General features: G+C 62.4%; 55 protein-coding genes and 2 tRNA genes (2 of these 57 cut by a window edge). 24 read left to right on the top strand and 33 right to left on the bottom strand.

The annotated features are described in order from the left end of the window. The 9 genes from pheT to hisN form a co-directional block, all read right to left on the bottom strand. Positions 1 to 2,244, bottom strand: partial view of a phenylalanine--tRNA ligase subunit beta gene (gene pheT / locus ACIGGE_RS04995; RefSeq protein ID WP_397489612.1) — the 5' portion only. It extends 147 nt beyond the left edge of the window; the window shows 2,244 of its 2,391 coding nt (coding positions 1-2,244); it begins with the start codon at positions 2,242 to 2,244; its stop codon lies beyond the left edge, outside the window. Next, positions 2,241 to 3,362: a phenylalanine--tRNA ligase subunit alpha gene (gene pheS, locus ACIGGE_RS04990; protein ID WP_196847356.1), complete on the bottom strand. Its 1,122-nt coding sequence runs from the start codon at positions 3,360 to 3,362 to the stop codon at positions 2,241 to 2,243. The genes pheT and pheS overlap by 4 nt, the downstream gene beginning before the upstream one ends. 103 nt (positions 3,363 to 3,465) lie before the next feature. Further along, positions 3,466 to 4,380, bottom strand: coding sequence for a helix-turn-helix domain-containing protein (locus ACIGGE_RS04985; protein ID WP_397489611.1), 915 nt, complete (start codon positions 4,378 to 4,380; stop codon positions 3,466 to 3,468). A 90-nt stretch (positions 4,381 to 4,470) separates the two neighbouring features. After that, entirely contained in the window at positions 4,471 to 5,343 is an 873-nt protein-coding gene (locus ACIGGE_RS04980; protein WP_397489610.1) for a helix-turn-helix domain-containing protein, read from the bottom strand. A gap of 117 nt (positions 5,344 to 5,460) precedes the next feature. Beyond that, on the bottom strand, positions 5,461 to 5,820 hold the full coding sequence (rplT, locus tag ACIGGE_RS04975; RefSeq protein ID WP_103024611.1) for a 50S ribosomal protein L20: 360 nt from the start codon (positions 5,818 to 5,820) through the stop codon (positions 5,461 to 5,463). 23 nt (positions 5,821 to 5,843) lie between these two features. Continuing rightward, entirely contained in the window at positions 5,844 to 6,047 is a 204-nt protein-coding gene (rpmI, locus tag ACIGGE_RS04970; protein ID WP_050601380.1) for a 50S ribosomal protein L35, read from the bottom strand. A gap of 118 nt (positions 6,048 to 6,165) precedes the next feature. Further along, complete coding sequence (locus ACIGGE_RS04965) at positions 6,166 to 6,912, bottom strand: SDR family oxidoreductase (RefSeq protein WP_397489609.1); 747 nt, start codon at positions 6,910 to 6,912, stop codon at positions 6,166 to 6,168. Position 6,913: 1 nt separating this feature from the next. Continuing rightward, positions 6,914 to 7,669, bottom strand: a complete 756-nt coding sequence (locus ACIGGE_RS04960) for an SDR family NAD(P)-dependent oxidoreductase (RefSeq protein WP_397489608.1) — start codon at positions 7,667 to 7,669, stop codon at positions 6,914 to 6,916. A gap of 25 nt (positions 7,670 to 7,694) precedes the next feature. Continuing rightward, complete coding sequence (gene hisN, locus ACIGGE_RS04955; protein ID WP_397489607.1) at positions 7,695 to 8,495, bottom strand: histidinol-phosphatase; 801 nt, start codon at positions 8,493 to 8,495, stop codon at positions 7,695 to 7,697. Positions 8,496 to 8,651: 156 nt separating this feature from the next. On the opposite strand from hisN, the gene ACIGGE_RS04950 reads away from it, so the two are divergent. Next, positions 8,652 to 9,611, top strand: a complete 960-nt coding sequence (locus tag ACIGGE_RS04950; RefSeq protein ID WP_301641927.1) for an AraC family transcriptional regulator — start codon at positions 8,652 to 8,654, stop codon at positions 9,609 to 9,611. Here the strand turns inward: ACIGGE_RS04950 and ACIGGE_RS04945 are convergent. Further along, positions 9,592 to 10,527: a ribose-phosphate pyrophosphokinase gene (locus ACIGGE_RS04945; protein ID WP_103024616.1), complete on the bottom strand. Its 936-nt coding sequence runs from the start codon at positions 10,525 to 10,527 to the stop codon at positions 9,592 to 9,594. The two genes, ACIGGE_RS04950 and ACIGGE_RS04945, sit on opposite strands and share 20 nt — an antisense overlap. A gap of 96 nt (positions 10,528 to 10,623) precedes the next feature. Beyond that, positions 10,624 to 11,598, bottom strand: a complete 975-nt coding sequence (gene glpX, locus ACIGGE_RS04940) for a class II fructose-bisphosphatase (RefSeq protein ID WP_103024617.1) — start codon at positions 11,596 to 11,598, stop codon at positions 10,624 to 10,626. A gap of 99 nt (positions 11,599 to 11,697) precedes the next feature. Here glpX and ACIGGE_RS04935 point away from each other — a divergent pair, with 99 nt between their 5' ends. Continuing rightward, positions 11,698 to 12,285 carry a hypothetical protein gene (locus ACIGGE_RS04935; RefSeq protein WP_397489606.1) on the top strand — a complete coding sequence of 196 codons (588 nt, stop codon included), beginning with the start codon at positions 11,698 to 11,700 and terminating at the stop codon, positions 12,283 to 12,285. On the opposite strand, the gene ACIGGE_RS04930 is transcribed toward ACIGGE_RS04935, so the two are convergent. Continuing rightward, the gene (locus tag ACIGGE_RS04930; RefSeq protein ID WP_272020090.1) at positions 12,239 to 13,546 is read right to left on the bottom strand and encodes a homoserine dehydrogenase; all 1,308 of its coding nucleotides are present in this window, start codon (positions 13,544 to 13,546) and stop codon (positions 12,239 to 12,241) included. The genes ACIGGE_RS04935 and ACIGGE_RS04930 overlap by 47 nt on opposite strands. Before the next feature lie 72 nt (positions 13,547 to 13,618). After that, positions 13,619 to 14,464 carry a hypothetical protein gene (locus ACIGGE_RS04925; RefSeq protein ID WP_397489605.1) on the bottom strand — a complete coding sequence of 282 codons (846 nt, stop codon included), beginning with the start codon at positions 14,462 to 14,464 and terminating at the stop codon, positions 13,619 to 13,621. Between the two features lie 350 nt (positions 14,465 to 14,814). On the opposite strand from ACIGGE_RS04925, the gene ACIGGE_RS04920 reads away from it, so the two are divergent. The 4 genes from ACIGGE_RS04920 (at position 14,815) to ACIGGE_RS04905 (ending at position 17,425) form a co-directional block, all read left to right on the top strand. Further along, on the top strand, positions 14,815 to 15,480 hold the full coding sequence (locus ACIGGE_RS04920; protein ID WP_103024620.1) for a TonB family protein: 666 nt from the start codon (positions 14,815 to 14,817) through the stop codon (positions 15,478 to 15,480). A 57-nt stretch (positions 15,481 to 15,537) separates the two neighbouring features. Further along, positions 15,538 to 16,335, top strand: coding sequence for a MotA/TolQ/ExbB proton channel family protein (locus ACIGGE_RS04915; RefSeq protein ID WP_103024621.1), 798 nt, complete (start codon positions 15,538 to 15,540; stop codon positions 16,333 to 16,335). 83 nt (positions 16,336 to 16,418) lie between these two features. Further along, positions 16,419 to 16,949, top strand: a complete 531-nt coding sequence (locus tag ACIGGE_RS04910) for a biopolymer transporter ExbD (protein WP_173830083.1) — start codon at positions 16,419 to 16,421, stop codon at positions 16,947 to 16,949. 38 nt (positions 16,950 to 16,987) lie between these two features. Further along, complete coding sequence (locus ACIGGE_RS04905) at positions 16,988 to 17,425, top strand: biopolymer transporter ExbD (RefSeq protein ID WP_103024622.1); 438 nt, start codon at positions 16,988 to 16,990, stop codon at positions 17,423 to 17,425. A gap of 100 nt (positions 17,426 to 17,525) precedes the next feature. Here the strand turns inward: ACIGGE_RS04905 and ACIGGE_RS04900 are convergent, their stop codons facing one another. The 4 genes from ACIGGE_RS04900 to ACIGGE_RS04885 all read right to left on the bottom strand — a co-directional run bounded on the left by ACIGGE_RS04900 (position 17,526) and on the right by ACIGGE_RS04885 (position 23,440). Next, positions 17,526 to 19,994: a ligase-associated DNA damage response DEXH box helicase gene (locus ACIGGE_RS04900; protein WP_397489930.1), complete on the bottom strand. Its 2,469-nt coding sequence runs from the start codon at positions 19,992 to 19,994 to the stop codon at positions 17,526 to 17,528. 63 nt (positions 19,995 to 20,057) lie between these two features. Beyond that, entirely contained in the window at positions 20,058 to 20,903 is an 846-nt protein-coding gene (locus ACIGGE_RS04895) for a DUF2059 domain-containing protein (protein WP_397489604.1), read from the bottom strand. A gap of 28 nt (positions 20,904 to 20,931) precedes the next feature. Beyond that, positions 20,932 to 22,335, bottom strand: coding sequence for a phosphoglucomutase/phosphomannomutase PgmG (gene pgmG / locus ACIGGE_RS04890; RefSeq protein WP_397489603.1), 1,404 nt, complete (start codon positions 22,333 to 22,335; stop codon positions 20,932 to 20,934). A 295-nt stretch (positions 22,336 to 22,630) separates the two neighbouring features. Then, entirely contained in the window at positions 22,631 to 23,440 is an 810-nt protein-coding gene (locus ACIGGE_RS04885; protein WP_397489602.1) for a division plane positioning ATPase MipZ, read from the bottom strand. A 225-nt stretch (positions 23,441 to 23,665) separates the two neighbouring features. Here ACIGGE_RS04885 and ACIGGE_RS04880 point away from each other — a divergent pair, with 225 nt between their 5' ends. Both ACIGGE_RS04880 and panC read left to right on the top strand, forming a co-directional pair. Beyond that, positions 23,666 to 24,439 carry a CsgG/HfaB family protein gene (locus tag ACIGGE_RS04880; protein ID WP_221596915.1) on the top strand — a complete coding sequence of 258 codons (774 nt, stop codon included), beginning with the start codon at positions 23,666 to 23,668 and terminating at the stop codon, positions 24,437 to 24,439. 75 nt (positions 24,440 to 24,514) lie between these two features. Next, positions 24,515 to 25,363, top strand: coding sequence for a pantoate--beta-alanine ligase (panC, locus tag ACIGGE_RS04875; protein WP_397489601.1), 849 nt, complete (start codon positions 24,515 to 24,517; stop codon positions 25,361 to 25,363). A gap of 65 nt (positions 25,364 to 25,428) precedes the next feature. Here panC and ACIGGE_RS04870 read toward each other — a convergent pair. The 9 genes from ACIGGE_RS04870 to pepN form a co-directional block, all read right to left on the bottom strand. After that, positions 25,429 to 25,502: transfer RNA gene (locus ACIGGE_RS04870), tRNA-Gly, on the bottom strand. Between the two features lie 46 nt (positions 25,503 to 25,548). Beyond that, complete coding sequence (locus ACIGGE_RS04865) at positions 25,549 to 26,160, bottom strand: OmpA family protein (protein WP_397489600.1); 612 nt, start codon at positions 26,158 to 26,160, stop codon at positions 25,549 to 25,551. Positions 26,161 to 26,164: 4 nt separating this feature from the next. Beyond that, positions 26,165 to 28,018, bottom strand: a complete 1,854-nt coding sequence (locus tag ACIGGE_RS04860; RefSeq protein WP_196847340.1) for a sodium:proton antiporter — start codon at positions 28,016 to 28,018, stop codon at positions 26,165 to 26,167. Positions 28,019 to 28,120: 102 nt separating this feature from the next. Further along, entirely contained in the window at positions 28,121 to 28,651 is a 531-nt protein-coding gene (locus tag ACIGGE_RS04855) for an adenine phosphoribosyltransferase (RefSeq protein WP_397489599.1), read from the bottom strand. Between the two features lie 80 nt (positions 28,652 to 28,731). After that, a complete protein-coding gene (locus ACIGGE_RS04850; RefSeq protein WP_221596911.1) occupies positions 28,732 to 29,583 on the bottom strand; it encodes a cytochrome c1 in 852 nt (283 codons plus the stop codon). Between the two features lie 18 nt (positions 29,584 to 29,601). Continuing rightward, positions 29,602 to 30,897, bottom strand: coding sequence for a cytochrome bc complex cytochrome b subunit (locus ACIGGE_RS04845; RefSeq protein WP_397489598.1), 1,296 nt, complete (start codon positions 30,895 to 30,897; stop codon positions 29,602 to 29,604). A gap of 23 nt (positions 30,898 to 30,920) precedes the next feature. Next, complete coding sequence (gene petA, locus ACIGGE_RS04840) at positions 30,921 to 31,493, bottom strand: ubiquinol-cytochrome c reductase iron-sulfur subunit (RefSeq protein ID WP_196847337.1); 573 nt, start codon at positions 31,491 to 31,493, stop codon at positions 30,921 to 30,923. A gap of 228 nt (positions 31,494 to 31,721) precedes the next feature. Beyond that, complete coding sequence (pgeF, locus tag ACIGGE_RS04835; RefSeq protein WP_397489597.1) at positions 31,722 to 32,387, bottom strand: peptidoglycan editing factor PgeF; 666 nt, start codon at positions 32,385 to 32,387, stop codon at positions 31,722 to 31,724. A 4-nt stretch (positions 32,388 to 32,391) separates the two neighbouring features. Beyond that, positions 32,392 to 35,043: an aminopeptidase N gene (pepN, locus tag ACIGGE_RS04830; RefSeq protein ID WP_397489596.1), complete on the bottom strand. Its 2,652-nt coding sequence runs from the start codon at positions 35,041 to 35,043 to the stop codon at positions 32,392 to 32,394. Between the two features lie 204 nt (positions 35,044 to 35,247). Between pepN and ACIGGE_RS04825 the strand changes: the two genes are divergently transcribed. Then, positions 35,248 to 36,033: an NAD-dependent epimerase/dehydratase family protein gene (locus ACIGGE_RS04825; protein WP_397489595.1), complete on the top strand. Its 786-nt coding sequence runs from the start codon at positions 35,248 to 35,250 to the stop codon at positions 36,031 to 36,033. Here ACIGGE_RS04825 and ACIGGE_RS04820 read toward each other — a convergent pair. Then, on the bottom strand, positions 36,017 to 36,961 hold the full coding sequence (locus tag ACIGGE_RS04820) for a DMT family transporter (protein WP_196847333.1): 945 nt from the start codon (positions 36,959 to 36,961) through the stop codon (positions 36,017 to 36,019). The two genes, ACIGGE_RS04825 and ACIGGE_RS04820, sit on opposite strands and share 17 nt — an antisense overlap. After that, positions 36,958 to 37,953, bottom strand: a complete 996-nt coding sequence (locus ACIGGE_RS04815) for a threonine aldolase family protein (protein WP_397489594.1) — start codon at positions 37,951 to 37,953, stop codon at positions 36,958 to 36,960. Before ACIGGE_RS04815 ends, ACIGGE_RS04820 begins: the two co-directional genes overlap by 4 nt. Positions 37,954 to 38,007: 54 nt before the next feature. Between ACIGGE_RS04815 and ACIGGE_RS04810 the strand changes: the two genes are divergently transcribed. After that, positions 38,008 to 38,304 (top strand): GNAT family N-acetyltransferase, encoded by a 297-nt coding sequence (locus tag ACIGGE_RS04810; protein ID WP_397489593.1) that lies wholly within the window; start codon positions 38,008 to 38,010, stop codon positions 38,302 to 38,304. On the opposite strand, the gene ACIGGE_RS04805 is transcribed toward ACIGGE_RS04810, so the two are convergent. From ACIGGE_RS04805 to ACIGGE_RS04795, 3 genes are all read right to left on the bottom strand, one after another. Continuing rightward, positions 38,301 to 39,836, bottom strand: a complete 1,536-nt coding sequence (locus ACIGGE_RS04805; protein ID WP_397489592.1) for a PH domain-containing protein — start codon at positions 39,834 to 39,836, stop codon at positions 38,301 to 38,303. The genes ACIGGE_RS04810 and ACIGGE_RS04805 overlap by 4 nt on opposite strands. Beyond that, the gene (locus tag ACIGGE_RS04800; RefSeq protein WP_397489591.1) at positions 39,833 to 40,300 is read right to left on the bottom strand and encodes a PH domain-containing protein; all 468 of its coding nucleotides are present in this window, start codon (positions 40,298 to 40,300) and stop codon (positions 39,833 to 39,835) included. The genes ACIGGE_RS04805 and ACIGGE_RS04800 overlap by 4 nt, the downstream gene beginning before the upstream one ends. 105 nt (positions 40,301 to 40,405) lie before the next feature. Continuing rightward, positions 40,406 to 40,480, bottom strand: a tRNA-Thr gene (locus ACIGGE_RS04795). 112 nt (positions 40,481 to 40,592) lie between these two features. Here ACIGGE_RS04795 and ACIGGE_RS04790 point away from each other — a divergent pair. The 9 genes from ACIGGE_RS04790 to ACIGGE_RS04750 all read left to right on the top strand — a co-directional run bounded on the left by ACIGGE_RS04790 (position 40,593) and on the right by ACIGGE_RS04750 (position 48,372). Further along, entirely contained in the window at positions 40,593 to 40,736 is a 144-nt protein-coding gene (locus ACIGGE_RS04790) for a hypothetical protein (protein ID WP_301641946.1), read from the top strand. Positions 40,737 to 40,769: 33 nt separating this feature from the next. Continuing rightward, entirely contained in the window at positions 40,770 to 41,456 is a 687-nt protein-coding gene (gpmA, locus tag ACIGGE_RS04785) for a 2,3-diphosphoglycerate-dependent phosphoglycerate mutase (RefSeq protein WP_221596901.1), read from the top strand. A 2-nt stretch (positions 41,457 to 41,458) separates the two neighbouring features. Beyond that, complete coding sequence (gene purE, locus ACIGGE_RS04780; protein ID WP_397489590.1) at positions 41,459 to 41,941, top strand: 5-(carboxyamino)imidazole ribonucleotide mutase; 483 nt, start codon at positions 41,459 to 41,461, stop codon at positions 41,939 to 41,941. Beyond that, positions 41,941 to 42,996 (top strand): 5-(carboxyamino)imidazole ribonucleotide synthase, encoded by a 1,056-nt coding sequence (locus tag ACIGGE_RS04775; protein ID WP_397489929.1) that lies wholly within the window; start codon positions 41,941 to 41,943, stop codon positions 42,994 to 42,996. Before purE ends, ACIGGE_RS04775 begins: the two co-directional genes overlap by 1 nt. Beyond that, the gene (locus tag ACIGGE_RS04770) at positions 42,993 to 43,490 is read left to right on the top strand and encodes a dihydrofolate reductase (RefSeq protein WP_397489589.1); all 498 of its coding nucleotides are present in this window, start codon (positions 42,993 to 42,995) and stop codon (positions 43,488 to 43,490) included. The genes ACIGGE_RS04775 and ACIGGE_RS04770 overlap by 4 nt, the downstream gene beginning before the upstream one ends. Beyond that, positions 43,487 to 44,419, top strand: a complete 933-nt coding sequence (locus ACIGGE_RS04765) for a bifunctional riboflavin kinase/FAD synthetase (protein WP_397489588.1) — start codon at positions 43,487 to 43,489, stop codon at positions 44,417 to 44,419. Before ACIGGE_RS04770 ends, ACIGGE_RS04765 begins: the two co-directional genes overlap by 4 nt. 154 nt (positions 44,420 to 44,573) lie before the next feature. After that, positions 44,574 to 47,417 (top strand): isoleucine--tRNA ligase, encoded by a 2,844-nt coding sequence (gene ileS, locus ACIGGE_RS04760; RefSeq protein WP_397489587.1) that lies wholly within the window; start codon positions 44,574 to 44,576, stop codon positions 47,415 to 47,417. 8 nt (positions 47,418 to 47,425) lie between these two features. Then, positions 47,426 to 47,962, top strand: coding sequence for a signal peptidase II (gene lspA / locus ACIGGE_RS04755; protein WP_301641952.1), 537 nt, complete (start codon positions 47,426 to 47,428; stop codon positions 47,960 to 47,962). Then, positions 47,962 to 48,372: a DUF3035 domain-containing protein gene (locus ACIGGE_RS04750; protein WP_103024662.1), complete on the top strand. Its 411-nt coding sequence runs from the start codon at positions 47,962 to 47,964 to the stop codon at positions 48,370 to 48,372. Before lspA ends, ACIGGE_RS04750 begins: the two co-directional genes overlap by 1 nt. Positions 48,373 to 48,696: 324 nt before the next feature. Here the strand turns inward: ACIGGE_RS04750 and ACIGGE_RS04745 are convergent, their stop codons facing one another. Then, entirely contained in the window at positions 48,697 to 49,995 is a 1,299-nt protein-coding gene (locus ACIGGE_RS04745) for a hemolysin family protein (protein ID WP_397489585.1), read from the bottom strand. 184 nt (positions 49,996 to 50,179) lie between these two features. Here ACIGGE_RS04745 and ACIGGE_RS04740 point away from each other — a divergent pair, with 184 nt between their 5' ends. Continuing rightward, complete coding sequence (locus ACIGGE_RS04740; protein WP_103024664.1) at positions 50,180 to 50,875, top strand: OmpA family protein; 696 nt, start codon at positions 50,180 to 50,182, stop codon at positions 50,873 to 50,875. A 60-nt stretch (positions 50,876 to 50,935) separates the two neighbouring features. Here the strand turns inward: ACIGGE_RS04740 and ACIGGE_RS04735 are convergent, their stop codons facing one another. Next, positions 50,936 to 51,712 (bottom strand): 3'(2'),5'-bisphosphate nucleotidase CysQ, encoded by a 777-nt coding sequence (locus tag ACIGGE_RS04735; protein ID WP_222826849.1) that lies wholly within the window; start codon positions 51,710 to 51,712, stop codon positions 50,936 to 50,938. Between the two features lie 116 nt (positions 51,713 to 51,828). Here ACIGGE_RS04735 and sucC point away from each other — a divergent pair, with 116 nt between their 5' ends. The 4 genes from sucC to ACIGGE_RS04715 all read left to right on the top strand — a co-directional run. Continuing rightward, positions 51,829 to 53,028, top strand: coding sequence for an ADP-forming succinate--CoA ligase subunit beta (sucC, locus tag ACIGGE_RS04730; RefSeq protein WP_222826850.1), 1,200 nt, complete (start codon positions 51,829 to 51,831; stop codon positions 53,026 to 53,028). A gap of 198 nt (positions 53,029 to 53,226) precedes the next feature. Continuing rightward, on the top strand, positions 53,227 to 53,973 hold the full coding sequence (locus tag ACIGGE_RS04725; RefSeq protein ID WP_103024667.1) for an electron transfer flavoprotein subunit beta/FixA family protein: 747 nt from the start codon (positions 53,227 to 53,229) through the stop codon (positions 53,971 to 53,973). 27 nt (positions 53,974 to 54,000) lie between these two features. Beyond that, complete coding sequence (locus ACIGGE_RS04720) at positions 54,001 to 54,930, top strand: electron transfer flavoprotein subunit alpha/FixB family protein (protein WP_397489584.1); 930 nt, start codon at positions 54,001 to 54,003, stop codon at positions 54,928 to 54,930. Between the two features lie 62 nt (positions 54,931 to 54,992). Further along, on the top strand, positions 54,993 to 55,647 hold the 5' portion of the coding sequence (locus ACIGGE_RS04715) for an energy transducer TonB (RefSeq protein WP_397489583.1). It continues 248 nt past the right edge of the window; only the first 655 of its 903 coding nucleotides appear in the window; it begins with the start codon at positions 54,993 to 54,995; the stop codon falls past the right edge of the window.

Below are 55,647 nucleotides of genomic sequence, written 5' to 3'. Positions count from 1 at the left end.
CCCGGCAAACACGTCGAACACGCGCGCGGAAACGATCGCCTGCTTGTCCGCGCCCTTTACCGCGCGGACCAGATCGGCGGCGGCCAGTTCGCCCGGTACGAGGAAGGCGAAGTCGCGGCTGATCGTCTGCAAGGCGGGCGGTGCATAGGCAGCGCGCGCAAAACTCCCGCCGCCTTTCTTCGCGGGCAGCGCGTCGAGGAATATCTCGACCGCCATCACCGGACCGTCCGCGTCGAATTCCTTCAGCGTGCGCGGATGCAGCGCGCCGAACCGGGCCAGCACGTTCTTGGGGCCCAGCCGCAGCGTGGCGGACTGGCCAGGATGAAACTGGTCGCCCGCTTCACCCATCACCATCAGATTGTCGATCGGCGCGCCGGCCGCTTCGAGCAGCGCCATGGCTTCGGCCTTGGCGTCATAGGCGTCGAACGGCACGGCTTTGCCCGTGCTCCAGCCGCGCGCGGTCTTTTCGCCCGCCAGCACCACGCCAAGCGTCGGCTTCTCGTCGCTCGCGCCGTCTTTCCCGACAAAATACCGTCGCCCGATTTCGAACAGGCGCGCACCGGCAGCGCCGCGGTCGGCATTACGCTTGGCGGCAGACAGCAGCCCGGGGATGAGCGAGGGGCGCATGGCTTTCATGTCCTCGCTGATCGGGTTGTCCAGCACCCACAATTGCGCTCCGTCCGCGAAATATTCCGCGTCGGCAGTCGGCAGGAAGGACCAGGTCACCGCTTCGTTCAGCCCGCGCGCGGCAGCGGCGCGGCGGAGCTTCCGCTCGACCTGCTGCAGCGGCGTGGCGGTTGGCCGGGCCACGCCCTCGACGCGCGGCAGCGCGACGCTTTCGACCTTGTCGAGGCCGTAAATGCGGACCACTTCCTCGACCAGATCGGCGGGGCCTTCGATATCGTGGCGGCGCAGCGGGCAGGTCACCTGCCAGTCGCCTGCCACTTGGAAGTCCAGCGCTTCCAGGATAGCGCGCTGCTCGTCCTGCGGCACATCCACCCCGCCGAGCCGTGCCGTCAGGCCGGGATCGAACGCAACGACCTTCGGCTGGTTCGGCGCTTCGCCGGCGCGCACTACCTGTGTCGGTGCACCGCCGCAGGTCTGCACGATCAGGTCGGTCAGCAGCGCGAGCCCGTCGTCGAGGAACGCCGGATCGACCCCGCGTTCGAAGCGCGTGCGCGCATCGGATGCCAGACCCAGCTTGCGCCCCGTCACGCCGATACGCGTGGGATCGAAATAGGCGATTTCCAGCAGCACGTCGCTGGTATCCTCGCCCGCGCCCGAATGTTCACCGCCCATGATCCCGGCGATGTCGTGCACCCCGGCATCGTCGGCGATCACGGTCATCGTGTCGTCGAGCGTATAGGTCTTCTCGTTCAGCGCCTCGACTGTCTCGCCGTTCTTGGCGCGGCGCGCGGTCACGGCCCCGCTCAGCTTGGCAAGGTCGTAGACATGGGCCGGACGGCCGGTCGAAAGCATCAGGTAATTGGTGCAGTCCACCAGTGCGCTGATCGGGCGCTGGCCCGCAGCCTTGAGGCGGCGCTGCATCCAGTCGGGCGATGCCCCATTGGTCACGCCCCTGATGACGCGTCCGTAAAACGCGGGGCAGCCTTCGGGATCGTCGATCCGGATTTCGGTCGGGCACGCGCCCTCGCCTTCTATCGCAGGCACTTCGGGCGCCTTGAATGTGCCGAGCCCGGCTGCGGCCAGGTCGCGCGCGATACCCATCACGCCCATGCAGTCGGGCCGGTTTGGCGTGATCGCCACATCGAACACGGGCGACGCGTTGCTATATTCGGCAAAGCTGGTGCCCGTCGGCGCATCCTCGGGCAGTTCGATGATGCCGTCGTGCTCGTCGCCCAGTTCCAGTTCGCGCACGGAACACATCATGCCATTCGATTCGACGCCGCGGATCGCGCTTTTGCGCAGTTCCATCCCGTTGGCTGGGACCACAGCGCCCGGCAGGCCGAGCACGCCCTTCATCCCCGCGCGCGCATTGGGCGCACCGCAGACGACCTGCAGCGGGTCACCCTCGCCGGTATCGACACTCAACACCTGCAGCTTGTCCGCATCGGGGTGCGGCCCCGCCGTCAGCACATGCGCGACGCGGAAGCCGGCCAGCTTGTCGGCCGGGTCCTCGATACCTTCGACCTCGTGGCCGATCCGGTTGAGCGCGGACGCAATGTCGGCGACCGAAGCGTCGGTCTCGAGGTAATCCTTCAGCCATTCGAGCGAGAACTTCATGCCTTCGCTCCCACGCCTGCGGAAAGGGTCGGCTGGTCGAAGGCCGAAAAGCCGTAATGATCAAGCCATCGCTGGTCGCCGTCGAAGAAGGCGCGCAAATCGTCCATCCCGTATTTGAGCATGGCGAGCCGGTCGACGCCGAGCCCCCATGCGAAACCCTGCCATTCGTCGGGGTCGAGCCCCGCAGATTCGATCACGCGGCGATTGACCATGCCGCTGCCCAGCAGTTCCATCCAGCCATGGCCCGGCGCATCGCCGTCGCCGCCCAGAACCTTGCGGCCGTTCACGTCTTCCCAGCCCACATCGACCTCGACCGATGGTTCGGTAAAGGGGAAATAGCTGGGGCGCAGGCGCAGGACGATATCGTCGCGCTCGAAGAACGCCTTGAGGAAGGTCTCCAGCGTCCATTTCAGATGGCCCAGGTGGATGCCCTTGTCGATCACCAGCCCTTCGACCTGGTGGAACATCGGCGTGTGGGTCGCATCGCTGTCGCTGCGATAGACGCGGCCCGGCGCAATGATGCGGATCGGCGCGCCGCGCTCGACCAACGATCTGATCTGCACCGGAGATGTATGTGTTCGCAGCAGCATGCGTGTGTTCGGCGCATTATCAAACGTATGATCGACATGCTTTTGCGGGAAGTAGAACGTGTCGTGCATGGCCCGCGCGGGGTGCGTTTCGGCCATGTTGAGCGCAGTGAAATTGTGCCAGTCGTCCTCGACTTCCGGCCCTGTCGCGACGGAAAAGCCAAGGTCTGCAAAGATTTCCGCCAGCTCGTCCATCACCTGGCTGACCGGGTGGACCGAACCCCTGGGCGCTTCCGGCGCCGGCAGCGTCAGGTCGATGCTCTCGCCCGCAAGCCGCGCTTCAAGCTCTGCATTTTCAAGCACTTCCTTGCGCGCAGCGATCGCATCGGCAGTCTCCGTGCGCAGTCCGTTGAGCAGCGGCCCCTGCACCTGCCGCTCTTCCGGCGACATCCCGCCCAGCGTCTTCATCAGGCCCGAAATCGACCCCTGCTTGCCGAGAAATTCGATCCGCAGTGCTTCGAGCGCCGCTGCATCGGGAGCGTTTTCGATCCGCGTCAGCGCATCGGTCTTGAGTTGGTCGAGGTCGGTCATCTGATCCGCTTGGAACTGTAGGAATTGTCTCTGCGCAGCCCCTAGCCGCATGTGCACAAATGCTAAAGCCCCGTTTCCCGCCGACCGGCGGCGCGCGCCCGCATCACCCCTTCGGGCCGTTCGTCTTCACCTGTGCCGCGGGGCTGTGCAGCACCTGCATCGCTTCGCCCGCGACCGCCATACGTGCATGCGCCGCCGCGGCCAGGATCGGGTGCGGCAACCGGGCGTATTCGCTCGGCGACATAGTCATGAAGCGCTTGAAATCGCGCACGAAATGCGCCTGATCGTGATAATGCGTGTCGAGCGTGTCGATCCATTTGAGCGAAGGGTCGAGCATGAATTTCGCCAGGCTGCGGATGAAGCGCTGACGGCGCAGCAGCAACTGCGGGCTGAAGCCGAACACGCGGCCGCAGAACCGCTCCATCGTGCGCATTCCCATCCCCAGCGCCCCCGCAAGCTCTGCCACGCTGTGCATGTGCGGATCGACCAGAGCCTGCTCGCAGCGCAGTATTTTCGCCTCATGCGCCGCCGGCTCCGCGAAAATTCCCGCGAGGTGACGCAGGAGGGCGTCCCGCTCCGCCACGAGATCGCGGCCCTTCTCCGGGACACAATCGCACAGGGCCCGCAGCCGGGACAGGGCCGGGTCGGTGTCGACATCGGCATGGCGGTCGGCATAGTCGCTTGCAGGGGCAGATGTCAGCCGCACCCAGCCGAGCGGCATCAGGCCGATTCCCCATGACCTGCCATTGGCGGCGCGGAACCGCGTGGTAACACTCGTCGGTCCGGTCAGCAGGGCACGTGGCATTCGCTCGAGCGGACCGCCGCCCAGTGCCGCTTCGACGTTCCGATCGGGAATGATGCGCAGATTGGCCCATTCGGGGTGCAGCCAGTCCTCGACAGGTTCCTGCCGGCATCCGGATACCTCCAGATGATAGAGGGTGGTGACATAGGGCTTCAGCCCTGGCGGCGGCAGGAAGAACCGCAGGGAAATCGCATCGAGCGCGCCTCCTTTACTCATCGCCATTCTGCCCGGCCAATAGCCTGTATCACTTGCGCCCCCGCACACATTCTAGTTGTCCCCTTGGCAATTCCAGACCCGCAGCCAAAGCTATCGGGGCTTGTCGAGCGTCTGCACCGGCGACCCCCAGACCTTCTTTCGTTCCGCCATGAAGGCACTCAGCACAGGGTGCGGCTTTGCGGCATATTCGCTCGGCGCGCACTGCATGAAAGCATGGAACTCGTGCACGAAATGCGACTGGTCGTGATAATGCCGGTCGATCACGCGCGACCAGTTCGCCCGCGGCTCCAGCATGAAGGCGGCGAGGCTGCGCATCAGTCTTTGCCGCCGTAGCAGCAGGCGCGGCGAAAAGCCGAAATGCCGCAGGCAGATCCTCTCCAGCGTCCGCTTCGAAAGACCGCATTTCTGGGCCAGCTCTTCGACCTGAACGATATACGGATCCACCATGGCTTCGTGTATGCGCTGAATACGGGCGCAGTCCCGCGGTGGATCGGCCAGATTTCGAAAGAAGTCGGTCAGCCATTCGAACTGCTCTTCGTCCGAATGGTCCGGCGTACACAGCTTTTCGCATAAGGGAACGAACGGGGCGAAGGCAGGGCTGCGTTCACCATCGACGACGGTATTGGCATGTTCGCTTGCGTCGAGCCCGACAAAGCGCGCCCAGCCGAGGGGAAACAGTCCGATGCCCCACATGCGGGTACGACCGATGGTAAAGTGCGTCGGGCACGAACTCGGGCCGGTTGCCTGAAAGCGCATGCCTTCCACCCGCGAACCATCGGTAAAATCGGCCGCCGGGGGATTACCGGCAAAGAAGCGCAAATTGGCCCATTCCGGCTGCAGCCAATCTTCCAGGATCTCGCCTTCGGGTAAATCGACCTCGACGCGATAGAAGCTGGTGAAGCACGGAGCGAGGTCGGCAGGCGGCGCAAAAAAGCGCACGTCGATAGCTTTATGTGCAGTCAATCTCCCCCTCCCCTCCACGCCAGAAGTATAGCCGGTTGTAGGCGAGCGACAAGGCGCACACGAAAAAGGGCGCCCCTTGCGGAGCGCCCTTTCGAAAAGTCGTTTGGGGCAAGGACCTTAGGCGGGAAGCGCCTTCTTGGCCTGCTCGATAATCGCCTTGAAGGCCGCGCCTTCGTTCATGGCGAGGTCTGCCATTACCTTGCGATCCAGCTCGATGCCGGCCAGCTTGGTACCGTGCATGAACTGCGAATAGGTCAGGCCTTCGGCGCGAACTGCCGCGTTGATACGCTGGATCCACAGAGCGCGGAAATTCCGCTTCTTGATCTTGCGGTCGCGGTAAGCGTACTGGCCGGCCTTTTCGACCGCCTGACGGGCGATGCGGATGGTGTTCTTGCGACGGCCGCGATAGCCCTTCGCCTGATCGAGGATCCGCTTGTGCTTCTGGCGCGTGGTGACGCCGCGTTTAATGCGAGGCATTTCGTATTCTCCTTAAATCGCGCTCAGTCGAGGCCGTAGGGGGCCCACTTTTTCACCGTACGGCTGTCGGCTTCCGACAGGACGGTGGTGCCGCGGTTCTGGCGAATATACTTCGCATTGTGGCTGATCAGGCGGTGGCGCTTGCCGGCGACACCATGCTTAACCTTGCCGGTTGCGGTGATCTTGAAGCGCTTCTTCACACCGCTTTTGGTCTTCAGCTTGGGCATTTTCATCTCCTTTACAGAGACACGTCGCGCCAGCCCTGGCAGCCCTTACGGCCAGACCGGCGGTGAATCACGTGTCGGTGAAGGGCGCGCGTCTAGCGATTCTGCGGGCAAAAGCAAGTCAGAAGTGGGTCAGGTAGCCCCCGTCGACCGCCAATGTGTGCCCGGTGATGTAACTCGCTTCGGGGGATGCGAGAAACGCCACTGCCCCGCCGATCTCGCCCGGATCGCCCCACCGGCCCAGCGATGTCCGCCGCTCCAGATGCTGCGCAATGCCCGGATCGGTGGACATTTCCTCGTTCGCCTCGGTCGCGAAATAGCCGGGCGCCACCGCATTGACGGTAATGCCGGTGCTGCCAAGCTCTGCCGCGAAAGCTCTCGTCAGGGCGGCAAGCCCGCCCTTGCTGGCGGTATATAGGACATCGCCGCGGGCTATTTCGGCAGCGATGGAGGTTATGTTGACAATCCGCCCATAGCCGCGCGCTTCCATCAACGGAACAGCCCGCCGCGCGAGATCGAAGGGAGCGACAAGGTTGGTCGCCAGCATGGCGGCCATGTCCCCTCGCCGCAGCTGCGCAAGCGAACGCCGATCACGCTGGCCGACATTGTTTACGAGGATGTCGAGCCCGTCTTCGGCCAGTGCTTCGAAGGCCGCTGCGGTCGCGTCGTCATCGCCGATGTCGAATGCCAGCACGCGCGCATCGCTGCCGATCCGGTCGGCCGCGTCGCCCAGCGCAGCCCTGTCACGACCATTCAGCCAGACGCTCGCCCCGGCACGCACCAGGCGTTGCGCGATCGCAAACCCCAGCCCGCGCGCAGCCCCGGTGACAAGCGCTATGCGCCCCTCCAGTGAACCCTCCGTACTCATGTCAGTGCTCGTAGATCATCTTGACCGTCATGCCACCGTCGATGTTGAGATGCTGCCCCGTCACGAAGCCGGCCTCATGCAGATAGGCGACCGCCTGGGCAATGTCTTCGGGGCGTCCGATCCGCCCTGCAGGATGCTGATCGCGATCTTTTGCACGGTGATCCGGATTGCTGCGCTGGCCCGTCTTCTGCCACGGCCCCGTTTCGATCCAGCCCGGACGTATCGCATTGACGCGGATCTTGGGGCCCAGGGACACGGCAAGCGAATGGGTCAGTGCATCGAGACCGCCCTTTGCCGCAGCATAGGCAAAGGTGTCCGGTTCGCTCATCACCGCACGGGTGGATGACATGTTCACAATGCTGGCGGTTTGCGCGCGCCGCAGAAGCGGGAGGGCCGATCGGGTCACGAGAAACGCGGCCGTCAGGCTGGCATCTACCCACGCCTGCCAGTCCTTCAGCGCCAGCTTTTCCAGCGGCCCTGCATAGGGATCGGCAATGCCGGAATTGTTCACTACGCAGTCTAGCGGATCGCCGTCCAACCAGTCTTCCACGCGCTCGAAAGCGCTCGCAACGGCGCCTTCCCTGCCGATATCGGCTGTCAGGAACAACGCCGTTTCGCGCGGCAGAGCATCGCGCAGTTCCGCCAGCGCCTCCGCGTCCCGGTCCAGCCCGATGACGCGCCAGTCGAGGCCGTGAAAATGCATGGCGATGGCGCGGCCAATGCCATTGCCTGCGCCGGTTATCAGTATCGTTCGCATGCAGCGCAAACGAGAACGGGGTCGATCAGTGCCCGTGATCGTGCGCCGAAGAACCGCCCATCGCTTCCAGCACATCGTCGAGGCGGGCCGCATCGCCGAGGGCGATCACGCGGCCGTCGCTTCCCGCGTCCAGCGGGTTGCCCTGCCAGTCGCTCATCACTCCACCGGCGCCTTCCACCACGGGGACGAGCGCGGCGAAATCATACAGCTTGAGCCCGGCTTCGATGACCACATCGACATGGCCGCTCGCGACCAACCCGTAATTGTAGCAATCGCCGCCATAAATAATCTTCCGTTCGGCCACCGCCTTGGCGACGCCCATGAATGCATCGACGTCGCCGCCGGAAAACTGATGCGGGCTGGTGGTCCCTAGCACCGCGTCGGAAAGGTCCTTGCATGGTGTGGCGCGCACGGGCTTCCCGTTGAAGGTCGTCCCTTCGCCGATCTGCCCGACCCACCGTTCCCGCGCGATGGGTTGATCGATCACGCCCAGCACCGGCCAGCCATCCTGCACCAGGGCAATCAGCGTGCCGAAGATCGGGCGCCCGGCGATGAAGCTGGTCGTTCCATCGATCGGATCGAGAACCCACTGCCGTGCGGCACCTTCGTTGCGTGTGCCATATTCCTCGCCGATGATCCCATCGTCTGAACGCTCGCTTTCGAGGATCGATCGCATCGCCGCTTCGGCTGCACGGTCGGCTTCGGTCACGAAGCTCTGGTCTGGTTTACGCTCCTGCGACCATTCGCCGCGAAAGAGGGGCCGGATGGCTTCCCCTGCGGCATCGGCGAGACGATTGGCGAGCGCGAGATCGGAATTTCTTTGCATTTGAACCCATTTGGCTCAATGCTCGGCCCGGTCAAGACGACACATAGTGACAATGTCATGCCCTTCGGGTCGCATCGAAGGGGGAAATGATCCGCATTGTCAGAAGAAAAACCACAACGATCCGGCAAGGATCGGGGCGACCAGACATGGCAGGGAATGACGTCCGCGACCGGCTCGACCCCCGGCGGGATGCCGCTCGCCTATAATCGCGCGCCTTGCGATACACTCAAGCCCTGGGTCACGCGATTGGGCGTCACTTCGGTAAACCTGCCGGAGGGAAAGACGATCGAATGCGGCACGTTCGGCGAACAGCCGATCCTGAGAATGATCTTCGGCTCCCAGTGGTCTGCGCACACAGCCGAAGGCTTGCAGACATTCAGTCCGGGCGAACGGGGCCTGGCACTCTATTTCGGGCCCTGCACAAAGATGATGCGGCTTACCGCGCATGGGTCCTTCAAGGTAGTCACCGTCAATTTCGCGCCCGGTGGCACGCTCGGGCTCGACCTGCCGTCCGTCGAAGAGACGATCGACCGCATCCTTCCTTTCGACCCCTTCGATCGTGCCGCCCGCCCGCACGAAGCCTACATACCCCGCGACGATGCCAAGGCGTGGCTGGAGGCAGCCGAAACGCAATTATTGACGTCCTTCTCAGCGGCTTCCCCGAAACGACCCCACGATCTTCTCGCGGAATTCGAACGGCTGTGCCTGACCGATCCGGGCGCATCGATCGCCGAATTTGCGCATGACAGGGGTATCGCGAGACGGACGCTCGAACGCGTGATCCGCAAGAGTTGGGGGGTCACCCCGCATTTCGCCATGCGCCGGGCGCGGGCGCTCGACATGGCGGCGGCGCTGCTCGAAGTTGCGCTTGAAGAGGACGAGCCGGAAATGCGCCTGCGCTATTTCGACCAGTCCCATGTGACGCGCGAATTGCGCAGCCTGCTGGATACCACGCCCGGGCGCCTCCAGAGGGGAAGCCATCCGCTGCTGCGGATTACCATGGAAATCCGCCAGTCGCGCAGGGTCGAAATTCTGGCTGGAGGTACCAGCGAAAATCCCCGACCCTGGCGCGATCCGAATGCCGAACCGCGCAGCGTCAATCGAACAGAGAGCTGACCGAACTTTCGTCTGCGATGCGGCGAACGGCCTCGCCGATCAGCGGGGCGATGGTCAGGATGCGGATGCGCTGCGAATCCTTGGCATCATCCGTCGGACGGATCGAATCGGTAATGACCAGTTCTTCCAGCGCCGACCCGTCGACGCGGGCAACCGCACCGCCGGACAGCACCCCATGGGTGATGTAGGCAGTCACGCTCTTCGCGCCCTGATCGAGCAGAGCCTGCGCGGCGTTGCAGAGGGTCCCGCCCGAATCGATGATGTCGTCGATAAGGATACAGTGGCGGCCCGACACGTCGCCGATGATGTTCATCACCTCGCTCTCGCCAGGACGGTCACGGCGCTTGTCGACGATGGCCAGCGGCGCGTTGTCGAGCCGCTTGGCCAGCGCACGGGCGCGCACCACACCGCCCACGTCGGGCGACACGACCATCAGGTCCTGATCGCCATACCGCGCCTGAATGTCCGCGGCCATGACGGGCGCGGCGAACAGATTGTCGGTCGGGATGTCGAAGAAACCCTGGATCTGGCCAGCGTGCAAATCGACTGCAAGAACGCGATCGGCGCCTGCCTCGGTGATCAGGTTCGCAACCAGCTTGGCTGAAATCGGGGTCCGTGGCCCCGGTTTCCGGTCCTGCCGGGCGTAGCCGAAATAGGGCACGACCGCCGTGATACGCCGCGCCGATGCCCGCTTGAGCGCATCGATGCAGATCAGCAGTTCCATAAGGTTGTCGTTCGCCGGATAGCTCGTCGACTGGACGACGAACACGTCTTCCCCGCGTACGTTCTCGTGGATTTCGACGAAGATTTCCTCGTCGGCGAAGCGGCGCACCTGCGCATCGACAAGCGGCATTTCGAGATAGGCTGCGATCGCACGCGCGAGCGGCAGGTTCGAATTGGCGGCCATGATCTTCATGCGGCGAATCCTTGGGAAAGCTGGCTGAGCGCCCCGCCTAGCCGAGCGTCATGGATATGCAACATGTCAGACGGGCATTTCCCCGCCCGGCGCAGCTTATTTTGCCCGGTGCTCGCCCTTGATCCAGCGCACCGTGCCGGAACTGGCCCGCATCACGACGCTTTCGGTCGTCATGCGGCCGTCACGCAGATATTTCACGCCTTCTAGCAGCGAACCGGAGGTGACTCCGGTAGCGGCAAAGATGCAATCGCCCTTCACCAGCTCGTCACGGGTGTAGATCCGGTCGAGATCGTCGATCCCCCACTTGGCGGCGCGTGCCTTCTCATCATCGTTGCGGAAAACGAGGCGACCGTTGAACTGGCCACCCACGCAGCGCAGGGCCGCAGCGGCCAGCACGCCTTCCGGCGCACCGCCCTGGCCCATGTACATATCGATGGTCGTATCTTCGTCTGTAACCGCGATCACGCCGGCGACATCGCCATCGCCGATCAGCACCACGCCGCAGCCGAGGTCGCGCAGTTCCGCGATGAGATCGGAATGGCGCGGACGATCGAGCACGCAGACGATGATGTCGCCGGGCTCGACACCCTTGGCCGCGGCAACGGCCTTCACGTTTTCGGTCGGCGATTTTGCCAGGTCAATGATTCCCTCGGGATAGCCGGGACCGACGGCCAGCTTGTCCATGTAGACGTCGGGCGCATTGAGCAGGCACCCTTCTTCCGCCGCTGCCAGCACCGCCAGCGCGTTGGGACCGGCCTTGGCGGTAATCGTCGTGCCTTCCAGCGGGTCGAGCGCAATATCGATCTTGGGACCCTTGCCCTGCGCCCCGCCGACCTTTTCGCCGATGAAGAGCATGGGCGCCTCGTCGCGTTCGCCTTCGCCGATGACGACCGTGCCGTCCATGTAGAGTGTGTCGAAGGCCTTGCGCATTGCTTCCACGGCGGCGGCATCGGCAGCCTTCTCGTCGCCGCGGCCGATGAGCCTCGAGGCGGCCACCGCCGCAGCTTCGGTCACGCGGACCATTTCGAGGACGAGGACGCGATCGAGCGGGTTGTCGGCAGGCGAGTTCATAATGGGTTCAGTCCTCGGAAAGCTGGTAGGGCTATGGATGGGCAATCCACCCGCTGGCAAGAATTCGTATGCGCGGCCGGATAGACAGGGAGCTTTGCATTGTCGAGACACTGGCGCGTCGGGCCATTCATCGTGCTGGGTCTTTTACTGCCCGCCCCGCTTGCCGCGCAGGACGAATCCGGAGAGACAATCGACATTCTCGTCCCTCCCGAAGATTACCTTCCTCCCTCCGAAGATTGCAGTGCGGAGGAGGAGGCCGCGTCGATCTCGGGCGAGATCATCGTGTGCCGCAGGCGATCGGACGGCGGTGAATACGGCTACGACAAGGAACGGGCCGAACGCGAATATGCTGCCAAGACCATGAACAAGGGTGACCTGCGTACTCCCAATGTCGATGGGCCAGGCATCTTCCAGGGGCCCGCGACGATTGGCGGCGTCTGCGGCATCGGCCTCAACCCTTGTCCGCCCCCGCCTGCCTATCTCATCGACTTCTCGACGCTGCCCGAAGCCCCGCCGGGATCGGATGCAGACCGGATTTCGCGCGGATTGCCGCCCCTGGGCCGCGGTGCCGCAACCACCGAAGCGGAAAGCGCCGCGCGGGCAAAGCAGCTCGGCCTACCCCCCGTGCCAGGCAGCAGTGTCAGTCCTTCAGAATCGGCATCACCAGAGGCGGAGCCGTCAGACTAGGCGATCCCTCCAGCAGCTCGAGCGCCTTGGTGACGCAACGCTCGGGTCCTTCGTGCGTGACCATCGCCACCAGCACTTCGCCGCCTTCGTGGTCACGCCCGCGCTGGATCAGGCTCTCGATCGATACTTCCGCATCGCGCATCGCCGCGGTAATCTCGGCCAGCACGCCGGGCCGGTCGGTGACGGTAAAGCGGATATAGTCGCGCCCGATGCGATTGCCCGGATCGGCGGGCGGGAATGTCTCCAGCTCCTCCACCGGGACGGAAAACGGCGCGCCCAGATCTCCCCGCGCAATGTCGATCAGATCGGCGACGACCGCGCTGGCGGTCGGCCCGGCACCGGCACCGGCGCCCTGAAACAGCAGACGGCCCGAGAAATTACCTTCCGCCACCACGGCATTGGTCGGGCCCGTCACGGCGGCAAGCGGATGGCCGCGGGCCACCAGGCACGGGCGAACCCGTTGCAGCAAGGCCGGCGTGCCGTCGCTTTCGTCGATGGAAGCGATGCCGACCAGCCGGACGACATAGCCCAGCGTCCCGGCCTGGGTGATGTCCGCCGCGCGCACTTCGCCGATACCGGTAGCATCGACATTGGCGAAATCGACCCGCGCGCCAAAGCCGATGGCCGACAGGATGGCCAGCTTGTGGGCGGCATCCACACCTTCGATGTCGAATGTGGGGTCGGCCTCGGCAAAACCCTTCGCCTGCGCTTCCGCCAGCATGGCGTCGAAGTCGGCGCCCGTCCGCTCCATTTCCGACAGGATGTAATTGCAGGTGCCGTTGAGAATACCGTAGATTCGCTCGATACGGTTAGCCGCCGCTCCTTCGCGCAGGCCCTTCACCACCGGTATGCCGCCCGCAACCGCGGCCTCGAATTTCAGCGGCACGCCGCGCAGGGCGGCCTGTTCCGCCAGCGACAGGCCGTGATGCGCGATCATCGCCTTGTTCGCCGTTACGAAAGCTTTGCCCTCGTCCAGCGCCGCCCGCGCCAGCGTCAGCGCAGGTCCGTCCGAGCCACCGACCAGTTCGAGCACGACATCCACATCCGCCCGGGCAGCCATCGCCTGCATGTCATCGACCCAGGCGAAAGGCGAAAGGTCCACGCCGCGGTCGCGCGTGCGGTCGCGGGCGTTGACCGCAACGATCTGAAGCGCACGCCCCGCACGGCGTTCGATCGTCGAACGATTGGTTTCGAGCAGCTCGATCACGCCGGTGCCGACAGTGCCGAGCCCGGCGAGGGCTATGCGTAAAGGATCAGACATGCCCGACCGCCTAGCGCAGCATGCCGGTCAGTTGGAACCAGTTTGTCTTGGAAAGGGTGAAGCCGGGCCTGTTCAGCCGCGGGTCCGCTCACATCTCCCGAGCGCCTGACGCACCAGCGCATAATCCGCCGCCGCAATTTCCCGCGACCGCGGGTCCTGCGACAGATTGGCATTGGTCGGCAGGGTCTCCGGCAGTGCGCAGGCCAGCTGGTACCATTCCAGCGTATTGCGCTGCGGGGCGGTCGCGGACTGATCGACGATCTCGGTCCACGACACACCCCAGCGCGGCTCCTGACCCGGGCGGCGCACGATCGTCACCGATACCGGACCGTCGTTCTCCGTATCGAGGAACAGCTGCGTTTCCGATTCCCCCACCAGCGTGCCCTGCACCGCCAGCGCGTCGCGGATCCCCGTTACTTTCGGCGGGGCATCCTGCGACAGCAGGGACGACAGCACCGGCCGGAGCCGGGTCTCGAACGCCTCGCTGTAAGGGAACTGGGCCTGCGGATCGATCAGCTGGATCTGGTCGGCATGTCCCGGCACGGGCCGCGCGAACAGAATGACATCCTGCTTCTTCAGCTTGGGCGCCTTGCCTTTCGACGTCATGGGCACGTCGACCAGATAGCGCAAAGACTCGCCTACCGGAGTCGTGCCCGCGATCAGCGCAGACGTGCGCGCCTCGACGTAAAGCCTTACGAAACCCGGGGCGAGACCCGGGGAGCGTTCCCGCTCGACAGTAGCCTGATTGCGGATCTCCGCGCGCACCACCAGGGGAGCCGTGTCGGCCAGATCGACCAGATCGGCATAGGTCAGCGCCGGTGCCGTCGCCGCCGCCTGCTGAGCGCCCGCTGCGGATGGCACCATCGCCAGCGCCGCACAGGCGAGGAGCAGGCGTGAAGGCACTCGGGAATTCGACATGGGCAAGAATCTTTCTTTTGATGCGTCGGTGCTCGCGATTCGGAAAACCACCGGGGCCATTCAGGGTTCCTTCCCGGGAAGCACTGAATCCGCGGTTAACCGATAAAGCGTTTGCGGAGGGGGGGCTCCTTGGGTAAGGATCGCGCCGGACCCGAGTAAATGATACATTGTTGCTTGGGGGGAGGCGTCCGGGTTCTTATCGGGAACTTCGGTGCGTCTTTGCCGCTTGGCATTTCGTGCCCAGGTGGCGCAAACGCCTTAACGGCACCCATTTCTTGCCATTCAGGCGGGTCGCAATGGGTGTCAATCTGCCCCGGGTTACCGGGGCGCCGATGGAGTGATGCAACCGAATGGCTTATGCTGACCAACAGATGAGCGGCAATCGCGTCGTCGCGATCATCATTGTTGCCCTCATCCATATCGCTCTCGGTTACGCCCTCATCACCGGCCTCGCATATAATGCGGTCCAGCAGGTGGTCGAGCGTGTGACTACGATCGATATCGAGGAACCCCCGCCGCCCGAAGAAGAACCGCCGCCGCCGCCGCCGGAAGATATTCCGGATACGCCGCCGCCGCCGGTCGCACCGCCGCCGCCGATCAATATCGCGCCGGCTCCGCCTCCGATCCGGACGCAACAGACGATTCCGCCGCCGGCACCCCCGCGGCTCGTCATTCCGCCGCCGGCACCCCCAGCACCGCCGCCACCGCCGGCCGTTGACCGGACTTCCGGTGCTACCCCACGGGGTCAGTCTGGTTGGGCGCGCCGCATTCAGAGCAACTACCCTCGTCGTGCCGAACGTGAAGGCACCGAAGGCTCTGTGGGCGTAACAGTGACCATCAGCCCTGATGGCCGCGTATCATCCTGCAGTGTTTCGCGTTCGAGCGGATCGAGTGATCTCGATGCGGCAGCGTGTGACGGGATGACGCGTTATGCTCGTTACAACCCCGCCACCAATGCGGCAGGCGATCCCGTGCAGGACACGGTATCGACCACCATCGTCTATCAGCTGAATTAATTATCCCGCGCCTGCTGCGGCGGGCGGATATCGGAATTTTCAAAAGGATTATTCGTTATGACCTTCGAACTTCTTGCAGCTGCGGGTGAAGCAGCGCCGCAGAACTCCTTTGGCTTCATGGAAGCCATGGAACAGGGCGGCATCATTGCCTGGTCGATCCTCGCCGTTCTGGTGATCATGTCGGTCGGCTCGTTCTACATTCTCTTCACCAAGCTGCTCGAACAGCGCAAGGTGATGAGCCAGTATAAGGCCGTGCGCACGAACTTCTGGAAGGCCAACAGCCTTCGTGACGGCGCTACCAAGCTCGACAAGAACAGCGCATGGCGCCAGCTCGTCGACGATGCGATCCTCGCAGAAGATCAGCACGCCAAGATGACCGACAAGCTCGAAGCCCACGACTGGATGCACGGCTCGCTCGCGCGTTCGGAAGACACCATCAACTCCAAGCTTGCTGGCGGCCTGCCGTTCCTCGCAACGGTCGGTGCAACCGCACCGTTCGTCGGACTGCTCGGTACGGTTATCGGTATCTACCGCGCCCTGATCAACATCGGCATCGCCGGTTCGGCTTCGATCGACAAGGTCGCAGGCCCGGTTGGTGAAGCACTGATCATGACCGCCATCGGTCTTCTGGTCGCGGTTCCGGCCGTGTTCGCCTACAACTGGCTCCAGGGTCGTAACAAGCGCATCGCTGAAATGCTCGGCGCCTTCACGACCGACCTGCTCGCCTACATCAACTCGAACGGCACGGTGAAGCCGGCTGCCCTGACCGCTACGTCGACGCAGCAGGCCGCCAAGGCTGCTCGTACGGCACCGGCAGGCGCGACCACCACGACCACGACTACGGTCAAGAAGTAATCGATCGGAACCCGGGGGCGGCTTCGGCCGTCCCCGACACCCTCGCATCGAACCCAAGAATTTCGAACGTTAGGAACTGAACCATGGCGATTTCGACAGGAGGTGGCGGCAATGCGCCCATGTCGGACATCAACACCACGCCACTCGTGGACGTAATGCTGGTGCTTCTGATCATCTTCCTCATCGCGGTTCCGGTCGCGATCCAGACCATCGAGAAGCTGGAAATTCCGGTTTTCGAATCGGTCGAATCTCAGGACAAGGTCGAAAACCTTCTCCTGACCGTCAGCACCAGTGACGATAACGGTGTTAGCGCCGGCGAACCCGGCTTCCAGGGCGCATCGCGCAATGGCGAATGCCGGGTATATTTCAACAACACCACCGCGGTGACGTCGGAAGAACTGTACGATCGGGCCTTTGAACGCCTCGACAACATCGTGCAGCGCGCCGGCGGTCCCGAAGTGATCATGAACGACCCGGAAAAGATTCCGCAGGTCCATATTCGTGGTGACGTCAATGCTCCGTGGTCGTGCGTTGCAGGTGCCATCTACAACGTCCAGGCGGCGGGTTATCCCACCGTCGGCTTCATCTCGAACCCGGTCGACCCCAACGGTTGATCGTGCGTTTCGCCAAGCAGATTAGGGAGTAATCCACTATGGCAATGTCAGGCGGTAGCGATGATGGCGCCCCGATGATGGAAATGAACATGACGCCGTTGATCGACGTCCTGCTCGTTCTCCTCATCATGTTCATCATCACCATCCCGGTCGCAACCCACTCGGTTGACATCGACCTTCCGGCACCCAGCCAAACCCCGCCCGACGTCACTGTCGAGCCGGACAAGAACAAGCTGGTGCTGACGGCAACCGACGAAATCCTGTGGAACGGCAATTCCATCGATCAGGGCCAGCTGCGTACGCTGCTCGATCAGTCGACACAGATGGCTGTCGAACCGGAACTGCAGTTCGAACCCGAACCGCTCGCCAGCTATGACCTTTCCGCAAAGGTCCTGCAGCTGATCAAGGTGAGCGGCGTGACCAAGTTCGGCTTCGTCGGCAACGAACGTTACAGGACATTCGGCAAGGCCGGTTGATCCTGCGGAACGTCGATGGAATACTGGGAAAGGGGCGGAGCGATCCGCCTCTTTCTTTTTATGCGGTGCCGAACATTGGCTGGCATTCACCCAATGCCGCTCAGTCGGCAGGCAAATCCACCTCGTCCACCCGCATGGCTGCACCGGCAAGGCTTTCCGCCTCCAGTAGCAGCTCGTCGTCGACCGAACCCTGCGGCGTCGCCTCGCGGCCGATCATGACCATGACCGGCACTGCAAGCGGGCTCACCCGGTCGAGCTCGACATGCACGAGCTGTTCGGCGGAACGGTCCAGCAGATCACCCAGTCGCCCGACATCTGTCAGCCGGGTTCGCGCATCCGCCCACGCCGCTTCGAGAAGAACGTGGTCCGGCTCGTATTTGCGTAGGACGTCGTAGATCAGGTCGGTCGAGAAGGTAACCTGCTTGCCGGTCTTGCGCTTTCCCGGATGCTGGCGCTCCACCAGCCCGCCGATAACGGCAACCTCACGAAACGCGCGGCGCAGCAGGTGCGAATTCTGCACCCATTCGATGAATTCATCCTGCAGGATGTCGGGCGACAGCAAGGGGGCCGGATCCTGCACTGGCTTCAGGCCCCATACGGCGAGCGAATAATCGTTTGCCACGAACCCGCCCGGCATCAGGCCCCGGTCTTCCATTCGCCGCGTGATCAGCATTCCCAGGCTCTGGTTCGCGTTCCAGCCTTCGAAAGTGTAATAGACACTGTAATGGCGCTTTGCGTGGGGGAAGCTTTCCACCAGCAACTGGCCCGGCCCGGGCATCTGGGAGCGCCAATCCTGCACTTCCAGCCATTCGCGTACGTCGTCGGGAAAGCGCGCCCAGCCGGCCCGATCGACAAGCATCGTGCGCACCCGGTCGGCAAGATGCGTCGTCAGCGGCAGCCGCGCGCCGCCGTAGCTGGGGATCATGGCGCTGGCCTTGGCCGCCTTCACGACGACTTCCATGTCCTGCACCTTGATCACCTCGAGGCTCATCCCCGCAAATGCGAAGGTATCGCCGGGACTTAGCGAGGCGGCAAAGCGCTCCTCGACCTTGCCAAGCGACCGTCCTCCGCGCCCTCGCCCCGCGCTAATGCGTACATCGAGCATTTCCGCATCGATAATGATCCCGGCGTTCATGCGGTGGCGCTGTGCCTGCTCGGGATGGCTCAGGCGCCAGACGCCGTCTGCGTCGCGCACGATGCGTTTGAACTTGTCGTAGGCCTTCAGGGCATATCCGCCGGTTTCCACGAAAGAGAGGACACGCTCCCAGATCTCTTCGTCCAGCCAGGCATAGGACAGGCTCGAGCGGACTTCCGCCAGCAGCTCGGCTTCCTGGAACGGTGCTGCGCAGGCGCAGGCCATCACGTGCTGGGCCAGCACGTCGAGCCCGCCGGGCCTGAATTCCTCGCCGTCGCGTTTGCCCTCGTCGACCGCCTCCTTCGCGGCCGTTGCCTCGAGGAATTCGAACCGGTTGCCCGGCACGAGCAAGGCGCGACTGGGCTGATCGAGCCTGTGGTTGGCCCGCCCGATGCGTTGCAGCAGGCGCGATGATCCCTTCGGGGCCCCCATCTGCACCACCAGATCGATATCGCCCCAGTCGACCCCCAGATCGAGGCTGGCGGTCGCCACCAGCGCGCGCAGTTCGCCCCGCGCCATCGCTCCCTCCACCTTTCGCCGCGCTTCCTTGCTCAGCGAGCCATGATGGACGCCGATCGGTAGGTTTTCCTCATTCACATCCCACAAATTCTGGAAGATGTACTCGGCGAGGAACCGCGTGTTGGTGAAGATCAGCGTTGTTCTGTTGGCCCTGATCTGCTCGTATAGCTGCGGTATGGCCCAGGTCGCCGCATGCCCGCCCCAAGGCACGCGCTCCTCGTCCGGCAGCAGAATCTCGACCTCCGCCCGCGCCCCGGCCTCGCCTTCGACCAACCGGACAGTGTCGATATCCCCCCACGGCGCCAGCCATTCGCGAAACCCTTCCGGATTGGCCAACGTTGCCGACAGCGCCGCTCGCCGCATGCCCGGCGCAATCGCCTGTAGCCGCGCCAGCGCCAAGGCGAGCAGATCGCCCCGCTTGCCCGTCGCGAACGCATGTACTTCATCAATCACCACCCGCTTCAGCCCCTGGAACAGTTCGAAACTGTCGGGATAGGAAAGCAGTAGCGACAGGCTTTCCGGTGTCGTCAGCAGGACATGCGGTGGCCGTGTCCGCTGGCGCTTCTTGCGGTCGGAAGGTGTATCTCCGCTACGGGTTTCGACCCGGATCGGCAGGTCGAGCTCTTCGATCGGCGTCAGAAGATTGCGCTGCACGTCATGTGCCAATGCCTTGAGCGGGGACACATAAAGGGTGTGCAAACCCTCGGGTGGCTTATCACCATCGAGGCGCGAGGGCGTGAAATCGGCCAGCGTCGGGATAAAACCCGCGAGTGTTTTCCCAGCCCCGGTGTCGGCCACCAGCAAGGCGTGCCGGTCGGCATCGCTGGCGCCCAGCATATCAATCTGATGGCGCCTGACACGCCAGCCGCGTCCGGCAAACCAACGTTCCAGTTCTGGTGGCACAACGGACTGCATCACGACAGAAGCGATGGAGCCGTGGGTTCGGTTCCGCCCCCGCGCAGTTGCCGCGTGTCCACTCTACATTTCTGGGTCGAGGGCCGTTTCATCCATAGGCTTGGGCGGCTTTACGATTTCGCCCAAGCTATCCGCATCCACACCCAGAAGTTCAGCCAGCCGGCTCCGTTCGGCGGAGGTAAGATCCGCATACGCACGTTCGGCGGGGAGCGAACCCATCGCTTCTTTCATCGACGATTCCATGTCTCCGAATCCGCTCATCATGGCGGGCAATGCCTGCATGCTGGCCTGCATCACCTGTGGATCGGAGAACAACGCCATCGATTCTTTCGCATAAACGGCGCCGGTAGGTGTGGCGAAAAATGCAGAAATGTCGTTCAACTGGTTCTCGTCGAACCGCACGGCATAGGCTTTGGAAAGGCCGTCCCGCATCGGACCTTCCATCGCTGAGAACATGCCACCCATCTTGCCGGTCAGGACGTCCAAGATGACATCGACGCGCTGATCATACGCAGGGTCGAGCATGGACAGTATCTCGACCTGCTCAGTCTCGCCAAGCTGCGCGATCGCCTCCTGTTCGACCTCGAGCCGTGAGGCCAGGATGAATTCCGGTGTCGCGAACATGGAGACCATCGGACGCACCATCTTGTCCATCATGTCGCCCATCATCTTGCCATAGAAGCCTTCGGGCATCATTTGGCCAACGACTGCCTCTGCCATGGGCAGCCGCGATTGCTGCTCTGAAGTTAGGGGCTCGGTTTGAAAGAGGCCGGCCATCAGACCCGCGAATTCTTCCATCCTCTCAGGCGTTGCACTTGCGGACTCCTCGCTGTCCACATCTTGCGCAAACAGCGGGTTCGAAGCAGCAAGTGCTGCGATCGCTATCATTGTCCTGACCAATTTTCGCATCACTTCCCTCCCTGATGTTACCGCTGGATCAATGGCCGGCCTGTGGCCCCCGCTGAAGACCGGACGCTTCAAGCTGCGCATCGATCTGTGCAACAAGTCGGTCCAGGCCTTCCTGGCTTTCGCTTTCGGCGCGAGCGACAAGGACATCCTGCGTGTTCGAAGCCCGTAGCAGCCACCAGCCATCGTCGGTCGTTACCCGCACACCATCGGTGGTGTCGGCAACCGCATCGCTCGCAGCGATCCTACCGGCGATCTCTTCGATCGCAGCGAACTTGCGGCTCTCATCGACCTGAAACCGCATTTCAGGCGTGTTGACCATAGGCGGCATCGCTCCGCGCAACTGGGTAACCGATCGGCCAAGCCGCGCTGCCGCGGTCATCAGTCGGACACCCGCATAGAGTGCATCGTCATACCCGTAATACTCGTCCGCGAAGAAGACATGCCCGCTCATTTCGCCTGCGAGCGGCGAACCTGTTTCCTTCATCTTGGATTTTATCAGAGAATGGCCGGTCTTCCACATTACGGGATTGCCGCCATGTGTTGCCACGTGATCGAACAGCGCTCGGCTGGCCTTCACATCGGCAATGATCGTCGCGCCCTTCTTCCGTGCCAGCAGGTCTTCCGCGTAGATCATGAGCAATTGATCGCCCCAGATTACGCGCCCCTCGCCATCGATTGCACCGATGCGATCTCCATCCCCATCGAACGCCACACCAAAATCGAGCGACTTGTCGGCGACAAGCTTTCGCAGGTCCTCGAGATTTTCCTCTACCGTCGGGTCGGGGTGGTGATTGGGGAAATTCCCATCGATCTCGGTAAACAAGAGGTGATGTTCGCCCGGAAGCCGCGCCGTCAGTTTTTCAAGAGCGGGGCCGGCAGCGCCATTGCCTGCGTCCCACCCGACCTTGAGACTGTCCAGCACACCTGGTTCAACGCCGTTGAGTGCCTCGATCATACGTTCGATATACGCGTCGATTACGTCGCGACTTTCAACTTCGCCCGATCCGTCGGCCCATTCGCCTTCTGCGCCGCGGCGGCCCAGCTCCTGGATATCTGCGCCGAAGAACGGCCGACCCTGGAACACCATTTTGAAACCGTTGTAATTTGCCGGGTTGTGGCTGCCGGTGATCTGAATGCCGCCATCGACATCATCGGCGGAAGCTTCCGCATAATATAGCATCGGTGTCGGCCCCATGCCGATCCGGATGACGTCCATGCCCGATGCGGTCAGTCCCTCGATCAAAGCGTGTTCGAGCAAAGGCGAACTGACCCGACCATCATATCCGACGGCAACCTTGCTCCCACCCGCCTCAGCAAGCATGGTTGCAAACCCGCGGCCGATTGCCCGCGCATCGTCCGGGCCCAAGGTCTCCCCGATAATGCCGCGAATGTCATACTCGCGCAGAACGGTGGGATCGAAAGCATGGCTCATTCTGGACGCTCCGGTTTTTCGTGAATTGTGTCACTTAGCAATAAGTCGCGGGCAGCGTTGAGTTCCTGCATTGCCGCGTTCGAACCGCCTCTGTCGGGATGTATCATGGCAGTTCTGCGACGATGCGCCTCGCGTATTTCGCGGCGATCGGCCCCCACACCTACGCCCAGGAGCGAACGCGCTTTTTCTAGACCCAGCTGATTGGCTGGCTTTGTTTGGAGGTATTCCCATGGCCATTTTCCGAATATCCAGCGACACGCAACCGAGAGCAGCACCAGAAGCGCTATGAGCCGGATCACTGCGTGTCGCCTTCGGAATTTTCGTTGCCGCTACCCGGTAAACGCAGGCTCGCGACAAGGCCGCGTAGCTCTTGCCGTGCAACAAGGTGGCTGGTGCCAAGATCGCCCAGCTGTCCCTTGTCCAGCAAGGTCAATCCAGAGGGGAAGAGCTCACGATAAACGACGCGTTCTGACAGTCCCTTGGCCACGCGAAAACCAACACGTTTCGCCATTTCGCCCAGGGCCTGTTCGATACGGGCCATATTGCGCGCTTCGGTATAACCCGTGCGGTTTCGGACAACGACCCAGTCCATTTGCGCGCGCTGTTGTTCGATCGAGGTCCTGCTGCGCTTCAGCCGCGCTTCCCAGATCAGTTCGGCATAGAAGGACAGCTTCTTTACCTTGAAACTCTCCCCTTCGACCTGACCTATGAGATCGAAATCGACGAAACTGTCGTTCATTGGGGTGACTAGCGTGTCGGCAGTGGTCGCGGAATGCCGAGCGAGCGGGTCGTCACGCCCCGGCGTATCGATGACGATAAAGTCCGCACCGGCCGCCTGCTTTTCGATCAAGGCTTCCATGGCGCCTTCGTCCATATCTTCGACGACATGACAGCGAGCTGTCGGCAGAGTGATCGAACGACGGCGCATCGTTTCTGCGCGATTTTCGAGATAGCGATGCATCGTCCGCTGCCGATGATCGAGATCGAAAGTGACGACATTGGCGCCCTGAAACGCGAGGGCGACGGCGACATGCACTGCTGTCGTCGATTTGCCCGTTCCGCCTTTTTCATTGGCGAAGACAATGCGATGAGGTTGCGAAACCATCAGGAATAAGCTGGAAAAATCATGCTGCGCAATTCCCTATCCGCCCCATCACGTGGCGGCAACGCGCCTAGTGCCCGGAAGGCGTTTTTTTCCAGAATGACGCATCCCTACTAGCGCAATGCCGATCATTTGATAATCTTCGCCGATCCGGGTCGCGTGCGACGGGCGAGACACGACAGCAAGTCGGCAGCCGTGAACTGTTTTCACAATGGGGGACCCCGGATTATGAAAAAGGCATTTCTCGCGGCACTAGCCGTACTGTCGATGACCGGCCTGGTGTGCCAGCCCGTTCTGGCACAAGGCAAATCGTCCGGTCGCAAGGCACAGGATCGTGCGACGACGGAAATTCCACGGTGCACCCGAAATCTCGGTACGATTGCGGTCGTCGAGCCGGACGACAAATGGTGGCGTGAACTCAATCTCGGCAGCCCAGAACAGATCATCCGCGTTTTCGTTCAGCGTTCGGGTTGTTTCACCATGGTCAGCCGAGGTCGTGCGATGCAGAGCCGCGCGATGGAACGGGCATTGCAGGAACAGGGCGAGCTTCAGGACGGACAGAATGTAGGGCTGGGCCAGGTGGTGACTGCCGATTACTTCCTGCAACCCGATATTGTCAGTGCGAACAGCAATTCCGGCGGGGGCGGAGGTGCATTGGGCGGTGTCGTCGGAGGCCTGTTCGGCCGCGCTGCAGGGGCGCTTGCGGGCGGCATTCGGGTGAAAAAAGGCGAAGCGAACGTCGTGCTGTCGCTCGTCAATGCGCGCACTACTGTCGAAGAGGCGCTGGTCGAAGGGTATTTCCAGAAAAAGGATCTTGGCTGGGCCGCTGGGGGCGGCCTTTTCGGCGGGGGCGGAGGGGCTGCCGGGGGTTTCGGCGGCTACGAAAATACCGCTATCGGCCAGATCATCGTGCTCGCCTATCTCAACGCTTATACCGATATGGTAACCCAATTGGGCGGCCTGCCGCTCGATGCGGCGGCGGCAGCGCCCGAAGCGCGCTGAGAAGCACCGGCTTGCAAGTTATGGGGCGGGACGGCACAGGACGCCCGCCCTTTATCGTAACCGGGAGCAGGCTCCTTGCAAACCGTCACCCAATTATCAGATCTGCGTCGTGAAACTGATGCCTTTCAGGCCGCCGGTACACTCGCATTGGTGCCGACGATGGGGGCCCTGCACGAAGGCCATCTGACGCTGGTACGAGAGGCTCGCCGGGCGGCCGACCACGTCGCAGTATCGATATTCGTAAACCCTCGTCAATTCGGCGCGAACGAAGATCTGGACGCCTACCCGCGACAGCTTGCGCGCGATGCCGCTTTGCTGGAGGCAGAGGGGGTTTCCTTGCTCTGGGCCCCTCCCCCGGGAGAAGTTTACCCCGAAGGTTATGCGACCAACGTATCGGTTTCAGGTGTTAGCGAAGGCCTCTGTGGGGCCAATCGCCCCGGCCATTTCGATGGTGTCGCGACGGTTGTCTGCAAGCTGTTCAATCAGGTCCGACCCGACATGGCTTTTTTCGGGGAGAAAGACTGGCAGCAGCTGGCCGTAATACGCCGAATGGCGAGAGACCTGGACCTTACCCGGCCCCATGTCGATGCGATCCACGGCGTCGCTATCGTGCGAGAAGACGATGGGCTCGCGATGAGCAGTCGCAACGCCTATCTCTCCCCCGAGAATCGCGCGATCGCCGCAACTCTGCCGCGAGAGATGCGCTTGGCAATCGAGCGCATCGGCGCAGGTGATGCGACCGGGTCTGTTCTCGAAGCCTTTCGTAGCCGGCTGCTCGATGCAGGGTTCGATTCAATCGATTACGCCGAAATTCGCGATGACCGCGACCTTGCCCCTGCGAGTGAGCCTGGTCCGGGCAACCGATTTTTCGTAGCTGCACGAATCGGAGGGACGCGGCTGATCGACAATATGCCGGTTGCATAGCGCCAGCCTGTCCAGCCCTACCTACTTTGCGAAGCGACCTTCGGAAATCATCGGCAATTGAGAGTTGGAGCGGGTAAGGGGAATCGAACCCCTCTAGCCAGCTTGGAAGGCTGGAGCATTACCACTATGCTATACCCGCTCGGGTCAGGCGCCATTGCCACCGAAGCCGCGCCTGCGTCAACACGCTATTGCGTTTCTTCGCTTGCTTCGCCGTCCTCATCTTCTGTTTCCGTCGCCAAGCTTTCGGCCAAGGTAGGTTTTTCGACCTCCGCCGGCTGTTCTGCGGTGTACACCTCTATCTCGACGCGGCGATTTGCCAGCCTGCCCTCTTCATTGGGCGAACCGTCGGGAAGCGCGTTGGGCGCTGCCGGATTCTGTTCACCGAAGGCGATGACGGAAATACGGCTCGCTTCCACACCGTTTTCGACAAGCCAGTCTCGAACGGCTTCGGCGCGAGCACGAGAGGCTCGCATGTTCGCATCGTCACTACCGCCACTGTCGCTGTGTCCACGAAGGACGATCGCTCCTCCGCCGGTCACCTGCGGCGAGGCAAGTACGGTCGCCAGCTCAGCCCGGGCTTCCTGAGAAAGTTGGGCGCCATCCGGGAAGATGATCCGGGTTTCCAGGGATTCCGGCGGGCTGAGGCTATCGATCGGCTCGACCTGAAATTCCGGACGGAAGATCGATCGTTTACCTTCAGCGGGTTCTTCCGGGGCGGTTGGCGGTTGTTCGCTGTTGCACGCCGCCAAGAGCAACGTCGAAACAACGATTGCGACGTGGTGTCCATGCCGGTTCATCAATTCATGTTCCTTGCTCGGCGGTCTTGCTGCGCTTTCGCTCGCGTTTCGCGGCCGCGTCCTGTGCGGTACGTTCTTGTGGTGGAGCGAAACTGACTATGACATCGCCAGCCCGCGGTTCGGGTCTTGCCGCATGGGTGAAGAAGCGGATCGTCCCATTCTCTCGCAGCAGCAATAGCATTGCTGCCGCATCCGGCAAACGCTCGCGAGCTGCTTCGAAATCGAATTCGTCCGAGAGCTTGGTCTTGCGGAAGACCCAACCGCGCGAGAGGCGCTCGTTGACGTCTTCGACGCCGAACCCGCTTTCGAAGAGCGCGCGACCACGAATGCTGCTGGGAAGCGAATGCCGATCATCTTCATCCACAGCGTCACCAAGCTGGAAGACGGTGTCTCTGCCTATTTCGTATGCAAACTCGTTGCAAACCAAAGCGTTATAAGCCTCGTTCTCCGTCGCGGCGACCAAGACGGCATAAGGCGTAAGATCCAGATTATGCTCGGTCGCTTCGTTGAGGATTTCGCCGTGATAGAACGGCAAGCCATTCTGCCGCGCTAGTGCGAGACGTTGCCAGCTCGCATCGACCACCATGACCGGCGCCTTGAGCTCTTTCATCATCATGGCCAGCGATATGGTCCACGGCGTGCTGCCGACTATGATGATGCCCGGCCGATTGCTGCCCTTCAGGTTGAGCAGCTTGGCGACCAGATCGATCGTGAAACCATGGGCGACGATCGTTACGACGACCACGGCAAAGCTGAGCCCGATCAGGGCAGTCCCGTCATAGCCGATTTCTTCCAGGCGAAGTGCGAACAGGCCGGAGATTGCGACGAGCACGATCCCGCGAGGGGCAATCCACGCAAGAAATAGCCGCTCGTTCCATGGGACCGAACTGCCCAGCAGGCTGAGCAGTATCGTGGCCGGGCGGACGAGGAACAGCAGCGCCAGCAGGAAGAGGCCGAAATTCCAGTTGAGGTATGCCAGTTCCTCGAATTTCAGGCTCGACGACAAGAGGATGAAGATACCGGAGATCAGGAGAACGGCCACGTTCTGTTTGAACGGATGGATGCTCCGCAGGGACGTCACGTTCATGTTTGCCAGCGCCACACCCATGACGGTAACGGCAACAAGGCCCGCCTCGTGCTCGATCTGATTGGACAGGACGAAGACCACGATCACCGCCGTCAGCAGCACCGGGACCTTCAGGAATTCCGGGACGGTACCGCGCGGGAAGGCCCATGCGATCGCTGCCGCAGCCACATAACCGATTACGCCGGCAAGGATTGCTGCGAAGATCAGCGGCGGGACGACTTCGAACAGGCCCGAGCCCGGCGACGCGGTGACTGCCCGGAAATATTCATAGGCGACAACCGCGAACAGAGCGCCGATCGGATCGTTGACGATAGCTTCCCACTTGAGGATCGCTGCCGGTCTCGATTTCACCGATGATTGCCGCAACAAGGGCATGACGACGGTCGGGCCGGTGACCACAAGAATACCCGCAAACAGGATCGCGACGGGCCATTCGAGCCCACCGATCGAATGTGCGGCGAAGGCCCCAAAAACCCAGGCGATCGGACCGCCCAGGATAACAAGGCGCCAAACAGCTTCGCCTGCGTGCCGCAGTTCGCGGAGGTCGAGGCTCAGACCGCCTTCAAAGAGGATAAGGGCAACGCCGATCGCCACCATCGGATCGAGCAATTCGCCAAACGCATGTTCGGGATCGAAGAGCCCGAATACCGGACCCGCCAGAAATCCAGCGGCCAGCATGAGGACGATTGCTGGCCACCCGGTACGCCAGGCAAGCCATTGGGCACCTATGCCCAACATGCCCACCATCGCGATGACTAATGACTGTTCCATGCCCCCCTCTGGCTGCGCGACTATATCGCTAGTCCGGGCGCCCACACGGCGCCAGCCCTACCAATGCCCGACCCTGGCATTATTTCCATCGCTAGGCGCGATTCATGCGCCGGCGAAATTCATCAGTGCGCTTACGTCGACCGAGCGTTCGGCGAGCTTTTCCCGACCACCAAGTTCGGGCAGATCAATAACGAATGCGGCGCGAGTGACCAACCCGCCCGCATTTCGCAACAATTCCGTCGCCGCTGCAGCGGTGCCGCCTGTTGCAAGAAGATCGTCGACGATCGCTACCGCTTGGCCCTGTGCAATGGACTGCGGGTCCATTTCCAAACGGTCGACTCCATATTCGAGTTCGTAATCTACGCCTATAACGCGGCAAGGCAACTTTCCGGGCTTGCGTATCGGAATGAACGGTAATTCCAGCCGCGCGGCGACGGCCGCACCAAAGATGAAGCCGCGCGCCTCCATGCCGGCGATTGCCTCAGCATCCGAAATTTCCCTGGCAAGCCATTCTATGGTCGCGGCAAAGCCAGGCCCATGACCGATGAGGGTGGTAATGTCGCGGAACTGGATTCCTGCCTTGGGAAAGTCCGGGATTGTCCGGACAAGGGCTTTGAGCTCGGCAGGCGTCATGGCGTCGACCCTCTAAACAAAGCAGCCCCTTGCATCCTGACGATGCAAGGGGCGCATATCATTTTGAGATCAGAGATAATCTAGGCGTCTTTGCGCTTGGTCGCTGCCCAGATCTGCTTCTTGGAGAAATACGCAAGCACAGTCGCGAAAAGCAGGAAGATCAACACCGGCCAACCTGTCTGCTTGCGCTTCACCAGCGTGGGTTCGGCTGTCCATGTCAGGAATGCGGCTACGTCGGTGGCCATCTGCTCGATGGTGGCTTCGGTGCCATCATCGAAGGTCACCTGACCGGCAGTCGTCAGCGGAGGAGCCATCGCAAGGTTGAGGTTCGGGAAATAGGGGTTGTGATGCAGGCCCGGAGCCGGCGCGGCTTCGGGATGTTCTGCCAACAGTTCCGCGGACGGTTCCTGATAGCCCATCAGCAGCGAGGCGACATAATTCGTGCCATCATGGCGCGCCTTGGTCATCAGCGAGAGATCAGGCGGAATGGCATTGTTGTTGGCTGCAGCCGCTGCGACATTGTTGGGATAAGGCGACGGGAAATAGTCCGTAGGCAGGCCAGGACGCGTGGTCGCTTCGCCGGTGTTCGGGTCGATACCGGGCACCTGCTTGGATGCTGCGAAAGCCTTCACCTGACCTTCGTCATAGCCGATCTGTTCAAGATCGCGGAACGCGACGAACTTGAGGCTGTGACAGGCCGAGCAGACTTCGTTGTAGACCTTGAAGCCACGCTGAAGCTGCTGAACGTCCCATTTTCCGAAAGGCCCATCGAACGAATAGGCGATATCCCGCGGCTCTTCATAGGGAAGGTGAGCAGGTGCCTCTTCCGTAATCGCGGCGTAGGCGCCGACCACGAAGGAATACAACGCTACGACCGCGAAGCCGAGGCCGACGAGAATTGCGACAAGGCGGATGCTGAGAAGCTTGGTCATTTCTTTTCTCGTACTCGCTTAGGCAGCCGTCTTGGCGTTTTTGCCGAGCACTGCCTTGTCGTCCGAGCCGAGCACGGCTTCGGTTATCGAATAGGGCAGCGGTTCCGGCTTCTCGATCTGGCTGACGATCGGAATGATCACCAGGAAGTGAAGGAAATAGTAAGCCGTGGCGATCTGGCTCAACATCACGAAGGGTTCTTCGGCCGGCGCACCGCCGCAATAGAACAGCACGGCCATGGCAGGGATGAGACCGAACCAGAAGAACTTGCGGAACATCGGACGGTAATGGCCGCTGCGCACAGGCGACTTGTCGAGCCAGGGGAGGAAGAACCAGATCAGGATCGAACCAAACATGGCGATCACGCCCATCAGCTTGGCCGGAATGAACAGGAAGTCGACCGTGAAGGCGCGAAGGATCGCGTAGAACGGCCAGAAGTACCATTCGGGCACGATGTACGCCGGCGTCGAAAGCGGGTTCGCTTCGATGTAGTTATCCGGGTGGCCCAGCGTGTTCGGCAGGAAGAATACCAGCGCGAAGTAGAGGATCAGCGCCACACCCAGGCCGAAGCCGTCCTTCGCCGTGTAATACGGGTGGAAGGGCAGCGTGTCGCTTTCCTGCTTCACTTCCACGCCCGTCGGGTTCGACGATCCCGGAATGTGGAGCGCCCAGATGTGCAGGATAACAACCCCTGCGATTACGAAGGGCAGCAGGAAGTGGAGGCTGAAGAAACGATTGAGCGCCGCATTGTCCGGAGCGAAGCCGCCCAGCAACCAGACCTGAATCGGCTCGCCCACCAGTGGGATTGCGCCAAACAGGCCGGTGATGACCTTGGCGCCCCAGAAGCTCATCTGACCCCAGGGAAGCACGTAGCCCATGAAGGCGGTGGCCATCATAAGCAGGAAGATGACGACGCCCAGCAGCCAGATCATTTCGCGCGGGGCCTTGTACGAGGAGTAGAAGAAGCCGCGGAAGATGTGCAGGTAGACGACGATGAAGAAGAAGCTGGCGCCGTTGGCGTGCGCATAGCGCATCATCCAGCCCCAGTTTACGTCGCGCATGATATGTTCGGTCGTGGCAAATGCCACCTGGGCGTTGGCAGCATAATGCATCGCCAGCACCACGCCGGTCACGATCTGAAGCACCAGGAAGAAGCCGGCCAGAACGCCGAAATTCCAGAAATAGCTCAGATTGCGGGGAACAGGATAGCCTGCACCGACAGCGTTATAGACGAGGCGCGGCAGCGGCAGCTTCTCGTCGAAGAACCTCATGACCGGATTGGTCGGGGTATATTCCTTGGCCCAGGGAAAGCTCATCGTATCGTCTCTTCTCTCTACGCTCAGCCGACCTGAATGACGGTGTCCGAGGTGAACTCGTATTCCGGCACTTCGAGATTTGCCGGCGCGGGACCCTTACGGATACGGCCAGCCGTATCGTAATGCGACCCGTGACAGGGGCAGAAATAGCCGCCGTATTCGCCTTTGACTTCGCCTTCGGCGGCACCGAGGGGAACACAGCCGAGGTGAGTACAGACCCCCATGGTCACGAGCATGTCTTCGTGACCTTCCTTCGTCCGCTCCTCGAGAGTCTGCGGATCCCGCAAGCTGCTGGCATCGACGGCGTTGGCCGCCTGGATTTCAGCACCCGTCAGGCGACGCACGAACAGCGGCTGCTTGCGAAATACTGCCTTGATGGCCTGTCCCGGCTCGATCGCCGAGACATCGACTTCCGTCGAACTGGCGGCAAGGACGTCTTTCGACGGCGCCATCTGGCTGATCAACGGATATACGACGGCAAGACCGCCGATACCCGCAGCACTGACTGCAGCGATGTCGAGAAAGTCACGGCGGCGGATACCGTCATCGGTAACGACTGCCGTTTCGGAAGTTGCGGTTGCAGCGGTGTCTGCCATCAGCGCTTTGCCTTGCCTGCCTTGGTATTGCGCCGTGGCCCGGACGGGTTAGGCGCAGAGTGCGAATCCATGGCCGGACCTATCCGAAAGCCGGTACGCCCGAATATACGGTACGTGCGCGGAAGCCCCCAGTGTGCCCGGTTTGGACGCGCCTCTAGCCGCTATGCGGCAGGTTGCCAACCGCCATTTTGGCAAGCTTTGTACGTCAAGGTGCAATCGCGGCAGGGATCACACGGGTAGTGCGATGACACTGAGCTGCCTGCGCCCGGTTTCCTCGCCCCAATGCGTTGCGCGCCTGAACGAGAAGAAGCGATGGGGCTGCGCATAAGTGTCTTCGCGCAGATCCTCGATATCGCGGACGCCTGTATCGCTTAGGCACTGGTACACATAGGCCGGTAGATCGAACTGGTAATGCCCGGGACGCCCGGTTGCGAAGAATCGCGCATCGCGATTGTCGAACTGTTCGCGAAATCCCTGATCGACCTCGTAGCTGCCCTGCGCGATCGTGGGGCCGATTGCCGCCTTGATATCGGGTGCATGTGCACCCAGCGACACCATCGCCGCCACCGTGTGCTCCAGCACGCCGCCGACTGCTCCGCGCCAGCCAGCATGCGCTGCACCAACAACGCCGGCTTTGGCATCGCTCAGCAAGACCGGAGCACAATCGGCGGTGACAATGCCCAATGCGATACCCCGCCTGGCGGTGACGAGCGCATCGGCTTGCGGTGGTTCGGGCCATGGCTCATCGACGATCACGACCGTCGCCGAATGTATCTGGCGCGGACACATCAAATTCGCGCCGCGGACTATGTCGTCGGCTTCCAGACCAGCCGACGTCGAGAAGCCATGGGGAATGCCATCGAGCAGGTCGGCCTTCAGGAAACCACTCACCACGCGATCATCCCAGCGAACGCGTGACCTGCTCGAACGTGTCGCGCGAGAGTTTCGGCGCAGCAGCAACTCTTTCGAGCGCGTCGCGCATCAACTTGGCGCGCCCTTCTTCGATGCGGCGCCAGCGCCCCAGGGACGGAATAAAGCGGGCTGCCGTCTGCGCATTGATCGGATCGAGTTCCAGAACGAGGTCGGCGATCATGTCATAGCCCTCGCCATCCGCCGCGTGAAATGCGGAAGGATTTGCCGCGAAGGCCATATAGAGCGAGCGCACTCTGTTCGGGTTCTTCAACGTGAAGTCCGGGTGAGCGCGCAGAGCTTTCACATGATCGATGGCGTGCGGATGAAGCGAACTGGCCTGCAACGCGAACCATTTATCGATGACCAGCGCATTGCCTGCGTAGCGATTGTAAAAATCTTGCAGCTTGTCGGTGCGTTCCGGGCTGTCCAAGCCGGCAAGGACCATCAAAGCGCCCTGACGATCGGTCATATTGTCCGAATGGTCGTACTGATAGGCAGCGAGTTCGGCTGCCTTTGCGGGATCGCTGGCAGCGGCATAGCTTAGCACCAGCGTCTTAACCTTTCGCGCGCCCTTGGCGTCTGCATCCAGCGAGAACGGCAGGCCCTCGACCCGATCGTAAAGAGCGTGGAACTGTGACGCCAGCCGATCGCCGAGATCGGCCTTCAGCGCCTCCCGCTCGGCATGAATTCGGCCAGGATCGGCAACCAGCATCTGCTCTGCGATATAGGCTTGGCTTGGCATCGACATCAGTTCGCCGTGCATGAGGTCTTCGAGACGATCGTCTTCAATCACCGATTTCATTGCCTGCGCTATGTCGCCGCGCGCCGCCTTGCAGCCAGTATCGTCAAGATCGCCCGTCACTGCGCCGACGAGATAGCCGGTCATGAGTTCCTGCATTGCTTCGTACCGGGCGAACGGATCATCGTCCTGCGCAGCAAGAAACACGAGATCATCCCGCGATACGTCGCGCTCGATCGAAACCGGCGCTGAAAATGTCCGATTGATCGACAGCACCGGCCTCTGCGCAAAGCCATCGAACGTGAAAATTGCGCTGTCCTGATCGAGAACGATGAGTTCTTCGCCCCTGTTCTCACCCGACTGACGGTCGAACAACGCGACCTTCAGGGGAATCGGCATGGGCTTTTTGTCGGGCTGACCGGGAGTGGCAGGAATGGTTTGCGAAAGCTTCAGCGTCGCGCTGTTGCCCGCATGCTCAAGCGCCACCCTTACCTTCGGCGTGCCCGCCTGCGAATACCAGCGGCGGAACTGGGTCAGGTCCATGCCGGTACCATCTTCGATGGATTTGACGAAATCCTCGCATGTCGCAGCTTCGCCATCGTGACGATCGAAATAGAGGTCGGTCCCGCGGCGGAACCGCTCTTCGCCCGCCATGGTCCGCATCATGCGAATGACTTCGGCGCCCTTGTTGTAGATGGTTGCCGTGTAGAAGTTGCTTATTTCGCGATAGGAGTCTGGCCGGATCGGATGCGCGAGAGGACCGGAATCCTCGGGGAACTGTACGCCGCGCAATACGCGGACATCCTCGATGCGCTTGACCGGCGCACTGCCCATATCCTGACTGAACAACTGGTCGCGTAGCACGGTGAAGCCTTCCTTGAGGCTCAGCTGGAACCAGTCGCGGCAAGTGATTCGGTTTCCCGACCAGTTGTGGAAGTACTCGTGGCCGATCACACCCTCGATCCCATCGTAATCGCCGTCGGTGGCGGTGTCGGGATCGGCGAGGACATACTTCGTGTTGAAGATATTGAGCCCTTTGTTCTCCATCGCCCCCATGTTGAAGTCCGAAACCGCGACGATATTGAACAGATCGAGGTCGTATTCGCGCCCGAACGTCTCCTCGTCCCATTTCATGGATCGCTTCAGGCTCTCCATTGCATGCTCGGTCCGATCGAGATCTCCGTCCCGGACCCAGACGTTCAGTTCCACCTTGCGGCCGCTGGCAGTTGTGAAACTGTCTGTCCGAGCGACGAGGTCGCCGGCCACCAGAGCGAAGAGATAGGAAGGCTTGGGCCAAGGATCGTGCCATTCCGCCCAGTGCGTGCCACCTTCTTCGCCAGCATCGGTGCGGTTGCCGTTGCACAGCAGTACAGGGAACTGCGCTTTCGGCCCGCTCATTCGCACAGTGTAGGTGCTGAGCACATCCGGGCGATCCGGGAAGAATGTGATTCGGCGAAAGCCTTCCGCCTCACATTGCGTGCAAAGCATGCCATTGGAGGCGTACAGCCCCATCAGTTGCGAATTGTCGGACGGGTCCAGTTCGGTGACGATTTCGAGTGTATGCCGCTCGCCTTCCAGCGTGACTACGAGATCGTCGCCGTCCAGCATATGCCCTGCACAATCGCCTCCGTCGCAAGTGATCGACACGAGTTCGAGACTATCGCCGTTCAGGCGAATTGTCGGGGAAGCGTCGGCATCCGGATTGCGTTCGACATCAAGCCTGGTGACCACACGCGTTTTATCGAGGCCCAGATCGAACTCCATCCTGATCGTCGGGATCAACCACGCAAAAGGCGTATAATCTGAGCGCTGTATTTCGGGCGGCGCCTTGGGTTCAAACGCTGCATCGGCCATTTCGGGGTTGCCGTCGGGCGAAGCGGGAGTGCGCGCAATATCCATGAATGTCCTGTCGTTTTTCCGGGCGAAAATGCTCTGTCACCCAATGCAACGCCCGTCGAGGCCTTGCGTTCAATCGGCAGGTCGCAGGTTCTGTCCGATTGACAGCAACGACCTGCTCCCGCACCGAACGCGTCCGATGCTGAACTCGATTGCCACCTTCCTTCGCGCTTTCGACGGCCCTGTATGCGGCCCACCCGGCAGCGAATGAGCAGGCTGCTTATCTTCGGTCTCGGTTATACGGCATCCCGCATCGCCAGCTTGGTGCAAGCGCGTAGCTGGCACGTCGACGCGACGGGGAGTTCGGGCAATGTCAGCTTCGATGATTCGCACGCAGTGACTGCGGCCCTCGCTCGGGCAACCCACATCCTGAGTTCCGTTCCGCCGTCCGGTGATAGCGATCCGGTGCTGGATGCCTATGGCCATGCCTTGCATGGAAAGTCGCTCTTTTACCTCTCGTCCACCGGCGTTTACGGCGATGCCGGCGGCGCTTGGGTCGACGAAGCATCTCCAACCGGAACTGGGCGGCGAGCTGCCCGGGCGCATTGCGACGCGCGGTGGCTTGAGATGGAGGCGCGGGTGTTCCGCCTGCCTGGCATCTATGGCCCCGGGCGCAGCGCACTCGACCGGGTGGCAGAGGGCAAAGGACACCGGATCGACCTGCCGGGCCAAGTCTTCAGCCGGGTCCACGTGGACGATATCGTTTCAGGGGTGGTGGCCGCTTTCGAAAGCGAGGCCCCGCCGGGGGCCTATAATGTCGCGGACGATCTGCCGACCAGCCAGAACGCAGTGATCGAAGAGGCTGCGCGGCTTCTGGACGTGCCGCCTCCGCCGTTACAGACGATGGAGGAGGCCGACCTTTCGCCGATGGCGCGCGGTTTCTACGCCGAAAATCGCCGTGTGGCCAACGGCAAGGCGAAGCGGTTGCTCGGCTGGACCCCGCGCTATCCGACGTATCGCGAAGGTTTGGCCGCGATCAGGGCTCAGGCGTAGCACGGCGCGGCGGCGGGCTTGCCCGTCCGCGCATGGCGATCACCATTCCCGATAGCGTAATGACGGCCCCGGCTGCCGGCAGCGGTCCCCACACGAACCCTTCGAACAGGGTCGAAAGGACCATGGCCACTACCGGTACGATTACCGAACTGTAGGCCGCCTGACCGGCCCCGATTTTGCGAACCAGGCCATAATACAGCGGGAAAGTCACCACCGAACCGGCAAGCCCGAGATACAGGATACCGAGCGAGTATGAGGTGCGTGTATCGAATTGCGGCGGCCCCGACGTTGCCCATGCAAACACGCTGTTGATCACCACGCCAATGGCCATCGACCACGCCAGCAGGGCGAGAAAGGGCTGCTTCTTCGCACCCTCCATTGCCTGCGTGATATTGGCAGCGCTGGCCGAAAGAATGCCGCAAACCGTCAGCCCGGCACCGAGCAGCACTTCGCTCAAGGTCGCGGGTGAAGACTGCCATTCATGGGCGAAAAGCAGCGCGACACCAATTGCCGCGATCGCCGAGCCGACAATGAACGGCCCGGTGATCTGCTGGCCCAGAAAAACGCGCCCAAAGATCGCATTGGGAACGACCAGCAGTGCGAACATGACTGCCACGAGACCCGAAGTGATATAGCTTTCGGCATTGTAAACGAAGGCGAAATTGAGCGTGAACTGGAACAGGCCCAACAAACAGGCCCAGCGCATGCCACCCGGCGCGAGAGACAGTCTTTCCCGCCGGATTGCAGCCAGGGCGAACATGCCGAGGGCCGCCACGATGAAGCGATAGGAGATCGACCAGCTCGCCGGGACGCTGGCGATCTGGTCGCGTATCACCAGCCAGGTCCCGCCCCAGATCACGCTGACAAGCAGAAATGCGGCGAAATTACGGGGCGTAAACAGGCTTTCGCCCTCTACAGGCGTACTCATAGCGCGGCGAGCGCCTTTGCCAGAGCGGACGCGTCTTCTTCAGGCGTATTCCATGCCGTAACGAAGCGGGCAGCATCGTCGCCCCAGTCGTAAAAGCCGAAACCCTTTTCGCGCAGCGCCTGGCGTTCGTCTGCAGTGCAGCGCACGAACAATTCGTTCGCTTCCACTGCATGCATCAATCGCTCCTCGCAACCAGCGGCGATTTCCTGAGCCGCAGCATTGGCATGGCGCGCATTGGTCAGCCAGATATCGCCGTCCAGCATGGCGTGAAGCTGCGCGGCAAGAAACCGGCCCTTGGATTGCAAGTGCCCGGCACGCTTGCGGCGGTAACGGGCCACATCGGCCAGAGCGGCGTCAAAGAACACGATTGCCTCGGCCCCGAGACCGCCGTTCTTGATGAATCCGAAGCTCAATGCGTCAACATCTCCTGCTGCTTCAGCCGGAGTGGATTCCAGAAAGGCAACGGCATTGGCAAAACGGGCGCCATCCATATGGATTGCGAGTTTGCGCTCTCGCGCCAGCGCCACGATGGCCGCAACCTCTTCGGGCCGATAGGTCATGCCATATTCGCTGGCTTGAGTGATAGAGATGGCGTGCGGTTGAACCTGGTGCACATCGTCGCGGATCGGGTCGACGACGGCGCGGATCGCATCGGGCGACAACTTGGCGCCATCGCCCTTCGCCAGCAGCAGCTTTGCGCCGTGAAGATAGAAGCCAGGCGCGCCCCCTTCGTCCATTTCGATATGGGCTTCTTCGTGGCAGACGATTCCCCCATGCGGCTGAACCATGGTTGCCAGGGCAAGACAGTTGGCTGCCGTCCCCGTAGCTACCCACAGAACCGCACATGGCTTGCCGAACAGGTCGGAAAGTCTCTGGTCGAGAGCATTGCTCAGACCATCCCCGTCATAAGGCGAATCGGGTGCGTCCGCGGCCTTCAGGGCATCCCAGATGGCCGGGTGAACCGAGGCGGCATTATCGGATAGGAACTGCATCGGAACGCCCATAACCACCGGCGCATTGCTTGCACAGGAAGGAATAACGGAACGATGGAAACTTCACCGATTGCTATAAGCAACGAGGATAACGAAACGAGCGGTCAGTATGTCGCACGCGACGGCGATGGTACGCACGCAGGCAAACTGACATGGACACTGCGCAATGGCGCGCGCGACGCCGACCACACGATCGTCGCGCCGGACATGCGCGGGAAGGGTATCGCCGCAAAACTGGTGGACGCCCTTATAGACGACGCACGCGACAAAGGCTTCAAGATCATCCCGAGTTGTTCCTATGTCGCCGCGCAATTCGACCGCCATCCCGAATGGGAAGACTTGCGCGCCTAGGCAGATTGCGAACCGGCTTCCACAACCTCGGAAAAATCCTGCTCGCCCATGCTGGAAAGAACCGCGTCGCGGATGCGCATTGCGTCCGCCAGCGCGATACCCCGCATTCGCAGGTGTCCCCCGGCAAGCCCAAACCTGATGTCGGCATAGCCTCGCACGCGCGCCAAGGGATTGCGGACGATTTCGACCGATTGCAGCTTTTCGCGCGATGCAATGGCCATGCTTGGCGCGAACCAGCCGTGCCGGGCATATAACTGGCGTCGCCCCAGCGCATGCCGATCCCAGCGCCAGCGCATATATTCGTGCAGGGCAAACCATCCGCCTCCGGCTATTATCGGCAGCAATGCGAGATATGCATTGCCAGCCACGAACAGCGCCGCGGCAATCGCGCTCATCAGGAAAAATCCGATGAGAAAGCCGTCGATCCGATAGCGCCGGGATGAGCGATGCCACTCGATTTCCGCGCCCGGCAGTTCGAACCCGGTTTCGGCCACTACCGGCGAAATCTCTTTTAGCCTGGCGAAAGGTACCGCTTCGTGATTGGCGGACCCGCTATCGCTGGCGAGACTGACGAGCTTCAGGGAATGCCAGCCGAACCACCGCCTGACCAACCCCGTGCTGAGCCGCAGCGCCTGCACCCGGTGCACCGGCATGACGAGATCGGTGCGCGTCAGCAGCCCGCGCCTGCGCCGCAAACCCTTGTCGGTTCGCTCCAGCCGGAATCCCCATTCGCGAAGGACCGTTCGTACCACTCCCGTTGCGACACCGATGAAGATCAGCGAACCCACGGCGATCACACCCCCGACAAGCTGGGCAAGCACTCCGAGGCCAGCCAGCCATTGGCCGGGTCCGGCTATCTGTTCGCGCCACGAGCGCCAGTCCCAGACTTCGAACGGCAGCAGGAAATCGAGTTGCTGCGCGGCGCCCGCGACGACCGCGACGACGGCAAGCGAGAATTCGAACAGGCCGAAAGTAAGCACGCGCCCAGGCCCCATTTCATAGAGCAGTCGGGCATCCGGCTCGGGCGCGATATCGGTGTCGATATTCTGCTCGGGTAGCGAACTGCCATCACGCCGGGACCGGACGAGTTCCCGCAGGCGCTCGCCCTCGACCTCCGGCAGATAGGCAAGTTTCAGGTCGTCGCCCCCGCCCGCCCCGGTCTCGAATTTTACCTCGACGAGCCCGAACAGCCGCGGCACGAACTTTTGTTCAATGCTGACATCCTGAATTCGCTCATACGGTACCGACCGCGCCTCGCGCGACAGAACCCCGCTTTCCACCCGGATGTCGTCTGCTCCGACCGTATAGGTGAAGCGCGCCCAACGCAGATAGGCGAAGAATATGTTCGCTCCGACCGCCAGCACGACAAGGGGGAGGAAGTAGAGCAAGGCATCGCCGAAATCCCCTTTGTCCAGGATGGTGAATCCGCCGACGACGAGTGGCAGGACAAGCTGGGAAAGCATGGCCACAGCCCGCACTGCAAACGTGCGCGGGTCTGTTCTGCGGGGCGTGTCCTCCAACGGTTCGGTCACCGCGTGTCGCGCCTGATTGCCGCGCGGATATCTTCGCGCATGGCTGTCGCATCTGCATGGCGCAGGCCGGGAAGCGATACCGAAGCGTTGTGCGTGCCCGCCGTGTGGACGGTCAGCGTAGCCAAGCCATAAGCGCGTTCCAGCGGCCCCTGCCCCACATCGATGTGCTGGACGCGGCCAAACGGGACGACCGTATCGGCACGGAAGAAAACGCCGCGAACCACCCGCAGTCTTTCCTCCGCCAGTGAATATCCGCGCGCATTGTAACGCCTCAACGGCACACGGACGAGCGCATAGGTGGCAACGAGCAGAGCCGGGATCCAAACCGCCCCGGTCCAGCCCGGGATTGCGAATTCCGCAATGGTGGCGGCCACCAGCAATACAACCCCCACGATCGCGAACTGCAGGCGCAGCATCGATTTGTAAGCAGGGTCGAGCGGGGTCAGATCGTCGGCTTCATCCATACCGTGCTAGCTAGGCAATACAGCACGCCGATACAATCGGCTTTCGCATCGCGCCGGCATCTCTGCGGGCGGGGCGAACACTGGACATTCCATTTTCCGGGAAAATGGTGCTGCTGGGGAGGATTGAACTCCCGGCCTCACCCTTACCAAGGGTGCGCTCTACCACTGAGCTACAGCAGCACATGTCGCCGCGAGAAAGGCTCGCGGGGTGGAGGCGCGCGCTATTGGCAGACGCGGAGCATAAGTCAACCTTCGCTTGAGCCCGGAGGCAAAATTGGCGAAGGCTTTCTGCATGGCCAGTGAGAAAAACAAATCGAGCCGTGAGGAACGCCTCGCCGCAAAACTTCGCGAGAACCTGCGACGCAGGAAAGCGCAGGGGCGCGAAATCAGCGAATCGGACCAGACAGGCCTTCCCAATGAAGAAACAGAGCGCTAACGCGCACTGCTCCTAGGGGAAACCGGAGTAATCATGTCGAAACTGATCCTCGTTCGCCACGGACAGAGCGAGTGGAACCTCGCCAACCGTTTCACCGGCTGGTGGGATGTCGACCTGACCGAAAAAGGTGAAGCCGAAGCGCGTGAAGCCGGCGAATTGATGAAAGCCAAGGGCGTCCTGCCCACCACGGCTTTCACCAGCCTTCAGAAGCGGGCGATCAAGACGCTCAACATCGCACTCGAAGCCTGCGACCGTCTGTGGATCCCAGTGACGCGCGACTGGCACCTGAACGAGCGGCATTACGGTGGTCTGACCGGGCTCGACAAACAGCAGACGCGCGAAAAGCACGGCGATGAACAGGTCCACGTCTGGCGCCGCAGTTTCGACGTCCCCCCGCCGGAAATGGAAGCCGGCAGCGAATTCGATCTCGCCGAGGATCCGCGCTATGCCGGGATCGACGTGCCGCGCACCGAAAGCCTCAAGCTGACGATCGAACGCGTCCTGCCTTATTGGGAAGAAGCCATTCTGCCGCTGCTGGGCAAAGGCGAGACGGTCATCATCTCCGCCCACGGCAATTCCCTGCGCGCGCTGGTCAAGCACCTGTCCGCCATCTCGGATGACGAGATTACCGGGCTCGAAATCCCGACCGGTCAGCCGATCGTCTACGAGTTCGAGGGCACGAAGGTGTCGGGCGAACGCTACTACCTCAAGGATTCGTAAGGATGGGCGCCAAAGTTGCCATCGTCATGGGTAGCCAGTCCGACTGGGAAACCATGACCTGCGCTGTAGAAGTGCTCGACGAGCTCGGCGTGGAAAGCGACGTGCGCATCGTATCCGCGCATCGCACGCCCGACCGGATGTACGATTTTGCCAAGGGTGCGGCGGACGCGGGTTTCGAAGTCATCATCGCCGGCGCCGGCGGTGCGGCCCACCTTCCCGGCATGATCGCCGCGCTCACCCATATTCCCGTGCTCGGCGTGCCGGTGCAGTCCAAGGCGCTTTCGGGGCAGGACAGCCTGCTGTCGATCGTCCAGATGCCGGCCGGGGTTCCCGTGGGGACGCTGGCCATCGGCAAGGCAGGGGCGACCAATGCGGGGCTGCTGGCCGCGGCCATTCTTGCCAATCACGATACCGCCGTGTCGCAGCGCCTACAGGACTGGCGCGCGGCCCGCAGTGCGGCCGTGACCGAGCGTCCCGTCGGTTGATGCTGAAGCGCGGCAGCACGATCGGGATATTGGGTGGCGGCCAGCTTGGCCGGATGATGGCGGTCAGCGCGGCCCAGCTCGGCTATCGCTGCATCGCCTACGCGCCCGAGGGCGACAATGTCGTCAGCGACGTGTGCGACGACATCTTCACCAACAAATGGGACGATGCAGCCGCAGTCGCCGCCTTCGCGGCGCAATGCGATGCCGTCACCTGGGAATTCGAGAACGTGCCCGTCGCCACGGCGGCGTCTATCCCCGAAGACCGGATATTCCCGCATCCGCGCGCGCTCGAAACCGCGCAGGACCGGCTGAACGAGAAGCGCTTCGTCGAAGGGCTCGGCGGCCGACCGGCGGCGTATGCCCGCATCGATTCGCGCGCCGATCTGGAAGCCGCGATCGACACTCTGGGCGCACCGGGCATTCTCAAGACGCGGCGCGACGGATATGACGGCAAGGGCCAGTGGCGCATTGGTTCGGACCGCGATGCCCAAGGTCTGAACCTGCCGGACATGCCCTTGATTTACGAAGCTTTCGTCGAATTCGAGGCCGAGTTTTCGGTCATCCTGGTCCGCGGGCAGGACGGGGAAATCCGCTTCTGGGATTCCACGCGCAATTCGCATGATCACGGCATTCTTGCGACTTCGTCCCTGCCCGCTGGCGAAGCCATCGCGGCGCAGGTCGGCGAGGCGCGGGAGCTGGCGCGGCAGGTGGCCGATGCGCTGCGCTATGTAGGCGTGCTGACGCTGGAATTCTTCGCCACGCGGGATGGGCCGGTGTTCAACGAGATGGCACCGCGGGTCCACAATTCGGGGCACTGGACGATCGAGGGCGCGGCCACGAGCCAGTTCGAAAATCACATCCGCGCCGTGGCCGGACTGCCGCTGGGCGACACCGCCACGGTCGCCAGGTCGGTGACCATGACGAACATCATCGGGCGCGATATTCTCGAAACCGAACAATGGCTTAGTCAGCCCGACACGCATCTGCACGACTATGGCAAGGCCGAGGTTCGCGACGGGCGCAAGATGGGCCATGTAACGAAGCTGGAACGGTGAAGCTGTTCCTGATCTATGCCCGCGCGGCCAATGGCTGCATCGGTCGGGACGGGGCGTTGCCGTGGCATCTGCCGGCCGATCTGAAGCGGTTCAAGGCGCTGACCATGGGCAAGCCGATGATCATGGGACGCAAGACTTTCGAGAGCCTTCCGGGCCTGTTGCCGGGCCGCAGGCACATCGTACTGACCCGCCGGGAGCGCTGGGATTCGACCGGCGCCGAACTGGCGAGGGATGTCAATCAAGCGTTTGATCTGGCGTCGAACACTGCCGAACAGGCGGCAGTGATCGGCGGCGCGGCGATTTTCGATGTCTTCATGCCGCTGGCCGACCGGATCGAGCTGACCGACATCCATGCCGATTTCGAAGGCGATACCTTCATGCCCGCCCCCGGACCCGAATGGCGCGAGATCGCCCGCGAGGACCACCCTGCCGAAGGCGATGCCCCCGCCTACAGCTTCGTCACGCTGGAACGGGCGCGGGAGTATGCCGCGTGAGGTTCCTCGACCACCGCGAGCCATTGCCTGAAAGCCTGCGCGGCGCGATCGTGGCGCTGGGCAATTTCGACGGTTTCCACCTGGGCCACCAGGCCGTGGCAGGCGAGGCGATCCGCTGGGCGCGCGAGGAAGGCCGACCGGCCATCATCGCCACTTTCGATCCGCACCCCGTGCGCCATTTCCAGCCCGATGCCCCGCCCTTCCGGCTGACGACGCTGGAACAGCGGCAGGAGCTGTACCTCGCCGCCGGGGCGACCGCGATGCTGGTGTTCCATTTCGACGGCGAACTGGCCGGAACCACGGCAGAGGATTTCGTGCAGCGGCTGCTGGGCGACCATCTGGGCGTGGCAGGCGTGGTGACGGGCGGGGATTTCACCTTCGGCAAGGCGCGCGGCGGCAATTTCGACAGGCTGGTCAGCCTGGGCAAGGACGTCGGGATCGAGGCGCGTGCGGTGCCGCCCGTGCTGGATGGCGGCGAGGCCGTATCGTCGAGCCGCGTGCGCAATGCCCTGCGCGACGGCGATCCACAGGAAGCGGCGCGGCTGCTGACCCGCCCCTTCGCCATTCGCGGCGTGGTCCAGCATGGCGACAAGCGCGGTCGCGAGATCGGTTATCCCACGGCGAACCTGCCGGTGGAACATTACCTGCGCCCCAGATACGGCATTTACGCCGTGACCGGGCGCATCCTGTCGACCGGGCAGGAGCTGAAGGGCGCGGCCAATATCGGCGTGCGGCCCCAGTTCGATCCGCCCAAGGAATTGCTGGAGCCCTATTTCTTCGATTTTTCGGGCGATCTCTACGGGCAGGAGATCGAAGTCGCCTTCCATCACTTCCTGCGCGGCGAGGCGAAGTTCGACAGTCTCGACGCGCTGGTGGCGCAGATGGACAGGGATTGCGACGAAGCGCGGCGGTTGCTGGCGCCGGTTTAGCGACTCGTCATTCGCGCGCAGGCTGTAATCCAGCCTGGAAATGCAGTGGCCCCCGCGCCGGATCCCCGCCTGCGCGGAGATGACGGTGAGAGGCGGGCGGGCAGGCCACTCCGCACTTTCCTACACGGCTGCTTTGCCCTAACGGCCAGCACCTATGTCCGAAAAGCGCGATTACCGAGATACCGTCTTCCTGCCGAAGACCGATTTCCCCATGAAGGCCGGCCTCCCCCAGAAGGAGCCGGGCATTGCTGCACGCTGGGAATCGGACGGGCTGTATCAGCAGCTGCGCGAGGCACGCGCCGACCGCGAGAAGTTCATCTTCCACGATGGTCCGCCCTACGCCAATGGCGACATGCATATCGGCCATGCGCTGAACCACACGCTGAAGGACATGGTCTGCCGCACGCAGAACCTGCTGGGCAAGAATGCGCCCTATGTTCCGGGCTGGGACTGCCACGGCCTGCCGATCGAGTGGAAGGTCGAAGAACAGTACCGCAAGAAGAAGCTGGACAAGAAAGCGGTCCCGGCGAAGGAATTCCGCGCCGAATGCCGCTCCTATGCGCAGCACTGGGTCGATGTGCAGCGCGAACAGCTGAAGCGGCTGGGCATCATGGCGGACTGGGACAATCCCTATCTGACCATGCAGTTCGACAGCGAGGCGACCATTGTGGCCGAGCTGATGAAGTTCGCCGAAGCGGGCAATCTCTATCGCGGTTCGAAGCCGGTGATGTGGAGCCCGGTGGAAGAAACCGCGCTGGCCGAAGCCGAAGTCGAATACGAGGACATCACCAGCACGCAGATCGATGTCGCGTTCGAGATCACCGAGAGCCCGATCGAAGAACTGGTCGGCGCGCATGCGGTGATCTGGACCACAACGCCTTGGACGATCCCGGTCAACCAGGCTTTGGCCTATGGGCCGGACATTGAATACGCGCTTATCAGCTGGCCGAACGCCAAATATCTGGTGGCCCGCGAGCTTGCTGCTGAGTTTATCACTCGCATAACCACCGTTCCGAGTGGACAACCGTCCGAACCATGGCCCGACGCCGATAAGTGGGATGAGAATCTCCAGATATTCAAAGGCTCCGACCTCGCCGGAACGGTCGCGCGCCACCCGATGCACAAGCTCGGCGGATTCTACGCCAAGCCCCGCCCCTTCCTGCCGGGCGACTTCGTCACCACCGACAGCGGTACGGGTCTGGTCCACATGTCGCCCGATCACGGCGAGGACGATTTCCTGCTGTGCCGCAAGCATGACATCGAACCGGTGTTCGCCGTCATGGCCGACGGACGTTATCGCGACGACTGGGAATGGCTGGGTGCGGGCGATGTGGACGCGGACGGCAAGGAACGCCGCCGCAGCGTCATCAACAAGCCGTTCAATTCGCCCGAAGGCCCGATCTGTTCGGACCTGCGCGAAGCCGGTGGGCTGCTGTCCGCCAGCGACGACTACCAGCATTCCTATCCGCATAGCTGGCGCAGCAAGGCCAAGGTCATCTATCGCTGCACGCCGCAATGGTTCGTGCCGATGGACAAGGACCTTGCCGGTGGCGGCACGCTGCGCAGCCGTGCCCTGCAAGCCATCGCCGACACGCGCTTCGTCCCCGAAAAGGGCCGCAACCGCATCGGTTCGATGGTCGAGGGCCGCCCCGACTGGGTGCTGTCCCGCCAGCGCGCCTGGGGCGTGCCGATCACGCTGTTCGTGAAGAACGGCACGGGCGAATATCTGCAGGATGCAGACGTGAACGCCCGCGTGATCGCTGCCGTACGCGAAGAGGGCGTCGATGCCTGGGACGAGGCGCGCAAGGCCGAATTCCTCGGTTCCGCGCACAATCCCGACGATTACGAGATGGTCACCGACATTCTCGACGTCTGGTTCGATTCGGGCTGCACCCACGCCTTCGTCCTCGAATCGGGACGCTGGCCGGACATGCAGTGGCCCGCCGACCTCTATCTGGAAGGCAGCGACCAGCACCGCGGCTGGTTCCAGTCGAGCCTGCTGGAAAGCTGCGCGACGCGCGGCCGCGCGCCCTTCGACCAGATCCTGACCCATGGGTTCACCATGGCGAGCGACGGGCGCAAGATGTCCAAGAGCCTTGGCAATACCATCGACCCGCTGAAGGTGATGGAACAGTATGGCGCCGACATCATCCGCCTGTGGGCGCTGAGCGTCGATTTCACCGAGGATCACCGCATCGGCGATGAAATCCTCAAGGGCGTGGGCGACCAGTATCGCAAACTGCGCAATACCTTCCGCTATCTGCTGGGCGCGCTGGACGGTTTCGTGGGCGACATGGGCGATGCCGGGGAAATCCCCGAGCTGGAACGCTATGTCCTGGCCCTGCTGGCCGATCTGGACGGCAAGCTGCGCAAGGCGGTCGAGGATTACGACTTCAACGCCTATACCCGCCTGCTGGTCGATTTCTGCAACGAAGACCTGTCGGCCTTCTATTTCGATATCCGCAAGGACAGCCTCTATTGCGACGGACCGGATTCGGTGCGCCGCAACGCCTATCGCACCGTGCTGGACATATTGTTCCATGCGCTGGTCCGCTATGCCGCGCCGGTGCTGGTCTTTACGGCGGAAGAAGTGTGGAGCACGCGCTATCCGGATGGCGGCAGCGTCCACCTGCTGGAGTGGCCGGGCGTGCCGGGCGTCACCGCGGACGGGGCGAAGTGGGACAAGCTGCGCGCCTTGCGCGAAGACGTGATGGAAGCGATCGAACCGCTGCGGCGCGAAAAGGTCATCCGGTCCGGCCTGGAAGCCGATGTAATCGTTCCCGCCGACGCTGTGCCGGAAGGTTTCAGCGACGATGATCTGGCCGAACTGTTCATCACCGCGTCAGTGACGCGTAGCGATAGCGCGGATGTGACGGTCACACGGACATCCGAAAACAAATGCGGGCGCTGCTGGCGCCTGCTTCCTTCCGTGACGGAAGACGGCGATCTATGCGACCGCTGCGAGCCCGTCGTCGCCCAACTGGATGCCGCCCGATGAACCCGATCATGAAGAACCGCATCATCGGCTGCGTGACGGCACTGGCCATCTTCGTGGTGGACCAGCTGACCAAGAATTACGTCACCAAGGGGCTGGGCATCGACCGTGTCGGCGATGCGATGGAAATCCTGCCCTTCTTCGACCTGCGCTTCACCCGCAATTTCGGCGTGTCGCTGGGCATGTTCGAAGCGACCAGTCCGGAAATGCGCTGGGGCCTGGTGCTCGTGACCGCGCTGATCGCCCTGGTGGTGACGGTGTGGATGATGCGCGAGAAGCTGCTGGCGGATATCCTGGCACTGTCGCTGATCCTTGGCGGGGCGCTGGGCAATATCAAGGATCGCTACGATCTCGGCTATGTCGTCGATTTCGCCGATCTGCATTTCGGGGAATTCCGCCCCTTCCTCATTTTCAACGTAGCCGATGCGGCTATCACCATCGGTGTCGTCATCGTCCTTGCGCGTGCCTTCTTCATGGGCGACAAGGACAAGGCGGAGGTCGATGGCCTCATGAACAGCAAGGCGGCCGATGCCGCGGAGAGCAAGTGATGATCAAATTCGCCCGAATCGCCCTGATGGCCGGCCTCGGCGCCATGACCGCAGCCTGCGGCAGCGGGGGCCTTCTCGACCGCAACCGGCCCGATGAATTCGCCGTGCAGCGCCAGGCGCCGCTGGTGGTTCCGCCCGATTTCAACCTGCAGCCGCCCCAGCCCGGCGCCCCGCGCCCGAGCGAAGGCAGCGCCGCTGCCCAGACGCTGGACGTGTTGTTCGGCGGTCCGCAGGCCCGTAGCGGCGTGGAAACCAGCATGCTGGAACGCGCCGGTGCCGCCGAACCCGGCATTCGCAGCGCTGTGGGCGACCCGCAGACCGCGACCGTCGCCAAGGGCGCAGTGACCCGCGACATCATCGCCGCCCCCGAAGGCGACGGTGCAACCGCAAGCGCGGTGATACCGGGCTGAAGCCCGGGTTTTGTTCAGCCTCATGCGCCGGCGGCCGCGTGTGCGGCCTTAGGCTGTCCTCGCTCACACGCCCTTCGGGCGCATCGCTGCGGGCGGCCAGTCGGCCTTGCCTCGCCTGCGGCTCGGGCACTTTCGCCAGTCGTATGGTGTGCGCCAGATCCGGGCCGGTGAAGGTCCGGCAGGGGCGACCGCCCGCCCGCAGCGGGTGCAGCGGGTGCAGCGGGTGCAGCGGGTGCAGCTCGCTGCACGTCCAGCGAGGACGAACCCGCAAAGGCGGGTTCGCAAGTTAAGGAATCTCGAAATCCGTTGGCCTGGCCAAGCTCGTCAGCCCGCCTCGCGGCTCACCAGCAGCTTGTCGATCCGGCGACCGTCCATGTCGACCACTTCGAAACGCCAGCCCTGATCGGTGAAATAGTCGCCTTCGCCGGGCAGGCGCTTGAGCACATGCAGCGCGTAGCCCGCCGCCGTGCCGAATTCGCGATCGTCGCCATATTCGAGGCCCAGCCGGTCGGCGAGCACATCGGCCGAGAGCGAGCCGGAGACCAGCAGGCTGCCGTCTTCCCGCTCGACCACGCCCGGACCTTCGGCACCGTCCTGATCGCTGAGGAAATTGCCGACCAGCGCGGTGAGCAGATCGACCGGGGTGACGATGCCGTCGAGATGGCCGTATTCGTCATGCACCATGGCCATCGCTATTTCGGCCTGCTGCAGCACGCGCAGCGCATCGACCGCATCCAGCTGATCGGGCACGACCTCGGTCTTGATCATCAGGGCGCGCAGATCGATCGGTTCCTTGGCGATCAGGCGCGTCAGGATATCGCGCACCTTGACCACGCCCAGCACCCTGTCGGCCGAGCCTTCCGCCACGGGCATGAGCGAATGCGGGCTGGTGTCGATCGCCGCACGAATGGCCGCCGCGTCCGCATCGGCATCGATCCAGTCGACTTCGGTACGCGGGGTCATAAGCTCGCGTACGGGCCGCTGGGCGAGGCGCACGACGCCCTGCAGCATCTGGTGCTGTTCGCTTTCGATCACCCCGCTGCGGGTGGCTTCGGCAAAGAGCATGTGCAGTTCTTCCGCCGTGACCGAGCTTTGCCCCGAAGGACGCACGCCGAGCAGGCGAATCAGCACGCCCGAGGACGCATCGAGCAGCCACACGAGCGGCGCCGCCACGCGCGCCAGGATCGCCATGGGCCGCGCCATGACCAGCGAGATGGGCACCGCCGCCCGCAGCGCGATCTGCTTGGGCACGAGCTCGCCGATGACCAGCGTGGCATAGGTGGTGATGGCGATGACCGACGCGAAGCCGATTTCCGCGGCATATTGCTGGGGCACGCCCAGCATGGCGAGCCGTTCGCCCGTGGGTCCGCCCAAGCTGGCGCCCGAATAGGCACCCGAAATGATCCCGACCAGCGTGATGCCGATCTGCACGGTCGACAGGAATTTACCCGGATCGGATGCCAGGGAGATGGCCGTGGCGGCGCCCTTGCTCCCTTTGGAGGCGGCCTGCTGGAGGCGCGATGTCTTGGCCGACACGATGGCAAGCTCGCTCATGGCGAAGACGCCGTTGAGCACGATCAGCCCGATGATGATCAGCAGGTCTGTCCAGGGAAAGGGTGTCACGCGGCAACGGCTAGCACAAAAGTGCGCCGCTGCCAGCGCCCCGCGTGAAACTTATCTGACATGGCTGTGGAACGGCAGGGGCGTTGAAAGGTTTGAGGAACAGCGACGCGGGTGGGCGCGTCCGGTACCACTCGCCCGGAGCCGCCCCATGGGTCGGATGCCGCGCAGAAAAGGGGAAGAATAGATGAAGAACTCACGCATTCTCACAGCCAGCCTTGCAGCCGTTTCGCTGCTGACCGTATCAGCCTGTGTCACCGATCCGAACACCGGCGAACGCAAGGTCTCGCGCACCGTGCTCGGCGGCGCCGGCGGCGCGGTTGCAGGCGGCCTGCTCGGCGGGCTCATCGGCGGCAAGACCGGCCGCATCATCGGCGCCGCAGCAGGCGGCATCGGTGGCGGCGTCATCGGCTACAAGATGGACCAGCAGATCAAGGAACTGGAAGAACAGACCGCCGGCACCGGCGTCGACGTTTCCGAAACCGATGGCGGCGAAGCCATTCTCGTCAACCTGCCCGACGGCGTCACATTCTCGACCGGCAGCTACACCATTTCGCCGGGCTTCCGCGATCTGCTCGACCGCGTGGCCGGCAGCCTGCGCCAGTATCCCAACAGCCTGATCGACGTATACGGTCACACCGACACGACCGGCTCGGCCACCACGAACCAGCGCCTGTCGGAACAGCGCGCACAGGCCGTGGCCAACTACCTGATCTCCCAGGGCGTCAGCTCCTCGCGCGTGCGCTGGATGGGCTTCGGCGAAACCCGCCTCAAGGTCTCGACCGGCGACAATGTGAACGAACCGCTGAACCGGCGCGTCGAAATCAAGATCGTTCCGTTCGATCAGCGGGACATCGAAGCCGCGCAATCGCAGGGAATGTAATACTCCACAGCCCTTCGAGCTGTCGCAACCAACTGGGGCCGGTTTACGCCGGCCCCTTTTTCATTGTGCAGCCGCGACGCGCGTTGCGATCCGTGCCACCGCGGCGGCGTGGATGCCGGGGGCGCTGGCGAGTATGCCGAAGGCGCGGGGATCGCGCTTGTTATAGTCGAGCTTCTTGCCGAAGGCATCGCTGACCGCCGCCCCTGCTTCGCGCGCGATCAGGCCCGCTGCGGCGATATCCCATTCGAAACCCCAGCGCACCGTCGCCACGAGGTCCGCTTCGTCTGCAGCGACCATCGCGATGCGCAAGGCAATCGAGTTGGGCTGATCGACCGTCACCAGATCGGCATCCGCTTTCGGCAAGACATGCGCGGGCACCCGCGAGCCGGCGAATTCCTGGCGCGTGCTGGCAGCAAGCCTGTCGCCGTTGCGGTAGGCGCCCTGCCCCGCCACCGCCTGCCAGGTTTCCTTGCGCGCGGGGGCGCACAAGGTGCCGATGAGCGGGCGCCCGCCACTGATCAAAGCAACGGAAACCGCCCAGCCGGTACGGCCGCGAATGAAATCGCGCGTCCCGTCGACCGGATCGACCAGCCAGATCAGATCATTGTCCAGCCGCGCTGGATCGTCGGCGGTTTCTTCCGACAGCCAGCCTGCCGATGGCAGCAGCGCCCCCAGTTCCCGCTTGAGAAAAGCGTCCACTGCGAGATCGGCTTCGCACACCGGATCGCCGGGCTTTTTCTCCCACGCATTCAGATCGTTCCCCGCCCCCGGCCAGAGGTCGTAGGCGATCCTCCCTGCTTCGGAGACGATGGATTCGAGGCGCTGACTATCGATCATGAAAGAATGCCTGCTGCCTGCACCCGAAAGCGGGCCTTTTCAAGCGCGTCCAGACATGCTTAGGGCCCTCGCAACTCACTTTCCCCAACGCATGACGCGAAGGACGACGCTCCACCATGAACATCCACGAATACCAGGCCAAGGAACTGCTCGCGAAATATGGCATCGGCATACCTGCAGGGCATGCCGCGCTGACGGTCGAAGAGGCCGTGGAGGGTGCGAAGAAGCTGCCCGGACCGCTTTACGTCGTGAAGGCACAGATTCACGCCGGCGGCCGCGGCAAGGGCAAGTTCACCGAACTGGGTCCCGATGCGAAAGGCGGCGTACGCCTGTCGAAGAGCATCGAAGACGTGGAAGCCAATGCCAAGGAAATGCTCGGCAATACGCTGGTAACCGTACAGACGGGTGATGCCGGCAAGCAGGTCAACCGCCTCTACGTGACCGACGGCGTTGACATTGCCAGCGAATACTATCTGTCGATGCTGGTCGACCGCGCTACCGGCCGCGTTGCCATGATCGTATCCACCGAAGGCGGCATGGACATCGAAGAGGTTGCGCATTCGACGCCCGAAAAGATCACCACCATCACCATCGATCCGGCACAGGGCTTCATGCCGCATCACGGCCGGGCAATGGCCTTCGCGCTCAAGCTGACGGGCGATCTGAACAAGCAGGCGCAGAAGCTGGCGAAGCAGCTGTATACCGCCTTCATGGATCTCGACTGCGAAATGCTCGAGATCAACCCGCTCGTTGAAACCGAGGACGGCAACCTTCTGGTGCTCGACACCAAGATGAGCTTCGACGGCAACGCGCTGTTCCGCCACAAGGACGTGGAAGCGCTGCGCGATGTGACCGAGGAAGATCCCGCCGAAGTCGAAGCAAGCGAATACGACCTTGCCTACATCAAGCTGGACGGCAACATCGGCTGCATGGTGAACGGCGCGGGCCTTGCCATGGCGACGATGGACATCATCAAGCTGAACGGCGCTTTTCCGGCCAACTTCCTCGACGTTGGCGGCGGCGCCACCACCGAGAAGGTGACGGCGGCATTCAAGATCATCCTGAAGGATCCGGCGGTCGAGGGCATCCTCGTCAACATCTTCGGCGGCATCATGAAATGCGATGTGATTGCCAACGGCATCGTGCAGGCAGCCAAGGACGTGAACCTTTCGGTGCCCCTCGTCGTACGCCTGGAGGGCACCAATGTCGAAGAAGGCAAAGCCATCCTCGACAATTCTGGCCTCGCCATCGTCAGCGCCGACGATCTGGGCGACGCGGCGAAGAAGATCGTTGCCGAGGTCAAGAAGGCGGCATGATCGCCCGGCACAGATGATCTGCAGCTTTTGAGAGGCGGGCCCCGGAAACGCGGCCCGCCTTTCTATTTCTGGCGTCAGGGAACACTCGTTGGCGGCCAGCCTTATCTAAGCGAAAGCCCGTCGAACGCTCACTTGACGTTTACGTAAACGCAAGATAGGCGGGCGCCACAGTTTCCAGTCGAGAGGAAGGCAGAACCCATGAAAATCCTCGTCCCCGTCAAGCGGGTGATCGATTACAACGTCAAACCGCGCGTCAAGGCCGACGGTTCGGGCGTCGATCTTGCGAACGTCAAGATGAGCATGAACCCGTTCGACGAAATCGCCGTCGAAGAGGCGATCCGCCTGAAGGAAGCAGGCAAGGCCGAAGAGATCATCGCCGTCAGCATCGGCCCGGCAAAGGCGCAGGAAACGCTGCGCACCGCGCTGGCCATGGGCGCCGACCGCGCCATTCTGGTGCAGACCGATGACGAAGTCGAACCGCTCGCCGTTGCCAAGATCCTCAAGGCCATCGCGGACGAGGAACAGCCGGGCATCGTGATGCTGGGCAAGCAGGCGATCGACGACGATTCGAACCAGACCGGCCAGATGCTCGCGGCCCTGATGGGCCGTCCGCAGGGCACCTTCGCCAACACCGTCGAAGTCGACGGCGACAGCGTTACCGTCAAGCGCGAAGTGGATGGGGGCCTGCAGACGGTCAAGCTGACCATGCCGGCAATCGTCACCACCGACCTTCGCCTGAACGAGCCGCGCTACGCGTCGCTCCCCAATATCATGAAGGCGAAGCAGAAGCCGCTCGATACCAAGGCTCCGGCCGATTACGGTGTCGACACCGCACCGCGCCTCAAGACCACCAACGTCTCCGAACCGCCGGTTCGCCAGGCAGGCGAAAAGGTCGAGGACGTCGATGCGCTGGTCGCCAAGATCAAAGCTCTCGGCATTGCATAAGCCAGACAGACGAGAAGGAAGACAGACATGAAAACCCTCGTTTGGGTCGAACACGACAACAAGAGCCTCGCCGATGCGACGCTCGCCGCCGTAACCGCTGCCGGCAAGCTGGGTGAAGTCCACCTGCTGGTCGCGGGCTCGGGCTGCCGCGCGGTGGCCGACGAAGCTGCCAAGATCGAAGGCGTAGGCAAGGTCCATCTCGCCGACGATGCCGCCTACGAGCATGCGCTGCCGGAAAACGTCGCGCCGCTGGTGGCCGATCTGATGGGCCATCACGATGCGTTCGTGGCGCCCGCAACGACGACTGGCAAGAACATCGCTCCGCGCGTCGCTGCGCTGCTCGACGTGATGCAGATTTCTGACATCCTCTCGGTCGAAGGCGACAAAACCTTCACCCGCCCGATCTATGCCGGGAACGCGATCGCGACCGTCGAATCGTCCGACGAGAAGCTGGTGATCACCGTGCGCGGTACGGCCTTCGAAAAGGCCGCTGCCGAAGGCGGCTCGGCAAGTGTCGAAGAGGTTTCGGGGCCTACCGATGCCGGTCTTTCGACTTTCGTCAGCGAAGAAATCGCCGAAAGCGATCGTCCCGAACTGACGAGTGCCAAGGTCATCGTGTCGGGCGGCCGTGCGCTGAAGGATTCCGAAACCTTCGAACAGATCATCACCCCGCTCGCCGACAAGCTCGGTGCCGGGATCGGTGCCAGCCGCGCAGCCGTCGATGCGGGCTACGTTCCGAACGATTACCAAGTCGGTCAGACCGGCAAGATCGTAGCGCCGGAAGTCTATGTCGCCATCGGTATTTCAGGCGCGATCCAGCACCTTGCAGGCATGAAGGATTCCAAGACCATCATCGCCATCAACAAGGACGAGGACGCCCCGATCTTCCAGGTCGCGGACATCGGCCTGGTGGCCGACCTGTTCAAGGCGGTGCCGGAGCTTACTGAAAAGCTCTGAATTGCAACGCTGTAGGAATACTGTAACCCTCTTGCCCCTATCTGGGGCGGGAGGGTTTTTCAGTGCGTGTCGAATATTTCTGGTTAGCTGGCGCCACCGTATCGGCCTTCGCTGGCGCTGCTGCACGAGCAGATGAACAGCCGGTAACTGTCCTTAAACCAGCGAGCGAATGGAACCTCAATTATGCGGAAGATCGCTGTCGTCTAGGCAGACTTTTCGGTGGGGGAACAGACGAGACGATTTTTTGGATTGAACAGAGTGCTCCTTCAGCGTCTTTTTCTTGGCTGATAGCCGGGGGGGGCGTCGATCGCTTGCGATCAACGTCACGGGTTACGGTTGCTTTCGGTCCTGGCTTCGAGCCATTTGATGCTAAACTACCAATACCGAAGAACTTTCGCGGTGCAGAGTTCGAATTGGCAGGCTATGGAAAGGCTCTTCAATCTACGGGCTATTATCAGGAATCACCCACGAATGAGAGCATTGTTGAGACGGCCTCACAACAACTAGATCGAGAAGATGGCGCAAAAATCGAGTTCGTTGAATTTAAAAGCGGCGAACGTCGCGTCCGTCTCGCAACGGGAAATTTAGCCGCTGCATTCACGGCAATGAACGCTTGCACCGCAAACCTTTACGAGTTCTGGGGTGTAGCTGGCGACTTTGGTTCAGATGTAGTCGAACAGCCAAGGCCCAAGAACCAACGAGATTGGGCCCCTCGCA

The sequence above is a fragment of the Qipengyuania sp. NPDC077410 genome (assembly GCF_044543405.1).
In the GTDB taxonomy this organism is placed as follows: Bacteria; Pseudomonadota; Alphaproteobacteria; order Sphingomonadales; family Sphingomonadaceae; genus Qipengyuania; species Qipengyuania pacifica.
Note: the sequence above shows the minus strand (reverse complement) of the source record. Positions and strands in the feature narration are given on the sequence as shown.

Excerpts from the sequence above, each read along its gene's own strand:
- pheS (WP_196847356.1), bottom strand. The coding sequence starts at position 3,362 with ATGACCGACCTCGACCAACTCAAGACCGATGCGCTGACGCGGATCGAA.
- ACIGGE_RS04985 (WP_397489611.1), bottom strand. The coding sequence starts at position 4,380 with ATGAGTAAAGGAGGCGCGCTCGATGCGATTTCCCTGCGGTTCTTCCTG.
- rplT (WP_103024611.1), bottom strand. The coding sequence starts at position 5,820 with ATGCCTCGCATTAAACGCGGCGTCACCACGCGCCAGAAGCACAAGCGG.
- rpmI (WP_050601380.1), bottom strand. The coding sequence starts at position 6,047 with ATGCCCAAGCTGAAGACCAAAAGCGGTGTGAAGAAGCGCTTCAAGATC.
- ACIGGE_RS04965 (WP_397489609.1), bottom strand. The coding sequence starts at position 6,912 with ATGAGTACGGAGGGTTCACTGGAGGGGCGCATAGCGCTTGTCACCGGG.
- ACIGGE_RS04960 (WP_397489608.1), bottom strand. The coding sequence starts at position 7,669 with ATGCGAACGATACTGATAACCGGCGCAGGCAATGGCATTGGCCGCGCC.
- hisN (WP_397489607.1), bottom strand. The coding sequence starts at position 8,495 with ATGCAAAGAAATTCCGATCTCGCGCTCGCCAATCGTCTCGCCGATGCC.
- ACIGGE_RS04950 (WP_301641927.1), top strand. The coding sequence starts at position 8,652 with ATGACGTCCGCGACCGGCTCGACCCCCGGCGGGATGCCGCTCGCCTAT.
- ACIGGE_RS04945 (WP_103024616.1), bottom strand. The coding sequence starts at position 10,527 with ATGAAGATCATGGCCGCCAATTCGAACCTGCCGCTCGCGCGTGCGATC.
- glpX (WP_103024617.1), bottom strand. The coding sequence starts at position 11,598 with ATGAACTCGCCTGCCGACAACCCGCTCGATCGCGTCCTCGTCCTCGAA.
- ACIGGE_RS04930 (WP_272020090.1), bottom strand. The coding sequence starts at position 13,546 with ATGTCTGATCCTTTACGCATAGCCCTCGCCGGGCTCGGCACTGTCGGC.
- ACIGGE_RS04925 (WP_397489605.1), bottom strand. The coding sequence starts at position 14,464 with ATGTCGAATTCCCGAGTGCCTTCACGCCTGCTCCTCGCCTGTGCGGCG.
- ACIGGE_RS04920 (WP_103024620.1), top strand. The coding sequence starts at position 14,815 with ATGGCTTATGCTGACCAACAGATGAGCGGCAATCGCGTCGTCGCGATC.
- ACIGGE_RS04915 (WP_103024621.1), top strand. The coding sequence starts at position 15,538 with ATGACCTTCGAACTTCTTGCAGCTGCGGGTGAAGCAGCGCCGCAGAAC.
- ACIGGE_RS04910 (WP_173830083.1), top strand. The coding sequence starts at position 16,419 with ATGGCGATTTCGACAGGAGGTGGCGGCAATGCGCCCATGTCGGACATC.
- ACIGGE_RS04905 (WP_103024622.1), top strand. The coding sequence starts at position 16,988 with ATGGCAATGTCAGGCGGTAGCGATGATGGCGCCCCGATGATGGAAATG.
- ACIGGE_RS04900 (WP_397489930.1), bottom strand. The coding sequence starts at position 19,994 with ATGCAGTCCGTTGTGCCACCAGAACTGGAACGTTGGTTTGCCGGACGC.
- ACIGGE_RS04895 (WP_397489604.1), bottom strand. The coding sequence starts at position 20,903 with ATGCGAAAATTGGTCAGGACAATGATAGCGATCGCAGCACTTGCTGCT.
- pgmG (WP_397489603.1), bottom strand. The coding sequence starts at position 22,335 with ATGAGCCATGCTTTCGATCCCACCGTTCTGCGCGAGTATGACATTCGC.
- ACIGGE_RS04885 (WP_397489602.1), bottom strand. The coding sequence starts at position 23,440 with ATGGTTTCGCAACCTCATCGCATTGTCTTCGCCAATGAAAAAGGCGGA.
- ACIGGE_RS04880 (WP_221596915.1), top strand. The coding sequence starts at position 23,666 with ATGAAAAAGGCATTTCTCGCGGCACTAGCCGTACTGTCGATGACCGGC.
- ACIGGE_RS04865 (WP_397489600.1), bottom strand. The coding sequence starts at position 26,160 with ATGAACCGGCATGGACACCACGTCGCAATCGTTGTTTCGACGTTGCTC.
- ACIGGE_RS04860 (WP_196847340.1), bottom strand. The coding sequence starts at position 28,018 with ATGGAACAGTCATTAGTCATCGCGATGGTGGGCATGTTGGGCATAGGT.
- ACIGGE_RS04855 (WP_397489599.1), bottom strand. The coding sequence starts at position 28,651 with ATGACGCCTGCCGAGCTCAAAGCCCTTGTCCGGACAATCCCGGACTTT.
- ACIGGE_RS04850 (WP_221596911.1), bottom strand. The coding sequence starts at position 29,583 with ATGACCAAGCTTCTCAGCATCCGCCTTGTCGCAATTCTCGTCGGCCTC.
- ACIGGE_RS04845 (WP_397489598.1), bottom strand. The coding sequence starts at position 30,897 with ATGAGCTTTCCCTGGGCCAAGGAATATACCCCGACCAATCCGGTCATG.
- petA (WP_196847337.1), bottom strand. The coding sequence starts at position 31,493 with ATGGCAGACACCGCTGCAACCGCAACTTCCGAAACGGCAGTCGTTACC.
- pepN (WP_397489596.1), bottom strand. The coding sequence starts at position 35,043 with ATGGATATTGCGCGCACTCCCGCTTCGCCCGACGGCAACCCCGAAATG.
- ACIGGE_RS04825 (WP_397489595.1), top strand. The coding sequence starts at position 35,248 with ATGAGCAGGCTGCTTATCTTCGGTCTCGGTTATACGGCATCCCGCATC.
- ACIGGE_RS04820 (WP_196847333.1), bottom strand. The coding sequence starts at position 36,961 with ATGAGTACGCCTGTAGAGGGCGAAAGCCTGTTTACGCCCCGTAATTTC.
- ACIGGE_RS04815 (WP_397489594.1), bottom strand. The coding sequence starts at position 37,953 with ATGCAGTTCCTATCCGATAATGCCGCCTCGGTTCACCCGGCCATCTGG.
- ACIGGE_RS04810 (WP_397489593.1), top strand. The coding sequence starts at position 38,008 with ATGGAAACTTCACCGATTGCTATAAGCAACGAGGATAACGAAACGAGC.
- ACIGGE_RS04800 (WP_397489591.1), bottom strand. The coding sequence starts at position 40,300 with ATGGATGAAGCCGACGATCTGACCCCGCTCGACCCTGCTTACAAATCG.
- ACIGGE_RS04790 (WP_301641946.1), top strand. The coding sequence starts at position 40,593 with ATGGCCAGTGAGAAAAACAAATCGAGCCGTGAGGAACGCCTCGCCGCA.
- gpmA (WP_221596901.1), top strand. The coding sequence starts at position 40,770 with ATGTCGAAACTGATCCTCGTTCGCCACGGACAGAGCGAGTGGAACCTC.
- purE (WP_397489590.1), top strand. The coding sequence starts at position 41,459 with ATGGGCGCCAAAGTTGCCATCGTCATGGGTAGCCAGTCCGACTGGGAA.
- ACIGGE_RS04775 (WP_397489929.1), top strand. The coding sequence starts at position 41,941 with ATGCTGAAGCGCGGCAGCACGATCGGGATATTGGGTGGCGGCCAGCTT.
- ileS (WP_397489587.1), top strand. The coding sequence starts at position 44,574 with ATGTCCGAAAAGCGCGATTACCGAGATACCGTCTTCCTGCCGAAGACC.
- lspA (WP_301641952.1), top strand. The coding sequence starts at position 47,426 with ATGAAGAACCGCATCATCGGCTGCGTGACGGCACTGGCCATCTTCGTG.
- ACIGGE_RS04750 (WP_103024662.1), top strand. The coding sequence starts at position 47,962 with ATGATCAAATTCGCCCGAATCGCCCTGATGGCCGGCCTCGGCGCCATG.
- ACIGGE_RS04740 (WP_103024664.1), top strand. The coding sequence starts at position 50,180 with ATGAAGAACTCACGCATTCTCACAGCCAGCCTTGCAGCCGTTTCGCTG.
- ACIGGE_RS04735 (WP_222826849.1), bottom strand. The coding sequence starts at position 51,712 with ATGATCGATAGTCAGCGCCTCGAATCCATCGTCTCCGAAGCAGGGAGG.
- sucC (WP_222826850.1), top strand. The coding sequence starts at position 51,829 with ATGAACATCCACGAATACCAGGCCAAGGAACTGCTCGCGAAATATGGC.
- ACIGGE_RS04725 (WP_103024667.1), top strand. The coding sequence starts at position 53,227 with ATGAAAATCCTCGTCCCCGTCAAGCGGGTGATCGATTACAACGTCAAA.
- ACIGGE_RS04720 (WP_397489584.1), top strand. The coding sequence starts at position 54,001 with ATGAAAACCCTCGTTTGGGTCGAACACGACAACAAGAGCCTCGCCGAT.